Raw genomic sequence first — 57,671 nt, forward strand, 5'->3', positions numbered from 1 at the left:
TCGGTCGAGAAGATTGAAGCAGCGGCAGACCAAGGTATCTCGCAGTTCGTGAGCCGCGAAGTGACGAAGCTGGACCGTCCGGAACTGACGTCGGCGAACGTCATCGTGTCGGGTGGCCGTGGTCTGGGCAGCGGCGAGAACTACACGAAGGTGCTCGAGCCTTTGGCCGACAAGCTGGGCGCAGCAATGGGCGCCTCGCGCGCAGCCGTCGATGCGGGCTACGTGCCGAACGACTACCAGGTCGGCCAGACGGGCAAGATCGTCGCGCCGCAGCTGTACATCGCGGTCGGCATCTCGGGTGCGATCCAGCACCTGGCGGGCATGAAGGACTCGAAGGTGATCGTCGCGATCAACAAGGACGAAGAGGCGCCCATCTTCAGCGTCGCGGACTACGGTCTGGTCGGTGATCTGTTCGATTGCGTTCCATCGCTAGTTCTTGAATTGAACGCGCATCAATGAACGCACTATGCCGAATTGCCCGGAAACGCTATTGAATCAGATCGATATTGTCCGCCTGCATGGACTCGCGGTTGCCAACTCGGAAGACGCGAACCTGTGGCGCTGGTTCTCGCTGATGCTGCAGGATTCGCGCATCAGGTGGCGCCTTGCGCATGGCAACTGGCTGGTTTCCGTCGACCATCGCCATGTGGCAACCGAAGCAACTTTCGATGAAGCGATGCGCGCCGCAAAAGCCCGCTTCGATGAACCCGATAAACGGCGGCGACCTCGAATCACCACCACTGAACGCAATGAAACCCGGCTCGATTCGGGCCGTCATCCCTTGTTCTAAAGGCAAAAAAAAAGGAGTCGATGAGTATGAGCTTCCGCACTGTCAATCCGGCAACGGGCGAAGTAGTCAAGGAATATCCGCTGCAATCGGATGAAGACGTTTTTGCCGCGCTGAGCGCTGCGGACAAGCGGTATCACGAGGACTGGAAGTTGAGATCGGTGGCCGAACGCGCCCGGATCGTCGGGCGGGCCGCGCAGATCCTGCGCGAGAAGCGCGACGAATACGCGCGCTATCCGACCCTGGAGATGGGCAAGGTCACGCGCTTCAGTTACCTGGAAATCGATCTGGTCGCCGATATCCTCGACTACTACGCCACGCACGGCGAGAAGTTCCTCGCGCCGCAGCCCGTGCCCGGCGAGCCAGGCGCCACGGTTGTCGCGGAGCCGATCGGTGCGATTCTCGCCATCGAGCCGTGGAACTTCCCCTACTATCAGCTGGCCCGCGTCGCCGCGCCGCAACTGATCGCGGGCAACGTGGTGCTAATGAAGCATGCCGAAAACGTGCCGCAGTGTGCGCTCGCATTCGCGCGGCTGTTCGAGGAGGCGGGAGCGCCGGACGGTGTCTACACCAATATCTTCTGCAGCGTCGATCAGATCGCGAGACTGATCGACGACTTCCGGGTGCGCGGGGTAGCGTTGACGGGCAGCGAGCGAGCAGGTGCCTCTGTAGGCGAACGCGCGGGGCGCAATCTCAAGAAAGTGATCCTCGAACTGGGCGGCAGCGATCCCGCGTTGATTCTCGAAGGCGCGTCGCTCGACCTCGCGATCGAACAATGCGTGATGGGCCGCACGTTCAACTCGGGGCAGGGCTGTGTCAACATCAAGCGCGTCATCGTGGTGGGCAAGGAGCGCGGGGAGAGGATGCTGGCGGCGTTGAAGGAGCGGTTTGCGGCGCTCAAGGTGGGCGATCCCACGGACGAGACGACGGCACTCGGCCCGCTCGTCAGCGAACGCGCGCTGGAAGGGTTGCTCAGGCAGATCGAGGACGCGAAGGCGGCCGGCGCGCGGATCATCCATGGCGGTAAGCGCGTCGAGCGCCCCGGATTCTATCTGGAGCCGACGATCATCACGGACATCGCTGAAGACAACCCGCTCTATCAGCAGGAAGCGTTCGGCCCGGTGCTGTCCTTCTATATCGTGAACAGCGAGGACGAGGCGATCCGGCTGGCCAACGGCAGCAAGTACGGCCTGGGCGCTTTTGTCTTCGACACCGATGTCGAACACGCGAAACAGATCGCGTCTCGCATCGAAGCCGGCATGGTGTACATCAATTCCTGTTTCGCCGACTCGCCAGGTCTGCCCTTCGGCGGTATCAAGAATTCGGGCTTCGGGCGTGAGTTGTCGGAACTCGGCATCGGCGAATTCCTCAATCGCAAACTGGTGCGGGTTGCCGGCGCTGTCTGAGACCGACCGGCGAGCAAACGCAAGACGTCTATCGGGAGAACGGCCATGCTGAATCGGAAAGGCGGCTGCCTGTGCGGCGCCGTACGTTACGTGTTAAAGGGCGAGCCGCAGGCCGCCGCGATATGTCATTGCACGCACTGTCAGAAGCAAAGTGGAAGCTTGTTCTCGTTCAATCTCTTTGTCAGAGAAGCCGACTACGAGCAACAGGGCGAGACGATGGTCTTCACAGACAGAGGCGATAGCGGACAGCCTTCGTATCGCCATTTTTGCGGGCATTGCGGCTCGCCTGTCATCACGAAAGCGGCGATGATGCCCGGGCAGATCATCGTGAAGGCGGGCACGCTCGACAGCATGGAGGGGTTGCGTCCTCCTCAAACCGAGATCTATACCGACTGTGCCGTGGAATGGCTCGAACCGTTTGCAGGCACCAGGCGTTTTGCGCAGAATCCGTAAACGTTACGAATTAAAGGCTCAGTCGATGCTGCACCTCGATGTGAAGGCTCCGGGGTGCGTGGAATAGCGAGGGGTGGATTCGGTCATGATGCGTACGGGAGCATGAGGACGTCCGGAGAGCCCCATGAACCGCCATTCACTTCCCGGCGGCCTGAGCATCTGCAACGGGTCGGCAAGTACATCGCCCTCGACCAAAGACCGTCATTTCAGCGCGATTTGCGCGCAGTTCGAATGCCATTTGCTCCAGTCTCGTTCATCCGTGTTCCACTATCCGGCTAGTGGCAGCATCCCGGATCTTCCTTCGGGCATTTCGCGCCACAATCCGAATATCCTTCTACACGGACAGACTATGGAACGTCGTGCGCTGCTTCCTCCGCTGAATCCCACACGGGCATTTGAGGCGACGGGACGCTTGTTGAGCATCTCTAAGGCCGCTGACGAGTTGGCCGTCACGCCTGCCGCCGTCAGCCGGCAGGTACGCACGCTCGAAGCCTACCTTGGCGTCGATCTGTTCGAGCGAGTGAAGGGGAGGCTCGAGCTGACGTCGGCGGGAGCGCGGTATCTCGCGGAACTGATGCCGCTTTTCGCATCGCTGCGCGCAGCCACTGACAGCCTGCGCTCGCCCGAGCGACGTAGCCGCGTACTCAAGATCCGCTCTCCTGCGACCTTTGCGGTGCGCTGGCTGATTCCGCGTCTCGCGAGCTTTCATAGACTGCACGAAAATATCGATGTTCAACTGACGACATCCTCGGCTCCGCTGAATTTCGCGCGTGAAGACATCGACGGCGGCATCCAGTTGGGCGACGGCAAATGGCCCGGCCTGCGCGTGCAACGTCTGATCGCGAACGAGCTGGTGCCGGTCGCGGCGCCTTCCAGACAGGTCAAGGCCCGCTCGCAACTGCAGGGCGAAACGCTCCTGCATACGCTCGCGCGCCCAGAAGACTGGACGTTGTGGCTGAAGGCAGCGGGTCTTCCATTGAACGGGCGACGCCGTGAGATGCGCTACGAAACGTCGCTGCTCGCCTACCAGGCGGCCATAGAAGGGCACGGTGTCGCGATCGCGCAGAAGGCGCTGGTGCGCGGCGAGCTCGCAAGCGGCGCGCTGGTCGCACCATTTTCGTTCGAGCTCGATCGCGGGCATCACACTTACTACTTCGCGTGGCCGACGGGGCGTCCGCAATCGGAAGCGCTGGAGATTTTCCGCCGATGGCTGCTCACGCTGCTCAATGACTAGCGATGGTGAGCCGATGCCCTTTTAACAAAAAGTCAACGATTCGTTTCGAAATTGTCGATTGTCCAAGATGCCGACGAATACGTAATCTCGTCGGCATGATTCGCTGCAGTGGCGAGTCACGAGACAGGACAATCACAAATGCCAAGAGACAGCCTCAACGGCGTGCGGGTGATCGATTTCTCGCATGTCCTCGCCGGACCGGTCTGCTCGATGACGCTCGCCGATCTCGGTGCGCACGTCGTCAAGATCGAGCCGCCCGATGGCGAGATCGGACGTCGGATCGGGCCGCCGTGGATAAGCGGCGAAAGCCCGGCCTTTATCAGTGTCAACCGGAACAAATACAGCGTTGCGATCGATCTGAAAACCGACGCCGGGCGCCAGGCCGTTCGCCGCATGCTGCGGGAGGCGGACGTGCTGGTCGAGAATTTCCGGCCGGGCGTGATGGCGTCGATGGGACTCGACTTCGACTCGTTGCGGCAACTGAATCCACGGCTCGTCTACTGCTCGATCTCCGCATTCGGTCAGACGGGCACGAATCGTACGCGGCCGGGCGTCGACGGCGTGATTCAGGCCGTCAGCGGTCTGATGAGCACGCTCGGCACGACGCACGCCGAGCCGCTGAAAGTCCCGATCCCTGTCGCCGACATGATGGGCGGCTATCTCGCGTCGATCGCGATTCTCGGCGCGCTGCATCAGGTCCGCAGCGGCGACGGCGGGCAGCATCTGGACGTGAGTCTTTACAACGCGACGCTGATGCTGCAGCAGATCGGTTTCGCCGCGTTTTTCGCGTCCAGGAGCGAGCCGGAAAAGACCGGCAGTGCCGCACCTTATGCGTGTCCGAACGAAGCGTTCCCGACAGAGGACGGCTGGATGATGGTCGTCGCCTACCATCCGGAGCGGTGGCACGCGCTATGTGAGGTGCTCGCTTGCCCGGCGCTCGAAGCCGATCGGAGGTTCGCCACCAACGACGATCGCGTACGCCATCGCGCGACACTGCATCACATACTCGCCGCGCATTTCATCGAACGGACTACGGCGGAGTGGATGAAGCGGCTCACGGCACGGGACATTCTTTGCGCGCCCGTGGCGACGTACCGCGATGTCGTCGAATCGGCGGAGTACGGTGAATGCGGGCTGGAGCGGACGATCGATCATCCCGTCGCCGGCAGGATGCGCACGCACGGTTTCGCGCTTGGCCCGTCCGACCGCCCGGCCGCGCCGGACCTGCCCGCGCCGCTGACTGGCCAGCACACGATGCAGATGCTCGAGCGATACGGCTTCGCCGAAAGCGAGATAGCCGGACTGCTGAACGCGGGCGTGATCCGCGTGGGCCGCGCACCGCACGAGACCCGCGACGACGACCGCAAGGTGACCGCATGAGCGCCGCGATGATCCGAAGCGAACGCTGCGGGCAGGTCGCGCTCGTGCGTCTGGCGTCGGACAATCCGCTCAATCCGCTGACCGACGCGTTGATGGACCAGCTGATCGACGTCCTGCTGCGCAATGAAACCGACCCTCAGGTTCACGCGACCGTTTTGACAGGATCCGACAAGGCCTTCGCGGCCGGCGCGGACATCGTCGCGATGTCGAAGCTCGACTACGCGAGCGCGTTCTCGGATGACTACATCGGCCGTAGCTGGGACCGCATCCGCACGGCCCGCAAACCGCTGATCGCGGCGGTGGGCGGCTATGCACTCGGCGGCGGCTGCGAGCTGGCGATGATGTGCGACATCGTCATTGCCGCAGACGACGCGGTTTTCGGCCAGCCGGAGATCAAGCTCGGCATCGTGCCGGGCGCGGGCGGCACGCAGCGCCTGCCGCGTGCGGTCGGCAAATCGACCGCGATGCTCGCGTGTCTGACCGGCGAGCCGCTTAGCGCCAGCGAAGCATTGGCTTACGGCCTCGTGTCGAAGGTCGTCGCCCGCAAGCGGTTGATCGAAGAAGCGATACGCGTCGGAGAACAGATTGCGCGTCATTCGCTGCCGGTGATCGTCGCCATCAAGGAAGCGGTCAACCGCGCATTCGAGTCGTCGCTCTCGGAGGGACTGTTGTTCGAGCGAAGGCTATTTCACGCGGGCTTTTCGTTCGCCGATCAGAAAGAAGGCATGGCCGCGTTTCTGGAACGCCGTCAGGCCGCATTCCAGAACCGGTAGTGGCCGGGAAACAATCAGGAGACTTTTTCGTGTCAGCTTATCCAAATGATGCCAGTTCACTGGTCGAGTCGTCCGTCGATGCCGGCGTGCTTACGCTCACGCTGAACAGCCCGGGCGACGGCAATGCGCTGACCGTCGCAATGGCGGAGGCGCTGTCGGGCGTGCTGGAGCAGGTCAATGACCGGCGCGACGTGCACTGCGTGCTGCTGCGTTCGTCGTCGCGGCACTTCTGCACGGGCGGCAACGTGAAGGACATGCAAAGCGGCAGCGATCTGATGAGCGGCAGCGTCGGGGAGGTACGCGATCGCCTGCTTCGCAGCCTGCACAGGATCACGCGCGCACTGATCGCGCTTGACGTGCCGTCGGTGTGCGCGGTCAATGGCGCCGCGGTCGGGGCGGGCTGCGATCTCGCGCTGATGTGCGACATCCGCCTGGCGAGCACGAAAGCCTTGTTCGCAGAAAGTTTCTTGCGGCTTGGGCTGGTGTCGGGCATCGGCGGATCGTGGTTCCTGGCGCGGATCGTGGGCTACGCGAAGGCGCTCGAACTGACGTTGACCAATGAGTTCATCGATGCAGAAGCGGCGCGGGGCCTCGGCATCGTCTCGAAGGTGGTGCCGGAGGAGGCGCTCGACATCGAGGCCCGTTCGCTGGCGAAGCAAATCGCGCAAAACCCGCCGACGGCACTGCGCATGGCGAAGCGGCTCGTGCGCGAAGCGGCCGACGCTTCGCTGTCGACGACGCTCGACATGGCGGCAAGCATGCAGGCCATTCTGTTGTGCGGCCACGAGCACAAAGAGGCCGTCGGCCGGTTTCTCGAGCAACAGGCGGCGAAAAAGCGCACACACATGTGATGCGCCGATACGGCCACCGCATCGATCGCGCGAGGCCTCACAAACTGAATCAGAGGAGACGACCATGTCCACGACTTCCGGAGCCCGCAATCCAAAGCCCGGCATGCTGCGGATCATCGCCACATCGAGCCTCGGAACGATGCTCGAGTATTACGATTTCTTTGTCTATGTCGCGCTGACGTCGACCTTGACGCACTTGTTCCTTCCTTCGACCGACCGGACGGTCGCGGCGATGGCGGGCGTCGCCACGTTCGGCATCGCGTATGTCGCGCGGCCGTTGGGCACGGTCATCTTCAGCCCGATGGCCGATCGGGTCGGACGCAAGAAGACGTTCGTCATCACGCTCGCGATCATGGGTGTCGCCACGGTGGGAATCGGCTGTCTGCCGACCTACGCGGCGGCCGGCGTGCTTGCGCCGATTGGCCTGATCACGCTACGCGTGTTGCAAGGCGTCGCGCTCGGCGGCGAATACGGCTCTGCGGTCGTGTACGTTATGGAGCATGCCCCCGCGGGCCGCAAAGGCATGGCGACCAGCGTGCTGCAGAGCACCGCGAGCGTCGGCCTGCTGCTGGCACTGGCGATCGTGTCCGTACTGAAGTTCGCGCTCAATGCATCGACGTTCGAATCCTGGGGCTGGCGCGTCCCGTTCCTGATCTCGGCGCCGATCGTCGCGGTGGCGACATGGGTTCGGCTCGGCATGACCGAAACGCCCGTATTCGCGGAGATGAAACAGGCTGGCCGTCTGTCGAAATCGCCGCTGCAGGACACCTTGTCGAGCGCGACGTCGTGGAAAGCGATTCTGGTGGCGATGTTCGGCGCCCAGGGCGGAACATCGGTGTCGCTCTACACATCGATCGTCTATATGCTGTATTTCCTGCAGAACGTGTTGAAGGTCGATCCTTCGCGCGCGAATCTGTGCCTCGGTGTCGCGATCGTCGTCGCCGCGCCGCTTTATCCCGTGTTCGGTCGTTTGTCCGACGCGATCGGCCGATCCCGCGTCATGTTGATCGGCATCGTGCTCTGGATTCTTGCAGCGTATCCGGCTTTCGCTGGCATCAGGACGAATGCGCTCGCGGGCGGCTGGGCGGCGGCGACGCTGCTCATCGCGCTGCTGGCCGTGTTGACGGCGATGATCATGGCGCCGTTGCCGGCGTTCATCGCCGAGTGTTTTCAGCCGCAGAGCAGGACAACGGGCTTCGGATTGTCGCAACAGCTCGGCAATGTGCTTTTCGGCGGATTCCTTCCGTTGATCAGTCTTTCGCTCGTCAATCTGACAGGCAACCCGCTTGCGGGCGTCGGGTATTCGATCGTGTCGCTGTTGCCCTGTCTGGCCGTCACGTTCTTCTGGGGACTGCGGCAGGACCAGCTCATCCGGCAGCGCAATCACGAGGTCCAGTGCGCAAGCCCTGCGAACGCGGCCCAGTTACCGGTACGCTGAGCCTGCGATGACACGAGGCGCGGCATCTCGATTTCGCGCCTCGCGCCGTTCAGGCGAGACCGCTCATCAGCGTGTATTTCACGTGCACATATTCCTCGATTCCGTAATGGCTGCCTTCGCGCCCATACCCAGATTGCTTCACGCCGCCGAACGGCACCGAATCCGTGCCGACCGAGCCGGAATTCATAATCACCATGCCCGCCTCGAGGTCACGCGACAGCCGGACTTTGATGTTTCTCCATAGCTGTGACTGTGTGACAGGCGGCGTCGCACCGGGATGCGGCATCCGCAGATCGCGCGTGCTAATCTTGGTCGGTTTCGGTTCCTGACAGGGCAAAACGGACAGTCAGATGAGCGATGCTTCCACCGATCCCGATTCTGTCGCGCGGACGGCATTCGTGCTGGGCGCGCGTCACGGCGCACTTGATCAGCCGTGGCGGACGCAGCGCCGCGCGCAGTTTGTCCATGTTGCGCAAGGCGTGCTGAGCGTGCATACGGAGGGCGGCCTGTGGGTCGCGCCGCCGCATCACGCCGTCTGGATGCTGCCGGGCGTGCTGCACGGGATGTCATCGGCGGCGCCCGTCGTGCTGCGCGTCCTGCACGTCGATGCGGGCGCGCCGTTCGTGCCCGCGCGCTGTTGCGTCGTGGCCGTCGACCGTCTGGTGGACGAATTGCTCGGCGCGGCGTCGGCATTCGATCCGCACGCGCCGGCGGACGACGAAGAGCTGCGCCTGATGGCCGTGATCGCCGACCGTCTGCCGCGCCTCGCGCATGTGCCGCCGCTTTCGCTGATCTATCCGCGCGACCCGCGCGCGCGTCATATCGCCGATACGCTCGCGGCCGATCCCAGCAGGCAGGGTGTGCTCGACGTTTTCGCCGAGGCTGCGGCCATCACCGCGCGCACGGCGGCGCGTCTCTTCACGAAGGAAACAGGGCTCACGTTCGGCCAGTGGCGTCAGCAGTTGCGCCTGTTGACGGCGCTCTCGCGTCTGGGCGCGGGTGCGAGCGTCACGCAGGTCGCGCTCGCGGTCGGCTATAGCGATGTTTCGTCGTTTATCGCGGTGTTTCGGGACTCGCTCGGAGAAACGCCCGCGCGCTTTTTCCGCTGACACGCGAGGGGCGCTTCGCAGGCACGCGCCTTTGCATCCGCGTCCAATGCGCGTTCATCGCCCGGTCAGTGCTCGCTCGTCCAATACACGTTCAATGCGCGCCCGAGGCGTCCCCGCCGCCGCCCCGCGCGGGCCGCGTGATCCAGATGAGGGGGATGATCAGCACGAAGATGATCGCCGACGCATAGAAGATGTCGTTCAGCCCCATCATCGCGGCCTGCGTGTTCACGGTGAAATCGAACATCGCATTCGACGTCGACGGGCTCACGTGCAACAGCGTCTGGGCCGCGTCGATCTGCTGCGCGAACACGGGGTTGTTCGCGTTGGCCTGCTCGGTCAGGCGTTCGTGATGCAGGATCGTGCGGTTGTTCCAGGTCGTGCCCGCGATCGACGTGCCCACTGCGCCGCAAAACACCCGCACGAAATTCGACAGGCCCGCCGCCGCCGGCACTTTCGGCCCCGGCTGGCCCGCGAGAATAATGGCCGTCAGGGGCACGAAGAACATCGCCATCGGGATGCCTTGCAGCAGCGTCGGCAGCACGAGGTGCCACGTGTCGATCTCGATCACGTACTTCGAGCGCATGAAGAACACGATCGCGAAGCCGACGAACGCGAGCGTCGCGATGATGCGCGCGTCCGAGCGCGGCAGCACGCGCCCCATCACGGGCGCGAGGATCACTGCGAAGATGCCGAGCGGCGCCGTCACGAGCCCGGCGTCGACGGAACGGTAGTTCAGATACTCCTGCATCCATTGCGGCAACAGCACGAGATTGCCGAAGAACACCGCGTACGCGACGGAAATCGCGATCGTGCCGCCCAGAAAATTGCGCTGCGTGAAGAGCCGCAGATCGACGACGGGATTCGGCTCTGTCAACTCCCACACGAGAAAGAACGAGAAGCTGATCAGCGCCGTCACCGCGAGCGCGACGATCACGGGCGAGCCGAACCAGTCCAGATCCTTGCCTTTGTCGAGCATGATCTGCAGCGATGCGACCCATGTGATCAGCAGGCCGAGGCCGACGACGTCGATGGGCAGCTTGCGCGTCGGCGTTTCGCGCGTGCGGTAGATCATCCACGTGACGCCCGCCGCGAAGATGCCGACGGGAATGTTGATGTAGAAGATCCACGACCACGAGTAGCTGTCGGTGATCCAGCCGCCGAGCGCCGGGCCCGCGATCGGGCCGACGGTCGCCGTCATCGCCCACAGCGAGAGCGCGCTCGACGATTTCTCCTTGGGCCACGAGTTCAGCAGAATCGCCTGCGACAGCGGAATCAGCGGACCGGCCACCGCCCCCTGGAACACGCGTGCTAGCAGCAGAACGGGCAGCGACGGCGCGACGCCGCACAGCCACGACGCGATCACGAAGCCGAGAATCGCGCCGACGAACAGCCTGATCTGCCCGAAGCGCTGCGTGAACCAGCCCGTCAGCGGAATCGACACGGCGTTCGATGCCGCGAACACCGTGATGACCCACGTGCCTTCGTCGACGGAAACGCCCAGATTGCCGGAGATCGTTGGGATCGCAACGTTGGCGATCGAAGTGTCCAAAACGTTCATGAACGTCGCCAGCGCGACGGCGAAGGTCGCGAGCACGAGTTGCCCGCCATGCAGCGGCGGCGGAGCAGGCGGCCCGGGCGGCGGCGCGGCGGGCTTCGGCGGGGAGGGTGAATCGTTCGATGGGCCCGGTCGGTTCGGATCGTTCGGGTTCGGATCGTTCGGCTCGCTCAAGCGGATCTCCGGCGGTGAACACGCGCAAGCCGTCGGACGGCACGGCCTTGTCGGCGGTGGCTAACGGCCCGTCATGCCGATGATAGTCGCAAGCGCCAATCGGCACCGGCGGATTGCACAGGCGGTGGGATTTGTCGCGCTATCGCGGCGGCGTTGCGCGATTGCGCGGTTGCGTTGGGACCGCGCTTACGAGCGTGTTTAGCCGCGCGTTCGGGTCCGCACTTTGCGTGTGCCGAAGAGCGGAACAGAAATGCGTTGTCCAGTGGTGCGTAGCCCGTCGATGTCAGTTGTTGGGCGCCACACACGCTTTGTGCAAAACGCGCGCAAAATCGCGACACGCGGCGTATGCTCCCGCCTGCGCGTGACACGGCAGCGGAGAGGCCCGCGGTGCACGCCGCGCAAGATGAAAGGATGAAGGCGATGGCCTGGGAACGATTCGACAACGGCTGGCGGCTCGCGCCCGCCGATGGACCGGCGACGGCGCTGGTCGTGCTGCTGCATGGCGTCGGCAGCAATGCTCAGGACCTCGTTCCGCTCGCGGATCTCTGGCGTGCAGCGCTGCCGCAAGCGGCGTTCGCGTCGCTCGACGGCAGCGAGCCGTTCGACGGCGGCTTCGGCGGGCGTCAGTGGTTCAGCCTGCGCGACGTCGACGAAGGCAACCGTCCGGGGCGCGTCGCGGCCGGATGGCCCGCGCTGCAAAAAATGCTCGATGCCGAACTCGCGCATTGGGCTCTCGATTACGGCCGGCTTGCGCTCGTGGGCTTTTCGCAAGGCTCGATGATGTCGCTGCATCACGTGGCGACGAATCCGCAGGGCGCGGCCGCCGTGGTCGCGTTTTCGGGGCGGCTCGCGTCGCCCATCGTGACACGCAGCGCCACGCCCGTGACGCTGATCCACGGCGAAAACGACGCCGTGATTCCCGTGCAGGAAACCGAACGCGCCGCGATCGCGCTGACGGACGCGGGCTTCGACGTCGAAGCATTCGCGCTGCCGGGCGTCGGCCATACGATTTCCGGCGACGGCGTCGAACTCGCACGCGAAGCGCTGATGCGCGCGCTCACGCCGCTCGCGCGGACCTGAAACGCCTTCATCGCAAACGCACACACGAGACTCGTCGACACGGCCGCTCGCGCGGCTGCGCGACATCTTGAATCAATATTCCTAAAGTTCGCCAGGTATCTGCCGATATGCGCTCAAGGGCCGGAAAAACTTTCCGACGCACTGCCGCAACGCTTGCTCGCGGTTTGACATTTTCGCTGCCGACCCGGCAGCTCAACACTTTTAAAAGAGCCTGACTATGGCCAGATCGCATGCGCAATCGGTTTTTGGACGCCTGTTCAGCGACTCCGTGGCGGTCGACCTCGGCACGGCCAACACGCTGATCTACACCGACGACGGTGGCATCGTGCTCAATCAGCCGTCGGTGGTGTGCTTTGACAGGCAAGAGTCTGCGGCGGGGCGCAAGCGCGTCGCGCTGGTCGGCGACGAGGCGAAGCAGATGCTCGGGCGCACGCCCGTCAATCTCGAAGCGGTGCGCCCGATGCGGGCTGGCGTGATCGCCAATTTCTCGGCGGCTGAACACATGATCCGGCAGTTCGTCGGAATGGCGCGTCCGCGGCCGTTCTTCGCGCGCCGCGCGTCGTTCACGATCTGCGTGCCGTCCGGCGCGACGCAGGTCGAGCGTCGCGCGATCCGCGAGGCGGCGGCGGCCGCCGGCGCACGCAAAGTGAGCCTGATCGACGAATCGCTCGCGTCGGCCGTGGGCGCGGGCTTGCCGGTGTCGTCGGCGACGGGATCGATGGTCGTCGATATCGGCGGCGGCACGACGGAGATCGGCGTGATCGCGCTGGGCGGCACCGCGTACACGGGCTCGATCCGCGTCGGCGGCGACCAGTTCGACGCGGCCATCATCAAGCACGTGCGTAACAACTTCCATGTGCTGCTCGGCGAGCAGACGGCCGAGCACGTGAAGAAGACGATCGGCTCGGCGCTCGCGATCGTGCCGCCCGACACGATGCGCGCGACCGGTCGCGGCATCGACGACGGCTTGCCGCGCACGGTCGAGCTGTCGACGCAGGATGTCGTCGAGGCGATCGCGGCACCGCTGCGTCAGGTGCTGGGGGCAGTGAAGGCCGCGCTGGAAAACGCGCCGCCCGAGCTCGTCACCGATATCGCGGACGCGGGCATCGTGCTGACGGGCGGCGGCGCGCTGCTCGGCAATCTCGCGCGCTACTTCAGCAACGAACTGCACATCGACGTGCGCGTCGCTGACGAGCCGCTGACGTGCGCCGTGCGCGGCGCAGGCGCGGCGGCTAGCGCAGGGCTGGTCGAAATGTCGGCGTATGACTGACGCAATCGTTTGACATTCTTCCGGGCGCTTCAAAGGGCGTTTTAAAGGGCGCTGCAAAGGCCGCTGCAAAGGCCGCCTCCCCGCGTTGCTCGCGCCATATCCGCCAGCCGCAAACGCGAGCGAAAGCGCTGTGTGACAATGAGGCTTTGATGGCGCGCGTGTCGTGAACCGCGCGCCTTTTTCATTGGCCTCTTTCAGTGACTCCGATATCCGCTTCATCACCGCGTTTCGTCGACCTGCCCAACGGCTTGCGCATGCCATATGTCGAGCAGGGCGAGGGCGAGCTGCTGCTCTTCGTGCACGGCTCGCTGTGCGATTACCGTTACTGGGACGCGCAGCTCGCGGGCTTGTCGAAGCGCTATCGATGCGTGGCCGTCAGTCTCACGCACTACTGGCCCGCCGCCGATACACCCGCGACGATTCCGTTCAGCTGGAGCAGTCATGCCGATGAAGTCGCGCAGTTCATCGAGCGTTTCGGCGCGGGCGCGGCGCACGTCGTCGGGCATTCGCGCGGCGGCTGTGTCGCGTATCACTTCGCGCGCCGTCACGCGCACCATGTGAAGACGCTGACGCTCGCCGATCCGGGCGGGCCGCTGCAGATCGGCGACCGTGCGCCCGCGAGCCTGCCAGAGACGGTCAATGCATTGCGGGCGCGTGCCGCGCGACTGATCGAAGAAGGGCAGGTCGATGCGGGGCTGCAACTCTTCGTCGATTCCGTCAGCCGTCCGGGCTTCTGGTCAAAGAGCACGCCGAATTTCCGGCGCATGGCGACTGACAATGCGCACACGCTTGTGCGTCAGTTCCGCGATCCGTTGCCTGCCTATACGCTCGACGACGCAGCGGATGTGAAGTGTCCCGTGCTGCTGATCGACGGCGAGAAGAGCCCGCTGATGTTCCGGCGCACAGCCGAAACGCTCGCCTCATGGCTGCGCGACGCGCGCCGCGAAACGGTGCCAGGCGCGTCGCACGGAATGAATCTCGCGCATCCCGCCGCCTTCAACCGTTTCGTCGACGCCTTCATTCAGGCCTCGCGTTGAAGTTCTTCTGACAGGTCAGTCTTTCGCGTGAGCATCGACGTCGAGCGCGCGCTCGGCCGCTTCGCCGACGAAGCCGCGATAGTACAGATGCACGCCGATCGCGAGCGAGTCGTGACGGATCTCGTTGAACGCCTTCCACGCCTTCAGCGGCTCCTTGAACACGAGGTAATGCGCTTCCTGCGAGACGAGACGCGCCACCTGATGCAGGCCATGCCCATGCAGACGGTCGACGAGTTCGTCGAGACTGCGGTGCGTGCGCGCGTCCGTGCGCGGATAGAGCATGTGCAGAACCGCGACCTTTTCCGTGGCGAGCGCCGCCGACAGCGCGAGCACGATGTCCTGATGATTCAGCGCCGTGACGACGATATCGTCCGTTTCTTCTGTCGCGGGAAAGAGCGTGTCGATGTTCATGTTCATTTTGTGCATTCCTGTGTCTGACTTTAAAAGAGACCCGCCGCTCAATGGATCGCGCGGCGGGTCAAAGACAGCGTTGTGTCTTGCAGGGGAAGCTCAACACGAATCCAGTATCTCAGACGCGATTGCGTTTGACGCCACGTGCTGGAGCAAAACATTGTTGCATTGAGCGCTCTCTCTTTCATTAGTCTGTCGTTGGGGAGCCTTTATTCCATGGTCGAGTATTGCTTCGTGCGAGATTGATTGTTGCGCGAGAGCGGTGCAATCAAACGGCATGCGGGCCGTAGAATGCTCACGGCTGCCGGAGGTGCGGATGCGCGTCATCGCCGGCTTCGCAATGTCTCAGGAATGCAAAGTCGAAAGGAATCCCAGATGAACGTATCAACGACCAAAGCCTTGCTGTCGTTTTCGAATAGCGACGAGAAGATCGAACTGCCAGTTTATAAAGGATCGATGGGTCCCGACGTAATCGATATTCGCAAGCTGTACGGACAGACGGGCAAGTTCACTTACGATCCGGGCTTCATGTCGACGGCGTCGTGCAATTCGGCGATTACGTATATCGATGGCGACAAGGGCGAGCTGCTGTATCGCGGCTACCCGATCGACAACCTCGCGCAGAACGCCGACTTCCTCGAAACGTGCTATTTGCTGCTGAAAGGCGAGTTGCCGAATGCGCAGCAAAAGAAGGAATTCGAAGACACCGTCACGAAGCACACGATGGTGCACGAGCAGATGCATTTCTTCTTCCGCGGTTTCCGCCGCGACGCGCACCCGATGGCGATTCTCGTCGCCGCGGTCGGCGCGCTGTCGGCGTTCTATCACGACTCGCTCGACATCAACGACCCGACGCATCGCGATGTGTCCGCGATTCGCATGATCGCGAAGCTGCCGACGCTCGTCGCGATGGTGTACAAGTACTCGATTGGCCAGCCGTTCGTGTATCCGCGCAACGACCTGTCGTACAGCGCGAACTTCATGCAGATGATGTTCTCGAACCCGGCGGAAGAGTACAAGGTCAACGACGTGCTGGTGCGCGCGCTGGACCGCATCCTGATCCTGCATGCAGACCACGAGCAGAACGCGTCGACGTCGACAGTGCGTCTTGCCGGTTCGTCGGGCGCAAATCCGTTCGCGTGCATCGCGGCCGGTATCGCCTGTCTGTGGGGCCCGGCGCACGGCGGCGCGAACGAAGCCGCGCTGAACATGCTGGATGAAATCGGCTCGGTCGACAACATCCCGAAGTTCATCGAGCAGGTGAAGGACAAGAACTCGGGCGTGAAGCTGATGGGCTTCGGCCACCGCGTCTACAAGAACTACGATCCCCGCGCGAAGCTGATGCGCGAAACGTGCCACGAAGTGCTGAACGAACTGGGCCTGCACGACGACCCGCTGTTCAAGCTCGCGATGGCACTCGAAAAGATCGCGCTGGAAGACGAGTACTTCGTATCGCGCAAGCTCTATCCGAACGTCGATTTCTATTCGGGCATCGTGCAGCGCGCGCTCGGCATCCCGACTGCGATGTTCACCTGCATCTTTGCAATGGCGCGTACTGTCGGCTGGATTGCACAGTGGAACGAAATGATCGCCGATCCCGAGCAGAAAATCGGCCGTCCGCGTCAGTTGTTCGTCGGCGAAACGCCGCGTGACGCGAAGCCGGTTGCACGCCGATAAGCGTTTGTCAGTTATCCAGGCTTGCTTTTGAACGCCGCTATCCGCGGCATCGTCTGAAAGCGCAGGCGCCGTTTCCGCAAGAGGGAAACGGCGCCTGTTTTCATTTCAGGCACTGCATTCGATATCGGCAGGATGGCGAATCAATTCCTTTGCGTTTCGACCGTGCGCTGAGAACGCCGCTGGCGCCTGAAGCCCTTTCGCGCATCGACAGCACGACCCGTGCCATGTGCGCCGCTCGACTCCCGCTTCATGCCTTACACGAAAAAATCATGACGATCGGGGCACCCGTCGCGCTATCCTCTGTCCTAATTGCGCGAACCCTCTACAATCGGAACGAAGCCACTAGCACAGGAGCATGCTGATGCAGGATCCAGAAGCACTCGGCGGACTGACCCATCAGGGCGGCGTGGAGTATCACGGCGAGGACCCCGACGGCGCTTTCATCGCACCGGAAAACCTGAACGTCGCCGCCGCGACGCAGCATGTGCTGAAATCGGGCGGCACGTTCATCGTCAACGATCCGCTCGGCGATGTGACGGGGCACGACGACGGCCTGTTCGTCAACGATACACGCGTGCTCTCGCAGCTGCGCCTGACCTTCGGCGGCCGCGCGCCGTCGCTGCTGTCGGGCAGCGTCAGCAGCGACAACACCTCATTCACCGCGCATCTGACCAACCGTCCGCTGCCGCCGCTCGGCGGCGCCAGCACGCCGGAAGGCGTGATTCACGTCGAACGCGTGCGCGTGCTGTCGGGCACGGTGATGAACGAAGCGATCGAGCTCACCAACTACGGCACGACGGATGCCGTCGTGCCGCTGTCTATTTCGTTCGCGGGCGACTTTCGCGACATGTTCGAAGTGCGCGGCCTGAAGCGCGACCGTGGAGGCACGATCGAAACGCCTCGCGTGCACAAGAACGAAGTGTTGCTCGGCTATGTGGGTCTCGACGACGTCGTGCGCCGCGTGCGCGTCGCCTTCTCTCCGATGCCCGACAAGCTGCTCGCGGGCCGCGCCGATTACTCGGTGAATCTGCCGGCGCAGGCATGCGTGTCGATCTATCTGTCGGTGGCCGTGCAGGTCGAGGCGCACAAGGGCGCGCCCGACGTCAACGTGCCGCAATCGACGCATACCGTCACCGAGCTGCACGTCTCGCAGATCGATGCGGCGCGGCCTCGCGTGGGCCGCTCGGCCGTGCGTGCGGCGCTCGTCGACGCGCACCTCGTGATGCGCGAGCGGCGCCGCGCATCGGCGCGCGTGCGCTCGAGCAATCCGCTTTTCAACGCATGGATCGACCGCTCGCAAGCCGACCTCAATTTGCTGACGACGGATCTCGCGACGGGGCCGTATCCGTATGCGGGCATTCCGTGGTTCTCGACGCCGTTCGGGCGCGACGCCGTCATTACGTCGTTGCAGACGCTGTGGCTGCAGCCGGGTCTCGCGCGCGGCGTGCTGCGCTTTCTCGCCGAGCATCAGGCGAAGGAGGACTCCGCATTCCGCGATGCCGCCGTCGGCAAGATCATGCACGAAATGCGCCGCAGCGAAATGGCGGCGACGGGCGAGGTGCCGTTTGCGCTGTATTACGGCGGTGTCGATACGACGCCGCTGTTCATCGTGCTCGCGGGCGCTTACGTTGCGCGCACGGGTGACACGAAGCTCGTCGACGAGTTGTGGCCGGCGCTCGAACGCGCGACGAAGTGGGTGTCGGCCGTGTGCGACCGCAACCGCTACGGCCTGCTCGATTATCAGCGCGCGTCGGACAGCGGCCTGGCGAACCAGGGCTGGAAGGACAGTCACGATTCCGTCTTTCACGCGGACGGACGCTACCCCGACGGGCCTATCGCGCTCGTCGAAGTGCAGGCCTATGCGAGCGCCGCGTTCGACACGATGGCGCACTTCGCGACGCTGCGCGGCCAGACCGAAGAGGCCAAGCGCTACACGCAGCGCGCGACGGCGATACGCGCGTGTGTCGAAGACAAGTACTGGATGGACGACACGAACTTCTACGGCATCGCGCTGGACGGCAAGGGCGATCTGTGCCGCGTGCTCGCGTCGAATGCGGGGCATCTGCTCGCGTTCGGCTTGCCGTCGCGCGAGCGCGGCGAAGCCGTGGCGCGTGCGCTGGAGTCGGCGCTCTTTCATACCGGCTGGGGCGTGCGCACACTGGCGGCGGGCCAGCCGCGCTTCAATCCGATGGCGTATCACAACGGCTCCGTCTGGCCGCACGACAATGCGATCTGCGCGCGCGGCCTCGCGCGCTACGGCGCCAAGGCGGCCGCCGTGCGTCTGTTGCAGGCGCTCTTTCAGGCAGCCGTCAATTTCGACATGCGGCTGCCGGAGCTGTTTTGCGGCTTTCCGCGTCGCCGTGGCGAACCGCCGACGGCGTACCCCGTCGCGTGTCTGCCGCAAGCCTGGGCAGCCGGCTCGCCGTTCATGATGCTCGAAGCGTGCCTCGGCGTGACGATCGACGCGGCACGGCGCGAAGTACTGATCGAGCAGCCGATGCTGCCCGAAGGCATCGACTGGATCGAGATCAGCGATTTGCGCGTCGGCGATTCGTCGGTGTCGATCACGTTCCGGCGTGTCGCGGGTAAGGTCGTGGCGTCGGCAGAGCAGGGGGATGTGCGGGTGATCGCGCTGTTGTAAGCCACCGACTTTCAACCTTCTTCGACGGAGCCCGAACATGCCGCAAAACGTCTACGTCGTGTTCAAGGGCACGCTGAAACTGGGCGTGCCCTTTCTCGACGGCTACAAGGGCGACCCCCACTATGTGATCGTGGTCGACGATACCAAAGGGGGCGACTTCGAGATCGTCACCAACGTGAAGTCCGACAGCTCGCTCGCGGGTGCCGCCGGATACAACGTGCTCTATGCGTGGAACCAGTATTTCGATCATCCGATGATCGCCGATCTCGCGAAGCTGCCGCTCGGCCTCACGCAGACGGGATTTCCGAAGCTGGACTACGTGCACGACACGCGTCTCGTCGATCTCACGACGATGCGCCCCATCACGCTCGATACGCAGACCGAGCACAACGACATCAACGCGCTGGTCAACGGGATGTTGCAGCTCGACATGTCGGCGGCGCCCGTCGACTATGTGTATCGGAGCAAGAGCGGCACCGATAGCCGGCGCGGCTGGAAGCCCACGAAGAATGTCACCGTGTACGGCTTCGGCTTTCTGTTCGAGCCGGAGAAGGACGGCTTGCACGAGACGCACATGAACCAGGGCAATCCGAAGCCGCAGCCCGGCAGCCACGTGAGGGACCATTCATCGGAGAACGGGACCTTTCAGGACGGCGCGGTGCTGGTCGAAGTGGATGGGCGGTTCCAGGCGCTCTTCGTGGCGTTCCAGACCCAGCTCGTGCCGACCGACAACCGGGGCTGGCCGATTCCCGGCACGTCGCATCCGATTCTCGGCTAGCGATACCCTGACGTGCCCATCGCTGCACGGTGCTGACACAGTGCTAAGCTTGCAAACGCGTTCAGCGAATTTTCAGGGGCGGCGTCGCGCTTGCGCCGGATTCATCCGACGAGTGCCGGCAGGCGCAGCAGCCCACGGGAGAAGCTCATGGCGGCACGCTCGATTGCATCGTTGTCCCTCTCGTTCGGCCTCGTGTCGATTCCTGTGCGGCTCTATTCCGCGACCGAAAGCGGGTCGGACGTGCGCTTCAACATGCTCGCGCCCGACGGCTCGCGCGTGAAGCAGCAATACATCTCGGAGACGACGGGCGCCGTCGTCGAGCGCTCGTCGATGAAGAAGGGCTATGAGTTCGAGAAGGACCGCTTCGTCGTCTTCACCGCCGACGAACTGAAGGAGCTCGAAGAAAGCGCGAGTCATGTCGTCGAGATCGTGGCCTTCATTCCGGAGAAGTCGGTCGATCCCGTCTACTACGACAAGGCGTACTACATCGCGCCCGACAAGCGCGGCGGCAAGCCGTATAGCCTGCTGCAACAGGCGCTCGCGGAAAGCGGCCGCTGTGCGCTGGCGAAGTGGGCGTTCAAGGGCAAGACGCGCATCGTTCAGGTGCGGCCGGCCGAAGACGGCCTCGTGTTCCAGCAACTGCTGTTCGCGGACGAAGTGCGCTCGCTGAAGGACCTGAACATCGAGCACGTGAGCGTCACTGCGTCGGAATTGAAGCTCGCGATGCAGATCATCGAGCAGGGCACCGAGGACCATTACGACCCGAGTGCCTACGAGGACGAGGAGAAAAAACGCATCCTCGCGGCCATCGATCGGAAGATCGATGGCCAGCAGGTCATCTCGGCCGAGCGCGCGGATGTGCCCGAGCCGGGCGGCGAAGTGATCGACCTGATGGAAGCATTGCGCGCGAGCCTGAAAGGCGGCGCGAGGGCCAAGCCTGCGGCCGCATCTGCGAGCCCGTCCGCGAGCCCGTCCGCGAGCCCGCAAAAGCGCAAGGCTGCCGAGCCGGTGACAGACATCGCCGCCGCGCCGAAAACGCGTAAGCCCGCCGCGCGCGCGGCAAAAGCACCCGCCGCCGACGTGCCGGCCAAGGTTCGGGCGCGCAAGTGACGGGAGCGGACGCGGCGCATAGCCTGTCGATGCGCGAGCTGGAGTCGATGCTGGGCGTGTCGCGGCGAGTCGTGTCGGGACTCGTCGACGCCGGCTTCGTGACGCCGACGCGTGGCCCGCGCAACGCGCTGCGCTTCACGTTTCAGGATGTCGTGCTGCTGAGGACGGCGCTCCAGTTGCGCGCATCCAATATTCCTCCGCGCAAGATCGTGCAGGCGTTGAAGCGCCTCAGGTCTGAGTTGCCCGATGCATTGCCGCTGTCGGGCATTCGCGTCACGGCTGTCGGCAATGAGATCGTGGTGCGAACGGGCCCATCGCAATGGGACGCGATAACAGGCCAGCATCTGCTCGACTTCGAAGTGGCGCAGATCAGGGGCGACGTGGTGTTTCTCGAATCGTCGCCGCAGCCGAAGGACGCCGCGCGCGAGGCCGACGAGTGGTACGGCCTCGCGGGCCAATTGATCGAGTCGGATGCGAAGGGCGCGGAGCAGGCGTATAGAAAAGCGATAGCGCTTTCGCCCGAGCCGTTTTATGCAGCGTATGTCGATCTCGGCGCGCTGCTATGTGAAAGCGACGCGCGCTGCGAAGACGCGCTGCATGTATTCGACGACGCGCTGTCGTATTTCCCCGAAGACGCGGTGCTTCATTTCAATCGCGCGGTGGCGCTGGAAGGACTGGAGCGGCTTGCGGATGCGGAGCGAAGCTACGAGCGTTGTCTCGAGCTCGATCCGTCGTATGCGGATGCGCATCACAATCTCGCCATTCTTCTCGATGGCCTCGGCGACCAGCAGGGGTTGTTGCGGCATCTGAATGCGTATCGGCGGTTGACGACCTAGCGCGGCCGTCTGCGCCAATCTTTGAGCACGTCCGTTCTGCTGATTCTCGATTGGCGAGCGTCCAAAAAGGCGTAGACTTTTGGCTTGCGCACGCCGAGCCGGTGTGCGAGAAACGCCTGCGCTGGCTCTCTTGTTCGCCATGCGCACGGGTTGATTTCGGTGCAACGGTACGCACGTAGTGAAGACAGGAATAGAGGTCCACAACCCATGCTGAAACCCGAATTCAACGACGCCGACAGTGCGCGTCCGGAACTACTTTGCTTCCTTGTCGCGATTGCGGCGGCTTCGCACGCCCTTACACAGGAATGGCGTGTCGATCATGTCGTCGAATGCTGCCGTCGCTGGCTGAGGAAAAACGACGTGAAGATGCACTGGCTCGATCGGGTCAAGATCGGGCAACTCGCGCTGAAAATCGCGAGCGAGGACCTGCTGGACGCAGGTATCGCCGTGCGTCTTTCCAGCGTGAACGCGCTCTTTACGAGCGAAATGGAATTGAACGAGGCGAGCACGATGGTGCAGCGAATGATGTCGCTGTGCCAGGAAGCGCTTTGATCGACCAGCGTCGATACGGATTTTCAAACACAGCATTGCAATCCCGCTAGCTGATCGCAAGACGTCCACCGTTCATACTGCACACCTTTGCAGCGCCGCATAGGGCGAGCGCGACGGGAGCCTGGTGTAGAGGTTGTTGTGAGCGATATCGGAGTGAATGAGGCGCGACCGCGGCGCGCCAGTCTGACAAGACGCGGGCTGACCATTGCGGCAACGAGGCTGGTCAAATGGGCGGCCCTGTTCGCCATCGCACCACTGATGATGCAGGCCTGCTCCAGTGCGAGTCCCATAACGGAAGCGGCCAACCCGGGACGATATTCCCTTCACGCGACGGCCGCGGGCGGCAGCGTCGCATGGGCGAGATCGCACAAGGCGGTCATGCAAAGCGCGAGCGACTTCTGTCAACAGCGCGGGCAGATGCTCAGCGTCGTTTCCGAGTCTTCGAAGGGTGTGCGGCCACTCGAAGAACATGAGACGGAACTCACGTTCGAATGTCACTCGCGGTTTTGATTTCCACTCGCCAGATCCAGGCTGCCAGCCTATATAAAAGGGTGCGATAGGGAACGTCCTGCTAGCGGGTAAGGCAGCAGTGACGAAGTAGCTATCCGAGCTCCGCCGGTTCGCTGTTCAGCATGCTCTTCGGAATCGACAGAATCAGCACGCAACTGACGAGAAGGCAGGCGCCGAGCGCATACGTGCCGTTGTTGATGTTGCCCGTCAGGTCTTTCGCCACGCTGGTAATCATCGAGCCGGTAAAGCCTGAGAGATTTCCGACGGAGTTGATGAGCGCTATGCCCGCCGCTGCAGCCGTGCCCGAGAGAATCTGCCCGGGGAAGGTCCAGTAAATCGGCATCAGGCCAAGGATGGCGCAGGTCGCGATCGTCAGGAACAGAATCGACAGCGGCACGTTGTTCGCAAAGAGCGCGCTGAGAATCAGGCCGACGCCGCCGATGCATGCGGGAATCGCAGCGTGCATCCGACGCTCGCCCGTCTTGCGCGAGTGCGCCGCGTTCCAGATCATCACCACCACCGCGCTGAGGTACGGAATGGCTGTCAGCAAGCCGATGTTAAAGGTGCTTTTCACGCCCGACGCCTTGATGATCGACGGCAGCCAGAATGCGAGGCCATAGAAGCCGGTGTTGAACGTCAACAGGATGAAGGTCAGCAGCCATACGCGCGGGCTCTTGAGCGCCGCTGCAACGCTATGCGTCTTCTTTGTGCTTTCCTGTTCGATATTTCTTTGCAGCAGGGCCTTTTCGGAAGCCGTCAGCCAATTCGCCGATTGAATGCCGTCGCCCATCCGGAACAGCACGACGAATGCGACGAGGATCGAAGGAATACCTTCCAGCAAAAGCATCCATTGCCAGCCGCCCAAGCCGAGCAGGCCGTGTGTGTTTTCCATCAGCCATCCGGAAACGATGCCGCCCAGCGTCAGGCTCACGGGAATGGCAATCAGGAACCCCGACATCGCGACGCTTTGTCGACGGGCCGGGAACCAGTAGTTCATGTAGAGAATGATGCCCGGGAAGAAGCCAGCCTCGCAGACACCCAGCAGGAAGCGGAGGATGTAGAACATCGTCGAGGTTTCGACGTGGAAGAAGTTGGCTAGCGGCGAGATGAAGGCGAGGGACGACGAGACGATACCCCATGTCACCATGATGCGGGCGATCCAGAAACGCGCTCCGTAGCGGTGAAGAAGCAGGTTGCTCGGCATCTCGAAGAAGAAGTATCCCCAGAAGAAGATACTTGCACCGACGGCATAGACGCCATCGCTCAGGCCGAGTGAGTCGAGCATCTGCAACTTCGCAAAGCCGACGTTGACCCGATCCAGGTAGGCGACGACGTAACACAGAAGCAGCAGCGGCAAGATGCGCTTCAGCACCTTGCGATAAAGCAGTTCTTCAGTCTCATTGACAGCGACGGATGAAGCCGCGGCCTGAGTGATGGTGGGCATAGCGTTGTCTCCTTTTGCATATGTCGTGCGTGGTCTCGTTCGAAGCGAAAGACCGCTCAGCGTACTTCGTCGTGGTTTGCAAGCGCGTCCAATAGCGCCTCGAATGATAGTTACCGGTAACATCGCGGTGCGCAATCGTCGATGCGCAAAAATGTTATCGGTAACGAAGTTAGCACGAGGAGGCATCGCAGGGCAAGCCAGGGGAATCTACCTGGATAGTGGATGGCGTCGGCGTGGGTTGCGATCGTGACGGCCGTCGCACGCGGCATCAGACGACCATTTCTCATGAAAACGCGTAAGCTTGGCGAGGTGCGCAGACCCCGCACAGCGTGATAACATCGATAATGTTACCGATAACAAATTGCTGAATCGGGCGAGACAAGGAGACAGCCGCAGGCACCCGACGGGCGCCGACGCTGCCCATATCACCGGCGATCGTGAAGGGCACATCGCCAGCACATGGAACAACGGAGTACAACGCAATGACCCAGCCCAACACACGGCGCCTGCGCAGCCAGGAGTGGTTCGACGATCCGGCCCATGCCGACATGACCGCGCTCTATGTCGAGCGTTTCATGAACTATGGCCTCACGCGCGAGGAATTGCAGTCGGGCCGTCCCATCATCGGCATTGCGCAGACGGGCAGCGACCTCGCGCCCTGCAACCGGCACCACATCGAACTCGCCGCGCGGACCAAGGCGGGCATTCGCGACGCGGGCGGCATTCCGATGGAATTCCCCGTGCATCCACTCGCCGAGCAGAGCCGCCGGCCCACGGCCGCGCTCGATCGCAATCTTGCGTATCTGGGTCTTGTGGAAATCCTGCATGGATTCCCGCTCGACGGCGTCGTGCTGACGACGGGTTGCGACAAGACAACTCCGGCTTGCCTGATGGCCGCCGCGACCGTCGACATGCCCGCGATCGTATTGTCAGGCGGTCCGATGCTCGACGGCTGGCACCAGGGCAAGCGCGTCGGCTCGGGCACGGTGATCTGGCATGCGCGCAATCTGCTTGCAGCGGGTGAGATCGATTACGAAGGCTTCATGGAGCTCACGACGGCATCGTCGCCTTCCATCGGCCACTGCAATACGATGGGCACGGCGTTGTCGATGAACAGTCTCGCGGAAGCGCTCGGCATGTCGCTGCCCGGCTGCGCGAGCATTCCTGCCGCCTATCGCGAGCGAGGCCAGATGGCGTATGCGACGGGCAAGCGCATCGTCGATCTCGTGCGTGAAGACGTGCGGCCGTCGCAAGTCATGACGAAAGAAGCCTTCGAGAACGCGATCGTCGTCGCGTCGGCGCTGGGTGCGTCCACCAACTGTCCGCCGCACCTGATTGCAATCGCGCGCCACATGGGCGTTGAACTGAGCCTCGACGACTGGCAGCGCGTCGGCGAGCAGGTGCCGCTCATCGTCAACTGCATGCCGGCCGGCGAGTATCTGGGCGAGAGCTTCCATCGCGCGGGCGGCGTGCCTGCCGTGCTGCGCGAACTCGACCGCGCGGGGCTCGTGCGTCGCGACTGCCTGACGGTGTCGGGCCGCACCATCGGCGCGATCGCCGACAGCACGCCCGAGCCGGACCGCGAAGTCATCAAGACGACGGACGAGCCGCTCAAGCACGGAGCGGGATTCATGGTGCTGTCGGGTAACTTCTTCGATAGCGCGATCATGAAGATGTCGGTGGTCGGCGATGCGTTCAGGCAGACCTATTTGAACGAGCCCGGCGCGGAGAATACGTTCGATGCGCGCGCCATCGTGTTCGATGGCCCCGAGGACTATCACGCGCGCATCAACGACCCGTCGCTGCAGATCGACCAGCATTGCATCCTCGTGATTCGCGGTGCGGGCACGGTCGGCTATCCGGGCAGCGCGGAGGTCGTCAACATGGCGCCGCCCGCCGAACTGGTGCGCAAGGGCATCACGTCGCTGCCGACGATGGGCGACGGCCGGCAGAGCGGAACGTCGGCGAGCCCGTCGATCCTCAACATGTCGCCTGAGGCGGCCGTGGGCGGCGGGCTTGCGCTTCTGCAAACGGGCGACCGCATTCGCGTCGATCTGAATGCGCGCAGCGTCGACGTGCTGGTCGACGAAGAAGAGCTTGCGCGGCGCCGCAAGAGCGCGAGCTTCGAAGTTCCGCAGGCGCAGACTCCATGGCAGGAGTTGTACCGGCAGACTGTGGGGCAACTGTCCACGGGCGGCTGTCTCGAGCCCGCGACGCTCTATCTGAAGGTCATCGCCGAGCGCGGCAACCCGCGCCACTCGCATTGAACGCGATCGGGCTGGGCCGATGCGTTCGCGCCCATGCCAGCCTTTTTTTGAATCAACGGCCCATATGAACCGAAACTGGAGACATTCCCCACCATGACCTCTTCATCCCCATCAGCGTATCTTCCCGACGACATTCAGCAGGCGCTGCTCGTCGGCCGCGTATGGCGCAAAGCGGGCGCGCACGAAGGACCTTCCGTCGTGCTCGTTCGCAACGGCGAAGTGCTCGATATCACGGCGAGCGTTCCGACTACCGCGGACCTGTTCGATCTCGAGGACATCGTTCAATTTGCGCGAACCGTGAAGGGCGAGCCGTTAGGTTCCGTCGACAAGCTGATCGAGGCCAATCTTCCGCACGGCAAGGAAGAGCCCGCACTGCGGTTGCTCGCACCCAATGACGTTCAGGCGATCAAGGCATGTGGCGTCACGTTTGCGGTGAGCCTCATCGAGCGCGTCATCGAGGAGCAGGCGGGCGGCGATCCGGCGAAGGCGCAAGACGTTCGCGAAACCATTGCCGCGACGATCGGCACGGATCTGTCGAAGATCAAGCCTGGCTCTGACGCGGCGATGAAGCTCAAGACCGAACTCGAACGGCGCGGCGCGTGGTCCCAGTACATGGAAGTGGGCATCGGTCCCGATGCTGAAGTGTTTTCGAAGTCGCAGCCGATGTCGGCCGTCGGCTTCGGCGCGGACATCGGATTGCTGCCCGCATCGAACTGGAACAACCCCGAGCCCGAGATCGTCCTCGCGGTCAACAGCCGTGGCGAGATCGTTGGCGCGACGCTCGGCAACGACGTCAATCTGCGCGACATCGAAGGCCGTTCGGCCTTGCTGCTCGGCAAGTGCAAGGACAACAACGCGTCGTGTGCGATCGGCCCGTTCGTGCGTCTGTTCGACGAATCGTTCGATCTCGACTCGGTGCGCAAGGCCAGCGTGTCGCTGCGTGTCGAGGGCACGGACGACGGCTTTCTTCTCGATGGCGTCAGCCATATGAGCGAGATCAGCCGTGATCCGGCCGATCTCGTCGCGCAGACATGCGGACGCCATCATCAGTATCCCGACGGCTTCATGCTGTTTCTCGGCACGATGTTCTCGCCGATCAAGGACCGCGACACGCCCGGCGGCGGCTTTACGCACCATCTCGGCGACAAGGTCGCGATCTCGACGCCGCAACTCGGCGCGCTGATCAACACCGTGCAGTTGAGCACGGAGATCGCGCCGTGGACCTTCGGCGTGCGCGCGCTGTATCGCAACCTGGCCTCGCGCGGATTGCTCTGAGCGATCGCGCGTGCCGACTATCGATAACGCTGAATCAGGAAAGACAATATGAACCAGTTCGACAACTACATCGACGGCGAGTGGGTGCGCGGCGCCACCACGTCTGCCAACCTCAACCCCTCCAATCTCGACGACGTCATCGGCGAATTCGCGCAGGCCGACGACGCGCAGACGCGCGACGCGATCGCGGCCGCACGCAGGGCCTTTGCGCGTTGGTCGCTGTCGACGCCGCAGCAACGCTTCGATCTGCTCGACCAGGCCGGCAGCGTCATCCTTGCGCGCAAGGCGGAGCTGGGTCGGCTGCTTGCACGTGAAGAAGGCAAGACGCTGCCCGAAGCAATCGGCGAAGTCGGCCGGGCAGGGCAGATCTTCAAGTTCTTTGCAGGCGAAGCGCTTCGTATCGGCGGTGAGTCGGTGCCTTCCGTGCGGCCCGGAATGACCGTCGAAATGACGCGTGAGCCGCTCGGCGTCATCGGCCTCATTACGCCCTGGAACTTCCCGATCGCCATTCCCGCATGGAAGATTGCGCCCGCGCTCGCGTATGGCAACACGGTCGTCATCAAGCCGGCGGACCTCGTGCCGGCGAGCACGTGGGAACTGGTGAAGATCATCGCCGAAGCGGGCGCGCCCGCAGGCGTCATCAACCTCGTGATGGGCCGCGGCTCGGTGGTCGGCGAAGCGATCGTCAACTCGCCGGACGTCGATGCCGTCAGCTTCACCGGCTCTGTCGCGACGGGCCGCGCGATCGGCGCGAAGTGCTTTGCGACGGGCAAGAAGTTTCAGCTCGAGATGGGCGGCAAGAACCCGATGGTCATCGTCGATGACGCCGACCTCGACGTTGCCGTCGAGGCTTGCATCAACGGCGCGTTCTTCTCGACGGGGCAACGGTGCACGGCATCGAGCCGGCTCATCGTCACGGAAGGCATTCACGACCGCTTCGTCGACGCACTGAAGGCGCGCATGAAGGCGCTGAAAGTCGGCGACGCGCTGGCTGACGGAACACATATCGGGCCGGTCGTCGACGACAGGCAACTCCAGCAGGATGAGCGCTATATCGCGGTTGCGCGCGAAGAGGGTGGAGAGGTATTCGGCGGCGAGCGTGTCGAAGCGTCCACGCGCGGCTATTTTCTCGCTCCCGCACTGGTGACGAATACGACGGCCGCGATGCGCATCAACCGCGAAGAGGTGTTCGGCCCTGTCGCTACCGTCATCAAGGTCAAGGACTATCACGAGGCGCTCGCTGTGGCGAACGACACGGAGTTCGGCTTGTCGGCGGGCATCTGCACGACTTCGCTGAGTCTTGCAAGCCACTTCCGTCGACACGTCCAGGCAGGCATGGTCATGGTGAATACGGCGACGGCTGGCGTCGACTATCACGCGCCGTTCGGCGGCCGCAAAGGGTCGAGCTATGGTCCTCGCGAGCAGGGCAGCTATGCGCGCGAGTTCTATACGACCGTCAAGACTTCGTACATCAATCCGGGCGCGGTCTGACGCAACGGCCGGAGACGGCAGGTCCCAAGCCGGTCAAGGGGAGCGCTACCTGGCGCTCCCCTTCTTCTTGCTACCGGAACCATTTCTTCGTTCCATTGCATGCCGATGCCGATGTCGTGTTGTTCCTGACCGGCGGCATCGAAAGTGGGCGAGCCGTATCAAGCGTGACTCGTTGACACTGAGGTTTGCGAATCGCAGCCCAGGTGCACCATTGCTCCCAAAAGTGCTTCGCATGTTTTTGGTCGCCTATGCATTGAGCCCTCACCGATTTGATACCCGACTTAATCCTTGTACTCGGGTGCATCGACGATGCGTTACTCTTGCCGGGTCTGATCTGCCTGACAATAAGGCTGCTGCCAAAGAAAGTGGTGGACGAGAGCCGGGCACGAGCCGACGCGGGCGGTGCTCATCGTCGCTGTGTGATTCGCGATAGCCTATGCCGCGTGGGCTTACTGAAAGGCTGACCTGGGCCGAGGCCGTAGTGCTTTGCGATATCCGTCCACTGACGGCGTCGTTTCAGGGCGGCGTTGCGGCTTCGCTGACGCAACAGCGCGCTTTCGCTTTCATTGCTGCTTCGCCCCATTGAGCAGCCGCTACACGCCATTCTGAAGAAGTGAGGCCCTTACGATTATTCGCACAATACGAGGTGTCGAATGGATGGTCGACCGGTACGTTCTCCGCAGTCCATGACGTCGCGACTCACATGGTGGATCGTGTCCGTCATCGTGGCGCTAAGCGTTATCGCGGGTGCCGCATCTTTTTCCGCCGCCTATCACGAGGCAAACAAACTGCAGGACGGTCATCTTCGGGAAATCGGCGCGCTGATCGACGCGGGGAAACTTGTCCTCGCAGCGCCCACAGTCGCGTGGCAAGGCAGTCAGGATTCGGACGTGAGGCTCGTCATCTCGCGCCTGGATCGATCGTCAGCGAGCACAGACGCGCTCATTACTATTCCGGAAACGCTTCCAGACGGGCTGCACAACCTTGATGGCGACGACAGGAGTTGGCGCGTCAATGTGCGCACATTACATACTGGCGAGCGAATTGCCGTCGCCGAAGTTTCGGTGGTACGCGACGAAATTGCACGGGACGGCGCAATGAGAACATTGTTTCCGATGCTCGCCCTGACGCCTATATTGGTCGCACTCGTCGTCTTTCTCGTACGTGCGATGTTGTTGCCTGTACGTCGCCTTGCCAACGTTGTTGACCAGCAGGACGATGCGACGCTCGATGCGCTGTCCGAGCAGGACATCCCGAACGAGCTGCTTTCATTCGTCACCTCGATCAACCGGCTGATTGGCCGGCTCAAGGATGCGATGTCCCAGCAGCGCCGGTTTATTGCAGATGCCGCTCACGAACTGCGCTCGCCGCTGGCCGCGCTCTCTTTGCAAGCAGAGCATCTCGGTGCCGCCGACAATGCGCTAGTGGCGCGCGAGCGACTCGTTTCGTTTCATGCAGCGATACGGCGCACGGCGCGACTGGTCGAGCAACTACTCACGCTAGCCCGTTCCCAGCATGGTTCGTCGATGGAACCGTCGGCGGTTTGCCTTCGGCAACTGGCGAATGAAGCAATAGTCAATGCCGTCGATATGGCACAGTGCAAGCAGGTCGATCTCGGGCTAGACAAGGTTGACGACGTCGAGGTGATTGCCGATACGGCCGCGCTCTCCGTCGTATTGCGCAATCTTGTCGATAACGCGGTCCGGTACACGCCGGAGGGCGGCAGGGTCGATGTGTCGGTCACACAGAACGGCGAGCATCTGCTGATGGAAGTGAAGGATTCCGGACCCGGCATCCCGGAGGACCAGCTATCGCGAGTGCTGGAGCCGTTTTATCGCATCCCTGGCACTGCCGCTGCAGGCAGTGGCCTCGGTCTTTCGATCGTGTCGGAAATCGCGCGGCGTAGCGGTGGCGGACTTGTGCTCGAGAACATGGATAGAGGGCTGCGTGCCTGCTACCGGCATCCACTCGCAGCCGGGAAGAGCACTACTCCTTAAGCGACCGTTGAGAATCCATTGCCAGCAGTAGTCGAATGTGCGGATCGCTCTCATACCGGGTGGTAACATTTGTTGTCATCCCATCGCCCGGTACACCGTATGCCCGACAACTTCGATCAGCTCGCCGCCCTGATTCGGGGACGCTTTCAGGAACTCAGTCCGCAGTTCCAGATGGGGGCGGCGTTTCTGCTCGATCATCCCGATGAGGTCGCCGTTTCGTCGATGCGCAAGGTCGCCGAGCGCGCGCAGGTGCAACCCGCGTCGCTCGTGCGGCTGTCGCAGCAACTGGGTTTTCCGGGCTGGAACGAGTTGCGCGACCTGTTCGTCGCACGGGTGCGCACGCGCCCCGAGCCGCTGACCACGCGCGCCCGCTCGCTCGTCAAGGGCCACGCGAAAGACGCGCTCGCGCACGATCTGCTTGTCGCGCATCAGCACAATCTCGAAGTGACGGCGGCGCACAATGCGCGCGTCACCGTCGAAGCCGCGAAGCTGTTGCGGCGCGCATCGCACGTGCATGTCGCCGGCTTCCGTTCGTGTTATCCCGTCGCGTTCGGCCTTGTCTACGGATACCGTCTCTTTCGCTCGTCGGTGTCGCTGCTGACGGGCGAAGCGGGCACGCTCGAAATGCAGCTGCGCGGCATCGAGCGCGATAGTGCAACCGTCGTCGTGAGCTTCGCGCCGTATTCCGTCGAAGCAGCGCGCGTCGCCGAGGCTGCGCTCGAAAAGGGCAGCAAGCTGATCGCGATCACCGACAGCGCCGTGTCGCCCATCGCGCTGAACGCCGACAAGGTGCTGATTTTTTCACACGAAAGCCCGTCGTTTTTTCCCTCCCTCGTGGCGGCGACGGCGATTGCCGAATCGCTGGTCGCGCATCTGCTCGCGCTGGAAGGCACGGACGCCGTCCAGCAGCTCGAACTCGCCGAACAGTCGCTGCACGCGAAGGGCGCCTACGTACCCTGATGTACCCTGATAGCCGCGCAACGGCGCGTTCCGTGGCGCGAACCGCGTGCGTGCGGTCGCGCACGGCGGCGGTTTACACCCTCATTGACAACATATGTTGCCGTGACGTATAAATGCGCATCGCGTGTTGATTGACATTCGAGGTGTCGTGTGTCGAAGCAGGGATGGGAATTGCATCGGATAGCCGGCGAGCCGGCTGAAATCGGCCGTCAGCTCGGCGAGCTGGCCCGGCCTGTGTTCGATGCATACATGCAGCAGAGCGCGGCCTGGCGCAGCGTGCGCGAGTGGCGCGGCCACGCGTTCGTGCGGCACCTGCGCGATATGGCGCTCGCGCGCTTTCCCGACCAGGTGGCGGAACTCGACGGCATCGCGGCCGGCCTCGGCAGGTCGGCGGAAGATATTTTCCTGTGGAATTGCCGCGGCGAGCTGGCTCACAACACGGCCGACGGCTGCACGACGTTCGCCGCTGTCGGCGATGAAACGCTGATCGCGCACAACGAAGACGGCGATCCGTTCCTGCACGGCAAAGGCCTGATCGTCGACGTCCAGCCGACAGGCAAGCCCGGCTTCATCAGCTTCTATTACCCCGGTTCGCTGCCCGGACACACGTTTGCCGCGAATCGCGCCGGGCTCGTGCAGGCGATCAACAACCTGCGCATCCGTCAGCCGTTGATGGGCGTGCCGCGCATGATTCTGTCGCGCGCAGTGCTCGACGCGTCGACGCTCGACGCGGCCGCGCATCTGCTGCAAGACACGCCGCGCGCCAGCGGCTTTCATCACACGCTCGGCGCGGCGGGCGACAGTCGCGTGATGAGCGTCGAGGCGACGGCGATGCGCTGCTCGGTCGTGCCCGTCGCGCGCGTGTCGGGGCACGCGAATCACATGATCCATGACGGCTGCGATCGCGAGGCGCAGATCGTCACCGATTCGTCGCGCGATCGTCAGGCGCGCGTCGCGGCGCTGCTCGAAGAGCGGGGCGCGGCCATCGACGGCGACGCGCTCGTGCAAATGCTGCACGACAAGGCGCCCGTCGGCCTGCCGATCTACCGCGAAGATCCGAACGATCCCGACGACGAAAACACGCTCGCGACGGCGCTGTTCCGCATCCGTGACGACGGTGTCGCGCTGCGGGTGCACGCGCAGGGCACCGTCGTTTTCGACACCTTTATTGAACGTACCCGCACGCACGGCGGCCTGAGCGCCGCCGTTCTCCCTACCTCCAAGGAAAGCGCATGACTACTGTATTCCACCGCATGCCGAAGCAGACGTTGCCCGTCGCCGTGAAAGGCGAGGGCATCGAAATCATCGATTCGACGGGCAAGCGTTACATCGACGCATCGGGCGGCGCGGCCGTTTCGTGCCTGGGCCACAGCAACCAGCGCGTGATCGACGCGATCAAGCGTCAGGCGCAGGCACTGCCGTACGCGCACACGTCGTTCTTCACGACTCAGCCTGCCGAGGAACTCGCGAGCTATCTCGTCGACCGCGCGCCGCAAGGGCTCGGGCACGTGTATTTCGTGTCGGGCGGCTCGGAGGCGATCGAGGCCGCGCTGAAGCTCGCACGCCAGTACTTCGTCGAAACGGGCGAGCCGCAGCGCCGCCATATCATCGCGCGACGCCAGAGCTATCACGGCAACACGCTTGGTGCGCTTGCGATCGGCGGCAATGCGTGGCGCCGCGAGCCTTTCCTGCCGCTGCTGATCGACGCGCATCACGTGAGCCCGTGCTACGCGTATCGCGAGCAACGCGAGGACGAAACGGAAGAGCAGTTTGCGCAGCGTCTTGCCGACGAACTCGAGCAGAAGATTCTCGAACTCGGCTCGCAGACGGTCGCGGCGTTCGTCGCCGAAACGGTGGTCGGTGCGACGGCGGGCGCTGTGCCGCCCGTGCGCGAGTACTTCCGCAAGATTCGCGCGGTGTGCGACCGCTATGGCGTGCTGCTGATTCTCGATGAAATCATGTCGGGCATGGGCCGCACGGGCCATTTGTTCGCATGCGAAGAAGAGGGCGTGGCACCCGATCTGCTGACCATCGCGAAGGGGCTCGGCGCGGGTTATCAGCCGATCGGCGCGACGCTCGTGAGCGACAGGATATACAGCGCGATCACGGGCGGCTCGGGCTTCTTCCAGCACGGCCACACGTATATCGGCCACGCGACGGCCTGCGCCGCCGCGCTCGAAGTGCAGCGCGTGATCGCCGACGAGCATCTGCTCGACAACGTGAAAGCGCGCGGCGAACAGCTGCGTTCGCTGCTGCGCGCGCACTATGCGCAGCATCCGTATGTCGGCGATATTCGCGGCCGGGGTCTGTTCGTCGGCGTCGAGATGGTGAAAGACCGCGCGACGAAAACGCCATTCGATGCGAAACTGAAGCTGCACGCCGCGATCAAACGCGAGGCGTTCCAGCGCGGGCTGATGGTGTATCCGATGGGCGGCACCGTCGACGGCAAGATCGGCGATCATGTGCTGCTCGCGCCGCCGTTCATCTGCACGCAGCGCGATATCGAGCAGATCGTCGGCCGCCTGACGGATGCGATCGAAGGCGCGTTTGCCGCGACGGGCGCTGCCTGATACAACACGAACCCATTCTCGAAGAACTTGCGATGACCAACCGTCTGCCACCTTTCGACGCCAACCAGGCGTCGCCCGAACAGAAAGCCGTGCTCGACGAAATCCTGTCGGGCCCGCGCGGCAATCTGAACGGTCCGTTTCTCGGCTGGATTCATAGCCCCGAACTCGCGCAGCACGCGCAGCGCCTCGGCGCGTTCTGCCGCTACAAGACGGGCCTGTCACTGCGTCTGTCGGAACTGGCGATTCTCATCACGGCGTCGCGCTGGCAGGCGCAGGCCGAGTGGTTCATCCACTATCCGATCGCCATCGACGCAGGCGTGCGCGCCGAAGACGCCGAGGCGATCCGGCAAGGCCGCGTGCCGTCGTTCGCCGATGCCGACGACGCGCTCATCTATGCGTTCACGACGGAGCTGTACGACGCGAAGCGCGTGTCGGACGCAACGTATGCGAAGGCCGTCGAGCGCTTCGGTCACGAGGTGACGATCAATCTCGTCGGGCTGCTCGGCTATTACGCGCTGGTCGCGATGACGCTCAACGTATTCGGCATGCGCGCGCAAGGGCAGGACTCGCTGCCGTTTGCGGAATAAGCGTGACGCCTTGATCGTAACGGGCAGCAACGAACCGAATCGAACGTAGAAAGGCCCCGGCTGACGTTTCAGGTCAGCCGGGGCCTTCGTCCATCTGGCGGCGCATGAATCATCACGCGCCGCAGCGTCACGACGTTGCGCCTGTTTTGCGCTTAGTTGCCGCGGAACGTCGAGAAGATGCGCTGCTCAACGCTCGGACGCGAACCCGATTGCGACGAGCCAGCCGTCACGCCGCCGACTTCCGACGACTGCGACGACGCGCCGAATTGCGGCTTGGCCGTCGGGTACGACACGTCGTTCTGGTCGAGCGTGCCGTTTTGCTGCGCGGCGACCAGCTCGGCTTGAACCTGAGCGCGCGTCACAGGGCCATTGGCTTGCTGCGCGAACGAGACGGCGGGAACGATCAGTGCCGATGCGACGACGACTGCGGAAAGAAGCGATTTCATAATAACCTCCGAGAACATTGTTGATGGGTTCGGCTGGAATGCTGTGTTCCGAACCGTTGAACCCAGTGTATTTCCGCGGTGGTGATGAAAAAAGCGTCCGTTTGGATAAATATTCTTGCTTCGACTGAGATAATCCGCGCGCCGTTGCGCTTTCAAGGCGCACGAGTGCGCTTCACGGCAGCGCCACGGATATCCGCCTATGATGAAGCTTCGGTCGACGCCTAAAGCCCACGCTTTCGGCGTGGCGCGCATGACCGGTGCTGAGGCCGCGGGATTCGGGCGAGACCGTCGCGGCAGGCATCGTGGCTGGAGACGCGCTGCACGAAGCGGGCATGAGATGGGAGAGTCTGATGAAGCGCAAGGCATCAGCAGTCTGGCAGGGCGGTCTGCAGGACGGCAAGGGTTCGATCTCAACCGATAGCGGCGTCCTCAAGGACACGCAGTATTCGTTCTCGACGCGCTTCGAAAACGGCATCGGCACGAACCCCGAGGAGCTGATCGCGGCGGCACATGCGGGATGCTTTTCGATGGCGTTGTCGGCGGAACTCGGCAAGGCGAACATCAAACCCGAGCGCATCGCCACCACGGCGACGGTCACGCTCGACAAGGACGGCGGCGGCTTCGCGGTGACGGCCTCGCATCTCGATGTCGTCGTGAAGATTCCGGGCGGGGACAAGGCAGCGTTCGACAAGGCGGCCGCGGATGCCAAAGCGGGTTGCCCGATCTCGAAGGTATTGAACGCGACGATCACGATGGACGCGAAGCTCGAAACCTGAGCGTTCGCGGCGCGCAACAAAGCGTTCTTTTGCTTGAAAGAGGCTGCGCGCCGCATGCTTGCCAGCTTCGCGCGTGCGCGCCAGTCCTGCTTGCGCGAAGCGGCTCATCCGCGGTTTCACCTCAGCCCTCGACGGAGCGGCCATGACATCACAGGCAGACAAGGCGCGTGCATTTCGTGCGCTGCACGAGGCGAGCGATCCGTTCGTCATTCCCAATCCGTGGGACATCGGTTCCGCGCGTCTGCTCGAAGCGCTCGGCTTCAAGGCGCTCGCGACGACGAGCGCGGGCTACGCGTTTTCACGCGGCCTGCCGGATAACGCGGTAGGCCGCGAGCAGATGATCCGGCATCTCGCCGATCTCGCGCCGGCGACGAATCTGCCCGTCAGCGCGGACCTCGAAAACGGCTTCGGCGACGCGCCGGAAGACGCCGCCGAGACGATTCGCCAGGCGGCAGCGGCGGGCGTGGTAGGCGGCTCGATCGAAGACGCGACGGGGCGCGCCGGCGATCCCATTTACGCACACGGCCTCGCTGTGGAACGCGTACGCGCAGCCGTCGAGGCGGCGCGCGCTCTTCCGTTTCCATTCACGCTGACGGCGCGCGCGGAAAACTATCTCGTGGGCCGCCCCGATCTCGCGGACACGATACGCCGCCTGCAAGCGTTCCAGGAAGCGGGCGCCGACGTGCTCTACGCGCCCGGCCTCAAGACGCGCGAGGACATCGCCGCCGTGGTCAGTTCCGTCGACCGGCCCGTCAACGTGCTGATGGGCATGGCGGGCATGCCGTTTTCCGTCGAGGAGCTCGCGCAGATGGGCGTCAAGCGGATCAGCGTGGGCGGGGCGCTCGCGCGCGCGGCGCTGGGCGCGATGATGCGCGCGGCGAAGGAAATGCTCGAGCGCGGCACGTTCACGTACACCAGCGAAGCGGCGACGATGAAGGAAATTACCGATCTGTTCGCTTCCGTGCGCAAGCCCGATCAAGCCGACTAACAGAATTGAAAGGACTGAAGCCACGCCCGCTGCGTGGTTTTGCCTTGAATTCTTGAATGTCCGGTCATAAACTCGACTGCATGAGCGATAACACTGCATCCCGGCGCGCGTCCGGCGCCACCAGGGACGCGAAGCCCGACGTCGTCGGTGCGCGCGGCCGTCCACGCGAATTCGACACCGACACGGTGCTTGCCGAGGCGAGCAAGGTGTTCTGGCGCCGCGGCTTTCACGCGACGTCCGTCGACGATCTCTGCCACGCGACGGGCGTGCTGCGCGGCAGCCTGTACGGCGTATTCGGCGACAAGCACGGGATCATGATGGCGGCGCTCGACCATTACGCGGAAAAGGCCATTTCCGGTCTCGTCGAGCGTCTGAACGCGAATGTGCCGCCCGAAGCGGCCGTGCGCAACGCGCTGCTGCACCATGCGCGCATCTCGTCGACGCTCACGGGCTGCTTCATCACGAACAGCACGCTCGAATTGCAGCCCGAAGACGAGGCGCTGCACGCGAAAATCCGCGCGATCCAGCGGCGCGTCGTCACGCTGCTCGCGGCGGCCGTCATTCGCGGGCAGGCGGCGGGCGTGTTCAATGGCGATCTCGACGAAAAGGCGGTCGCCGATTTCCTGCTGTGCATCACGCAGGGCTTGCGCGTGCTGGGCAAATGCAAGCGCAAGGAAGACGAGCTGAAAGCAATCGTCGACATTGCGATGCGCGCGCTGACTTGAAATTTTTTTGCCGAATTTTTGAACGATCAGTCATGAATGAGACATGCATGAAGAGAGCCGGTGTGTGCCAGCACGCCGGAAAAGCCGCATCGCATGCCGATGCGCCAGTGCATCAGCGCTTCGAACGGCAGGGGCTCGCGCTGACTGTGCTCTTCGTCGGCGCGTTTCTCGCGCCGCTCGACTATTTCATCGTCAATCTCGCGCTGCCCGCGATCCACACGGGCCTGAACGCGACCGACGCGCAGTTGCAGCTGATCGTGTCCGCCTATGCATCGGCGTATGCGGTGCTGTTGATCACGGGCGGCCGTCTCGGCGATCTGTTCGGCCGGCGGCGCATGTTCATGACGGGGATGGCGGGCTTCGTCGTCGCGTCCGCGCTGTGCGGCTTTGCGCCCAACGGGCATGTGCTCGTGATCGCGCGCATCGTGCAGGGCATGGCCGCGTCCGTGATGGCGCCGCAGGTGCTGGCCACCGTGCGCGCTGTCGTGCCGCTTCATCAGCAAACGCGTGTGATGGGCTTCTACGGCTTTGTATTCGGGCTTGCGTCGATCGTCGGGCAACTGGGCGGCGGGGTGCTGATTACCTATCAGCCGTTCGGCCTCGACTGGCGCGCGATCTTTCTGATCAATATTCCCGTCGGCCTGTTGGCGTTCGTCGGCGCGTGGAAGTTCGTGCCGGAGAATCAGCCCGAAACGCGCGACAGCGTCGACCTGAAGGGCGTGGCGTTGCTGTCGCTGGTGCTGATCCTGCTGATCTATCCGATGACGCATGGCCGCGAAGCCGGCTGGCCGTGGTGGACCTTCGCGATGTTCGCGCTCGCCGTGCCCGCGCTTGCCGCGTTCGTCGCCATCGAGCGGCAGGTCGAGCGCAAGGGCGGCAGCCCGCTGGTCGATCTGCAACTGTTCCGCAATCCCGCGTTCTCGACGGGTCTGGTGATCGCGTTCCTGTTCTATTGCAACAGCGCGTTCTTTCTCACGTATGGCATCTATCTGCAGACGGGCTTGCACTGGACGCCGCTGCAATCCGGTATCGCGATCATGCCGTTCGCGCTCGGTTTCGTCGCCGGACCGCTGACGTCGCCTGCCGTCGTGCGGCGCATCGGCGCGCATGTGCTGACGCTCGGCTTCGCGATGATGGCCCTCGGCTTTTCGCTGACCGGCTGGGCCTCGACGCACGCGGCGCTCGGCACGCTGTTCTACGGCGGGCTCGTGTTCGCGGGAGTCGGCCAGGGGCTCGTGCTGCCGTCGATCATGCGCATCGTGCTCGGCGAAGTCGAACCGGCGAAGGCGGGACTCGCATCGGGTGTCGTCACGTCGACGCTTCAGATAGGCTCTGCGTTCGGCACGGCTGCCATCAGTGGCGCGTTCTTCGGCGCGCTGTCCGCGCAGGCGTCGGCGGCAGGCTATGCGTATGCGTTCCAGCGCAGCCTCGCGATCAACGCGGTGTTGATGGTGGTCTGCATCGTCCTGAGCGTGACGCTCGTCCGGCATCAGCAAGTTGCTCATCGGCGCGCGATAAAGGTCGTTTAAAGACTGCTGTAAGCCGTTTTAGCGGCGCATAAAATTCCGCTTAGGGAAAATCCCGAGCCGCCGGATATTCGCGCATATTTGCATTGGCGCCGAACAAAAGCGCGTTGATATATCAACTGATATCGTTTTCGGCGCGTACAGTCATACCATTTCAATTCATTACATGGCGCATCGCAACCGATTTTCTTGTTCAACGGTGATGCGATTATTCATTGGTGGCGTCGATTTTCTCCGCCGCCAATCTTTTAAATTCGCGTTAACGCTGAGAATGTCATCGTTATGACAGGCGTGGTCGGGCGTATTTACGCATACCTGGTACGATCGGTCTAAACTGCCTGCCGCAATGTGCTGCGTAACAGCATGAGGCCTTCTGCCGCAGTCGATTCGGACGCTAAACAACAATGAACGAACGTTCGGGATATAAGTCGATTTATTGCCGGTTGAATGAAAACGCTTCCAAGAAAAAATACTTGCTGCCGAAATATTCAATTGTTAATCTTCGTCCACACTTATTAATTCGTTGGACTGCGGTGCGTTTATGGCAGTGAATTTTCAGCCAGCCTAATTCTTATATCGGGGACATCCATGCTGACTGCTACTTACGGCGCATTTGATACGACGCAAACAGTGCAATTCAATGTCGGTGACGTGGTGACGCTCAAAACGGGCGGCTCGCGCATGACCGTGACCTATATCGGCCAGGTCGCAGGGGAAGCGGGGGAACGGCTCGTCTGCCAATGGTTCGACGATCAGGGCGAACTGCGTCAGGAAACCTTCGCGCAGGATAACGTGCGGCGCCAGCCGCGCTCGATTCCCGCGGGATCGGTGCTTCAGCACAAGTTCATCAGCGTCGTGATGCGCTGAAAACAAAGGCGCGCTCGAGCGGCGCGCCTTTGCATTCGGTCTCTATTGCGTGCCGGGCCTTCGCGCCCGGCACGTTTCGTTAACGCCATTTGATTGGCGCCATTCGATTAGCGCCGCGCTTGCGTCGCCATTCTCACGGCGAGGCCCGCGAGCACCGTGCCCATCAGCCAGCGCTGAATGACGAGCCATGTCGGCTTGCGCGTGAGAAACCCGGCAATCGATCCCGCCGTGATCGCGACGGTCGAATTCACTGAAATGCTCAACACGATCTGAATGGCGCCGAATATCAGCGACTGTCCGAGCACACTGCCTTGTTGCGGATCGATGAACTGCGGCAGCAGCGACAGATACAGCACCGCGATCTTCGGGTTCAGCAGATTCGTGATGAAGCCCATCGTGAAGAGCTTGCGCGGGCTGTCGGCGGGCAGGTCGCGCACCTGGAAAGGCGAGCGGCCGCCCGGCTTGACGGTCTGCCATGCGAGATACAGCAGATACAGCGCGCCGCCGAAACGCAGCGCGTCGTACGCGAACGGCACCGCGAGCAGCAGCGCCGTGATGCCGAATGCAGCGCAGAACATATAGAACACGAAGCCGAGCGCGACGCCGCCGAGCGAAATCAGACCGGCTGTGCGGCCCTGGCTGATCGAGCGCGAGACCAGATAGATCATGTTGGGCCCCGGCGTGAGCGCCATGCCGAGCGCGACGACGGCGAATGCAAGCAGATGCGTGGTTTGAGGCATTGCGTAGGCTCCGTGTGTGGAAAGAGCAGGAAAGAGCGATCGGCGGATCGTGACAAGAGGCCCGGGCCGTGGTGGAACGCGAGCGTGCTCGTGGTTCGCGTTCCCCGGTGGTGGCCCACCTCGATCGAGCGCCAGTTGCGCGAACGCATCATTGTTCCGCGCGGGGCAAGCGCATGCCAGAGACAGAATCGGCGCGGGTTGTCGATACACTTGAGCGCGTGAGCGCGTCAGTTGCAGCAGCGTGCGGGTGATGCGCTCGCGCTGACGCACCGGGTGCCACGCGAGCGCGAAACGTGAACCGCGCCCAGGCGCAGTCGACCACGGTCAACCGGGGTCAACCACGCAGCGGCCGGAAGAAGCGCCGGATTTCTTCAGCGAGCAGCGCGGGCTGTTCCATTGCGGCGAAATGCCCGCCGCGCGGCATGTCGGCGAACTGCGTGACGTTGAACACGCGCTCGATCCACGAACGCGGCGGCTGGCTGATCTCTTTGGGAAAGCGCGCAAAGCCGAGCGGCGGCGTCACGCGCTGGCCGGGCTCGAAACGCAAGGGCCGCGCGCGCGTCTCCGCATAGAGCCGTACCGACGAGCCGATGGTCTGCGTGTGCCAGTACAGCGAGAGGTCGGTCAGCAACTGATCCTTCGAAAACGCGCGCTCGACATCGCCTTCGCAATCGCTCCACGCGCGGAATTTCTCGACGATCCATGCAGCGAGTCCCGCAGGCGAATCGTTCAGTGAGAACGCGAGCGTCTGCGGTTTCGTGCCGTGCATGTGCGCATACGCGCCTTCCGCATCGGCCCATGCGGCTTTGGCCGCGAGAAAGTCCTGTTCTTCCTGCGTGACGGGCGGATCGCTTGCGTGCACGCCGGGAGCGTACGAACTCGGCAGGAAATTGAGGTGAATGCCGTCGACGTGCTGCGCATGGTTCGCGGCCAACGCCATCGATACGGCCGCGCCCAGATCGCCGCCTTGCGCGCCGAAGCGCTCGTAGCCGAGGCCGCGCATCAGTTCGGCCCACAGGTCCGCGATCGCGAATACCGACATGCCGGGCTTCGACGGACGCTCGGAAAAACCATAGCCAGGCATCGACGGCACGACGACATCGAATGCGTCGGCCGGGTCCGCGCCCACCGATGCGGGATCGCACAAATGCGGCAGCAGCTCGATGAACTCGACGAACGAACCGGGCCATCCATGCGTGATGACGAGCGGATAGGGCTTCGGACCGATGCCGCGCCGATGCAGAAAATGCACGCCGAGGCCGTCGACGCGCGCAATGAACTGCGGCTCAAGGTTGAGTTGCGCTTCCGTCGCGCGCCAGTCGTATGTGTTCGCCCAGTAGTCGACGAGTTCGCGCAGATAGCGCGGATCGGTGCCGAGCGCCCACGGCGGCGTGTCGAACGGATCGGGCCAGCGCGTTTGCGCGAGGCGCGCATTGAGCGCCGCAAGCTCTGCATCGGGAATCGCAATCTGGAACGGCGTGAGCTGCATCGGCATGACTCGCTTTTGTGCAAGGGGTTCAAGGTCGAAGCAAGCGTCACTTCGTCGAACGATCGCGCGACTCGCGCATCTGCACACGCTCGCCGAGCATCTTCGTGAAGGTCCGCATGCTGATGACTCGCCGCGAGCGCACCACTTCGCCTTCCAGATTGACAGGCGGATTCGGCTGAAATGCCCAGTAGAGCGCGATCAGCCAGCCAAACACGGTCCAGCCCATGCACGCATTGAACAGCGCAATGGTCAGCAGGTCATGGCGCTTGCGGCGATCGGCGACGATGGACGGCAGGAAGTACAGACCCAGCGCGATCACGGTCGCGACGCCTTGAACCACGATGTTGTAGCTCATCGAGGGCCTCCCAGGCGCGTCGTAGTTATGCGTGCATTGTCGCGCGAATGCGCAACATGCGCACGCGGCGTGGAAAGCCCGTTGCAAGCGTGTGCCAGGCAGCCCATCCGGCGCTGCGCCGAAGCGGCGTCACGGATCGGATGAATTCGGCGATGCGCGCGCCAGGGGCTTATCATGTGCGTTTCGACTGACCCGGATTGCCATCATGATCTCCGACGAAACCCAACAGGCTCACAAGCTGAATCACGACACGCTGCGCGAATTCGTCGATCGCAAATGGAACGATGAGATCGTGCCGGCGCTGACCGACTACATCGCCGTGCCGGCGAAGAGCCCGGCGTTCGATCCCGACTGGCAGAAGCACGGCTACATCGAGCGCGTGATCACGGAGGCCGCGAAGTGGGCCGAGCAGCAGCCCGTGCGCGGACTGAAGCTGGAGATCGTCCGCTTGCCGGGCCGCACGCCTGTGATCTTCTTCGAATCGCCCGCCACGCGTTCGGGCAGCACGGAAACGATCGTGCTTTACGGCCACCTCGACAAGCAGCCTGAATTCGACGGCTGGCGCAAGGACCTCGGTCCGTGGACGCCGAAGCTCGAAGACGGCAAGCTCTACGGCCGCGGCGGCGCCGACGACGGTTACGCGATCTACGCGAGCCTCACGGCATTGGCGGCGCTCGACGCGCAAGGCATCGAGCGGCCGCGTTGCGTCGGCCTGATCGAAACGTGCGAAGAGTCGGGCAGCTATGACCTGCTGCCGTATGTCGACGCATTGCGCGAGCGGCTCGGCAAGGTCGGACTCGTCGTGTGCCTGGACTCGGGCGCGGGCAACTACGATCAGCTGTGGCTCACCACGTCGCTGCGCGGACTCGTCTCCGGCGACCTCGAAGTGCAGGTGCTCGACGAAGGCATTCACTCGGGCAGCTACGGCGGCATCGCATCGTCGAGCTTCCGCATCATGCGCCAACTGTTCGAGCGGCTCGAAGAAGCGGCGGACGGCACGCTGCTGCCGAAGGGCTTCCATTGCACGATTCCGGGCGACCGTCTGAGCGAAGTCGAAGCGACCGCGAAGATTCTCGGCGACGACGTGTGGAAGAAGTTGCCGTGGTCGTGCGGCCAGGACGGCGGCCCCGTGCTGCCGACGACAACCGATCCGAAAGAGGCGCTGCTCAATTCGACGTGGCGTCCGTCGCTGTCGGTGACGGGCGCGGCGGGGCTGCCTTCGCTCGCCGATGCGGGCAACGTGCTGCGTCCGCGCACGGCGTTCAAGCTGTCGCTGCGCCTGCCGCCCCTCGTCGAAGCGGACAAGGCCGTGCAGCAGCTGAAGTCGCTGCTGGAGTTCGATCCGCCGTACAACGCGAAGGTCACGTTCAAGCCGGACGCGGGCGCCGCGACGGGCTGGAACGCGCCGGAGCTTGCGCCGTGGCTGGCCACCGCGCTGAACGACGCATCGCGCCAGCATTACGGCGCGGACGTCGCGTTCATCGGGCAGGGCGGCACGATCCCGCTGATGAACGTGCTGAAGGCGGGCTTTCCGACCTCGCAGTTCATGGTGTGCGGCGTGCTCGGACCGAAGTCGAACGCGCATGGGCCGAACGAGTTCCTGCATGTGCCGTACGGCAAGAAGCTGACGGCGGCCGTGGCGGAAGTGATCGCCGCCGCGCCTTGACGTTGTCCTTGAACTCGTCCTTGTAATCGTCCTTCAAGTTGTTCTCCGAACGTTCGCATCCAGGACGTTCTCGCGCGGGAGGGACCGGCCGGTTCCTCCCGTTGTCCGCCCGCCTCCTTTGAACGAGCCCATCATCGAATGAACGACACGCGCACGGCCCAGACGTCCGCTCCCCGTATTCCGGCCGATCAACTGCACGCCTATGTGCGCGCGATCTGGGAGCACGCGGGCAGCGCGCCGCGCGAAGCCCAGCTCGTCGCCGATCATCTCGTCGCGGCCAATCTGACGGGACACGATTCGCATGGCGTCGGCATGATTCCGCGCTATGTCGATTCGTTGCGCGATCGCGAGCTGAAGCTGAATGGTCACGCGAGTGTCGTCAAGGATGTCGGCGCCGTGCTGACGATCGACGGCGGCAAGGCCTTCGGCCAGGTCGTCGCGCATGAAGCGATGGAACTCGGCATCGAGCGCGCGAACAAGCTCGGTGTGTGCGCCGTCGCGCTGCGCAACGCGCATCACATCGGACGCATCGGGCATTGGGCCGAGCAATGCGCGAAGGCGGGTTTCGTGTCGTTTCACTTTGTCAACGTGGCGGGCGATCCGCTCGTCGCGCCGTTCGGCGGCGCGGACCGCCGCATCGGCACCAATCCGTTTTGCGCGGCGTTTCCGCGCGCAGGCAAGGCGCCGCTCGTGCTCGACTTCGCCACCAGCGCCGTCGCTTATGGCAAGACGCGCGTCGCGTACAACCAGGGCAAGGAGGTGCCGCCCGGTTCGCTGATCGACCACGCAGGCAAGCCGACCGTCGATCCCGCCGTGATGATGCAGGCGCCGTTCGGCGCGCTGATGCCCGTCGGCGGGCAGGCGGGCGGCCACAAGGGCTTCGGGCTCGCGGCGATGTGCGAGATCTTCGGCGGCGCGCTGTCGGGCGGCTACACGACGCACGACGACACGCTGCAACAGACCAACGCGATCATCAACTGCATGTTGTCGGTGATCGTCGATCCCAACGCATTCGATGCGCCGAACGCCGAAGCGGAGGCCGATGCGTTCGTCGAGTGGGTGAAGGCATCGCCGCTTGCCGCGGGCGTCGAGCGTATCTACGCGCCGGGCGAGCCGGAGCGCGCGACGCGTGCGGAGCGCGAGGCCAACGGCATTCCCGTCGATCCCGAAACGTGGCGGCAGATCCGCGATGCGGCGCTTGCGGCAGGTTTATCCCACGAACAGGCCGATGGCTGGTCGGTGCGTCTGCGATAACGCGAGAACAACCAACGCTCGTGATTGCGCAACCTTCGCGTGACGACGACATACGGTTGATACAAACACGGCACGCATAACGTTGCATCGGCATCGGCATCGGCATGTGCGCTTCACGCGCCTGATTTACAGGCAATGCGCGGGCGCCGGTCGCGCCGCGTGAAAACGCCATTCATCGCGCATTCGAAATTCGCAATGCCGCTTTTTCGCCCGCGTTGCCTCGATTTAACAAATGCGCGCAATACGGGTGATTACCGATAGCCTCATCCGCGGGGCAAAAACGCCCGAGATTTAAAGCAAATATTCTAATGGCGACTTTGCGCCCTTTTAAAGGACGCGAAAGCTCGCTGGCCTGGAGCCTTGCTTCGATTCGCAATCGTTTGCGCAAGCGGCGCCAGTCAAGAAGCCCGCCCAGCGGGCATCGCGATACTTATGACGAACTGCTCCCTTCTGTTCGTTAGGCCTCCCCCAACGTATTCCGGTCTGTTTTAGGCTCGCATTGCTTCACCCAGTGTTTAACCTTAAAGGACCGTTCAAAATGAATCTGCAAAACCATCACGCCTGCCGTCCATTCCTCGAAGCGGGCAATTTGTCGCAAATCGCCGCTTATTACGAAGAAGAGCGCAATGTCATGTGGATGATATTGCGCGCGCAGCCGCGTCCATGCTTCAACCTCGAACTCGTCCACGACATTCTCGAACTGGCACAGGCCGCGCGCGATTCGCGCTTGCCAATCGATTTCTGGGTCACGGGCTCGGCCGTTCCGTCGATGTTCAACGTCGGCGGCGACCTCAATTTCTTCGCCGACGCGATCCGCGCGGGCCACCGGCAGGAACTGATGGCGTACGCGCGCGCCTGCGTCGATTGCGTGCACGCGGCGGCGCGCGGGTTCGACACAGGGGCGATCTCGATTGCGATGATCGAGGGCTCGGCGCTGGGCGGCGGCTTCGAAGCCGCGCTCGCGCATCACTTCGTGCTCGCGCAAAACGATGCGCGCATGGGCTTTCCCGAAATCGCGTTCAACCTGTTCCCCGGCATGGGCGGCTATTCGCTCGTCGCGCGCAAGGCGGGCATGCGTCTCGCGGAGGAACTGATCGGCGGCGGCGAATCGCATACGGCCGAGTGGCATGCGAGCCGCGGTCTCGTCGATCAGATCTTCGAGCCGGGCGAGGCGTACGTGGCGACGCGTACCTTCATCGATACGCTGCGGCCCAAGCTCAACGGCATCCGCGCGATGGTGCGGGCACGTCAGCGCGTATTGCAGCTTTCGCGCGCCGAGCTGATGGAGATCACGGAGGACTGGGTGCAGGCCGCGTTCACGATCGAAGAGAAAGACCTTGCGTTCATGGAGCGGCTCGTGATGCTGCAGAATCGCCGCACGGGGAATCTGCGCCAGGCGGCTATGAACGCCGCGTGAACGCGATGAGTCGCGCATTCGGCGCAGACGCAATCGACACAGAAGCAATCGACACAGCAGTCATCGACGCAGCAGTCAGGCAGTACGCAGCATGCATTCTGCAGTAGCCAGCCGCGCGAGCGGCCGACAGGCAGGTGATCCGTCGGGTCGAGCAGACTTTTCGGGGGTTCAGGCGATCAACCGGATCTTCTGCCTGTCATTTAGCCAGCGCTCGAAATCGGCCGCGGGCATCGGCTTGCCGTACAGATAGCCCTGCACGTACTCGACGCCCAGTCCCTTCATGAACAGTTCTTCCGATTCCGTCTCGATTCCTTCGGCGACCACCTTCAGTTGCAGCGCCTGCGCGACGGCCACCATCGAGCGCACGAGCGCCTGAGACTTCCTGTCCGCGTTGATCGAACTCACGAAACTGCGATCGAGCTTGATCACATCGAGCGGAATACGCCCCAGTTGCGACAGCGACGAATAGCCGGTGCCGAAATCGTCCAGATGGACCTGCGCGCCGAGATCGCGGAATTGCGTGATCAGGCCGATCGCGGCCGCTTCGTCTTCGATCAGGCAGCTTTCCGTCAGTTCGATATCGAGCAGGCACGGATCGAGTTTCGCGTTTTGCAAGGCCTCGTTGAAATGCGACACGATGGCCGTATCCACCAGTTGCCGCGCCGACACGTTGATCGCAACACGCAGCGACAGTCCACGCGCCTTCCATTGCGCGGCCTGTTCGGCGGCCGTCTGCATGACCCAGCGGCCGAGCGGCCCGATGAGTCCCGACTCTTCCGCATAACGGATGAACGCGGCGGGCATGATCTGCCCGCGCTCGGGCGAATTCCAGCGCACCAGCGCCTCGACGCCGTACACCTTGCCCGTCGCGAGCGAGAGCTTGGGCTGATAGTGCAGCGTCAGCTGGCCTTCTTCGAGCCCGCGCCGCAGGTTCGTGTCGAGCCACATGTATTCGGCGACCTTGCGGTTCATCTCCGGCGAGAACACGCGATAGGTGCGCTTGCCGTCGTCCTTGGCAACGTACATCGCGGTATCGGCGGCGCGGATCAGCGCTTCGAGGCTGTCGCCGTGCTCGGGGAACATCGCGATGCCGATCGAGCAGCCCGTATAGACCTCGACGAGCCCGAGGCTGAACGGCGTGCGCAGCCGTTCGAGGATGCGTTGCGCGATCGCTTCCATCGACTCGACCGTCGCGAGGGGCGAGAGCACGATGAATTCGTCGCCGCCGAGGCGCGCGAGCACGTCGTCCGCGCCGAGGCATTGACGAATGGCCGATGACACGTCCTGGATCAGCCGGTCGCCGAACACATGGCCGTAGTGATCGTTGACCTTCTTGAAGTTGTCGAGATCGAGAAACAGAATGCCGACGGAGACGCCCGGCGCCGCGCTCGCGATGGCCGTGCGGGTCTTGTCGTGGATCGCGTTGCGGTTGGGCAGGCCCGTCAGCGAATCGGTGTTCGCGAGCTCGGTGAGACGGTCCTGCGCGCGGCGCTCCTCGGTGATGTCGGTGCCGGAGCAGATCAGGAACTGCTCGTCGACGCCGCTGCCGCTCATCACGAACTTGTTGCGAAAGAGAAAGAGCCGTTCGCCGTGCACGGTGCGCACGCGGCGCTCCACTTCATACGCGACACCGCGATTGAAAAAGCCCGAAATGTTCTGGCTCGACGCCGCGCCCGCTTCCGACGACATAAAGAGCGCCCACACGCTGCGCCCGATCACGTCTTCTTCCTTCATGCCTGTGAGTTCCTCGGCGAGACGGTTGAAGCGCTGGATGCGGCCGTTCCTGTCGACGATCACGACGACGGAATTGACTTCCGACACGACCTGTTCGGCGAACGACAGGCCGTGCACCAGATCGCGCGCGACCGACTCCGTGTCCTCGAACGCCGATGCGGTGCCCGCCCAGGTGCTGCCGTTGAGCTTCTTGCCGACGAGATGCAGCCGCAGCGGCTCGCCGTGCAGGCGCACGTCCATCGTCAGGTGCGACGTGACGCCCGTTAGCTCGCGAATCTGCGCGGCCTGGCTGCCGGATAGCGCGATCGCGACAGTGGCTGCACGGTCGTCCGTTTCCGGCGACAGCTCGAGCGCGTTGCTGTCGCTGGACAGGCGCCAGCATGGGCTGCTCGTTCCGAAGCGGGCGAAAAGCACCTGATCGTGTTGGCCGTCGTTCATGAGGGATCCCTGGGCAAACCGTTGCCTTCAGTCGAACTCCGAATGTGAGTACAGCACACGGGCGGTAAAGCGTCGTATGGGCTGCGCTTCATTGTATCGAAGCGGCGGGGCTGCGGCCCCGAATCTATTAACGACCCTTCACAAGCCATTCTTTAATCAGAATGCATGGAATTTATGCCCTTCTAACGAACCGATTCCGCAAGCGTTGACGCTCGATTGCGCGGGCATGTGCTCGTGTGCGATGCTCGCAAGGCGATAAGAAAGCGCGACGGCAGACCAGACCGGTTGTCCACCTTTCCGAGGAGGGAGACATGAGTATGCTGTCGTGTGTGCCATGCAGGTCTGTCCAGAACGACCATTCAACCGCCATTCCGTCGACGACGGTACGTCGCGCGATCGCGTTGTCGGGCTTCGTGCTGTTCGCCGGTTTCGCGCGCGTGGCGAGCGCCGATACGCAGATCGGCGGGCCGCTTCCGCCACCGCCCGACCAGTTGTATGGCGACCTGTTCGTCGCCGTGCAAACCGCGCAGATCTATCCCGACCAGAAGACTTTCGTCGACGCAACCCCGAACGCCGATCCCGCAACGATCGTGCAGTTATATGACGCGCATAAGAACGATGCTGGCTTTTCGCTGGCGGACTTCGTCAACAAGTACTTCACGCCGCCTTCCGAGCCGGTCATCACGCCGCCCGCGAATCAGTCGCTGCGCGATCACATCAACTGGCTGTGGCCCGCGCTCACGCGCACGACGACGAGCGCGCCGCCGTACAGCTCGCTGATTCCGATGCCGAAACCCTATGTCGTGCCGGGCGGGCGTTTTCGCGAAGGCTACTACTGGGACACGTATTTCACGATGCTGGGCTTGCAGGAGTCGGGTCATGAAGATCTCGTCGACAACATGCTCGACAACTTCGCGTACATGATCGACACGTACGGCCACATTCCGAACGGCAACCGCACGTACTATCTGAGCCGCTCGCAGCCGCCGTTCTTTTCGTACATGGTCGAACTCGCGGCGAAGGTCGAAGGCGGGCGCGTCTATCAGAAGTACCTGCCGCAGATGCGCAAGGAGTACACGTACTGGATGCAGGGTGCGTCGACGACGAAGCCCGGCGACGCGACGCGCAACGTCGTCGTGCTGCCGGACCATACGGTGCTGAACCGCTATTGGGACGAACTCGACACGCCGCGCGACGAGTCGTATCTCGAAGACGTGCAGACGGCGCAGCAGGCGACGGGCCGCACGCCGGGCGACGTGTACCGCGATCTGCGCGCGACGGCGGAAAGCGGCTGGGACTTCAGCTCGCGCTGGTTCGGCGACAACATGAACCTGACGACGGTACGCACGACGGCGATCATTCCCGTCGATCTGAACAGCCTGATGTTCCATCTGGAGACGACCATCGCGCGTGGCTGCTCCGAGGCGCGCGACTTCGGATGCGTCGTGCAGTTCATCGGCAAGGCGGCGAAACGTGCCGAGGGCATCAACCGGTATCTGTGGAACAGCAAGGGGTACTACGGCGATTACGACTGGAAGCTGGCGAAGCCGCGCGACAAGCAGACGCCCGCAATGCTGTATCCACTCTTCGCGGGCGCAGCGTGGCCGGATCGCGCGCAGAAGACCGCGAATGTCGTCGCGGCCATCCTGCTCAAGCCAGGCGGCCTGACGACGTCGACCTATGACACGACCCAGCAATGGGACGCGCCGAACGGCTGGGCGCCGCTGCACTGGATCGCGATCGAAGGCCTCACGCGCTATGGGCGCCGCGATCTCGCCACGCGGATCGGCACGCGCTTTCTCGCTGACGTGAAGAACGTGTATGCGAAAGAGCAGAAGCTGGTCGAGAAGTACGTCGTCGAAGGATCGGGGACGGGCGGTGGCGGTGGTGGCGAGTATCCGTTACAGGACGGCTTCGGTTGGACCAATGGCGTGACGCTCAAGCTGCTCGACATGTACAGTCCGGGCGAATAAGCCGAAAACGGAAGCGCCGACGGGCACGGCGAGCGGGTGACGTCGCCGCGCCCACTTCTTTCCTACAAATTTTGACGTTTAGAAATCCATACGAATTTGCCTCTAGTGGTAGCATCTTTGTTCACGCGGAAACGCATCAACGAGACTCGGGAGGCATATGACAAGTGGAGCGACGATCGGTGATGCGCTGATCGAACTGATCGATTTCGCCCGCTCGGAGCCGCTTGTTTTTCTCGAAGTGATGCTGCCGTTGCTGATAGCGGGCCTGTTCGTTTCATTCTTTATTTTCCGGATCATCATCGACCCCGTCGGGCTACAGAAGTCGGAATACGACGGAGTGCGCAAGGTCATGAGCCGACATTTCCGAAGGAGTGCGTCGAAATAATGGAATACTTCGATTTGCTGCGCTTTTGCGCCACAGTGGCCGTTTGCGCCGCCGTCTACCTGCTGCTGGCGAGGCGCCTCGCCGATGCCGTGCATCCCATGCGGCTCGAGCTCGCGCGCGAAGGCGAAGCGCTGCTCGCGGCGGGCAGGTTGCGTGATGCCGACGCCGATTACGTCCGCTTCTGCCTCGACAACGCGTTCAACGGCATGGTCGCGTTCTGGGGCGTGTTGCTGATGCCGTTTCTGAGCGCATGGATAATCGCTGGTCTGTGCTTGCCGCACACGGACACGGCCTTCAGAACTATTCCGCATCCACGCGTCGAGCCGCGCGCGCGTGGCACAAGCCCAGTCGATCCCATCACCGACCTGTTCTGCCGCTCCGCGTTTGCTGCGAATCCTATGTGCGGCGTCATCGTCGTCGCGCAGATGGGAATCGTCGCGGCGATCGTCGTGCTGATGACAGGACAGTTGAGATCAGCGAAGTCGCTGTCGCGTGCTGTCGTCGACGCCGAAAGCGCGGTGCGCGCGCGGCTGCGTTTCGGCGCGCGGGCCACTTGACGTACGCGTTCGCGGCCATCGCCGTTTGAGTGCGGCGCGCGACGTCGCCGCGCTCAATATCGCCGGGCGAGCCGCATGCGCATCAGCTGTTTCGTCTCGCCGTCGGCGTCGGGCGGGAGATTGAACTCGCCGGAAACGAGTGACGCGACGGGCACGCCATCGCGATACAACACGCGGTTGCCCGCCAAGGCCGGCACCTTGTTGCCCGGCAACAGGGTGCCCACAAGGTTCAACGGATCGGTGCCCGCGACGCACACATAGGCGCCATCGTTCGCATGCCGCCGCACTTCGCGCAGCAGCGGAATCGCTTCCGGCAGCGCGAACTGTTCGCCGGCGAGTCCGTTCACGAAGCGCCCGCCACGCACCTGGCCACGCGCTTCGAGCCGTTGATACACGCGCAGCAGGTCGCGCCATGGCGGCAGCCATTCGGCTTCGCGTTCAAGCACCCGCCAGAACACGACACCATATCGCCGCAACAGTGCCATCGCGATATGTTCGAGCACGTCCGGCGCGAGCTGCTGCGGACGGCGCGCTGGCGACGCAGCGGGCGCATCATCTGCCGCGTCTTTGGCCACTGAGGCGGGCCGCCGCAACAACGCCCAGCGTCCCGCGTCGTCCATGCCGCCGATCAGCGCGCCCGCGCCGCGCGGGCGTCGGCTCGGATAGTACGACGCGTTGCGCTTCGCGACCGGCTTGAGCAGCGCGCGCAGACCCGCAAAGCTGTCCGAATTGACGAGTCCCGCCGCGACCAGTTCGCCGAGCGCATTCTCTAGTTCGACGCGCAGCAGATGCACATCCGTCAGCAGCTCGTCGAAGAACATCGCGCCGTGCTGCGTCAACTCGTCGAACACGAGTTGTGCTTTCGACGACAGTTCCGGCTGCTTCGCCGGATCGATCAGCGCGCTCCACACGGGCAACGCGCGGCGCGGCAACAGCACGATGGGCGTGCTGCGCACGGGCGCGCTTGCGCCGCGCGCGCGTTCCGTGAGCCGCGTCCAGACGATCTTGCCCGAGCGGCAGAACTCGTCGAGCGATGTGATCGAATAATCTTTTAGCCGCGCGGGCAGGATGTCTTCCTCCCACGCGCCCGCCGCCGCCTGGAATCCCTCCAGCTGATCGAGCACGGCCGCGAGCGCATCGCGCCCTTCGCCGCGCGTATCGGGCGTGACGCGCTGCCATTCGAACAGAAAGCGCATGAAGTCGTTCCGCTCGACAGGCTCGATCTCCCGTCGCAAGCGCCGAACCGTATAGCGATGAATGCGCGCGAGCAGATGCCGTTCGCACCATTCCTCGTCGGCCGCGCGGGGCGTGAAACGGCCGCGCATCACGTAGCCTTCGGCTTCGAGCCGTGTCAGCGCCTGCGCGACCGCCGATGCGGGCAACGCCAGCGCGCGCGCAATCGCCGACAACGGCAGCGGCCCGAAGCCCGTGAGCCGCGCGCGGATCACGTCGACCAGCGCGTCGTCTTCCGTCCAGGCGTCGTCGAAACCTTTGGGCGCGCGAATGGCCGGTTCGATTTCGGCGTGAGGATAGATCGCGCGCAGGCATGTCAGGCGTTCGGCGGGCAGCCATAGCGCATCGTGCTGCGCGATCTGCATGCGCGTCGCGTGCCCCGTCTTGGCCAGCCCGGACAGCCACGCGCTCCAGTCTTCTTTGCGCTGCGCCTCGGCTTCCGTGATGCACGCAAGACCCGTCAACGCTTCGTGCATTTCGTCGATGTCGCGCGCTTGCGGCCACGCTTCTTCAGCGACGCTCGCAATCGCGTCGGCATCGAGCGCGCCGAGGTCGTCGGCGGATTCGGGGCCGCTCGCGTAGCGGCGATTCAGCACGGCCCGGGTGCGGCGCTCTTCGATGGGCGCATCGTCGAGAAAGGCATAGGGCCTGGCCGTCAGTATCTCGGCTGCAAGCGGCGACGGCGCCGGCAAATCGCGGCTCACGAGCGCGATCTCGCCTTGTTCGATACGCCGCAGCAGCGCGAGCCACGCTTGCGTATCCATCGCATCGTGCAGGCAGTCATCGACGGTCTGATCGACGAGCGGGTGACTCGGCAGCTCTCGCTCGCCGACGATGTTTTCAAGGCACGCGGCCTGATCGGGAAACACGGTCGCGAGCAGATCGTCGCTGCGCATGCGTTGCAGTTGCGGCGCCGTCTTGCGGCCGCCCGTATAGCGCGGCAACGCGAGCGCCGTCGTCGCGTTCCAGCGCCAGCGCACGCCGAAGAGCGGCGCGTCGAGCAGCGCCTGGATCAGCACGTGCTCGGCCGTGGCCGAACGCAGATAGCGCCACACTTCGTCGAGCGCGAAGCTGTGCGCGCCCGTCAGCGACAGCACGATCGCGTCCTCCGTCGCGGCGGCCTGCAATTCGAAGTTGAACGTGCGGCAAAAACGCTTGCGCAGCGCGAGTCCCCACGCGCGATTCACGCGGCTGCCGAACAGCGTATGGATCACGAGTTGCGTGCCGCCCGATTCGTCGAAGAAGCGCTCCATCACGAGCGTGTCCTGCGTCGGCAGCGCGCCGAGCGTCTGACGTGCACGCGCCAGATACTCGACGATCTGCCGCGCGGCCGGCTGGATCAACCCCGTTCGCTCGACGAGCCACGCGATGGCGGGTTCGAGATCGAGCACGGCAGCGGGGCGCTCGGCGACGACGGCCGTCGGTTCGTCGCGAGAATCGGCGTACGCGTCGGCTGACGCTTCTTCGGGCGCGCGCAGCGTGGGCTTCGCATCAGCAACAGCCAATCGCCGCTCGATCTCGACTCGCAGACGCGCGACGCCCGCCGACAATTCGTCGCTGCGCCCGGGCGCTTCGCCGAGCCAGAACGGAATATTCGGCGGCTGACCTTGTGCATCCTCGACGCGCACACGGCCGCTTTCGACGCGCATGATCCGGTACGCCGCGTTGCCGAGCTGAAACACGTCGCCCGCGAGACTCTCGACCGCGAAGTCTTCGTTGACCGTGCCGATATTGAGCCCTTGCGGTTCGAGGATCACCGCGTAATCAGCGTTTTCGGGAATCGTGCCGCCCGATGTGACGGCATACAGCTTCGCGCCGCGCCGTCCGCGCAGCGTGCCGTTGACGGCATCGCGATGCACGTACGCCGCTCGCGGGCCGTGGCGGCTCGTGTAGCCCTCGGCGAGCATGCGCAGCACGGCTTCATATTGGTCGCGCTTCAGTTCGGCATATGGCGCGGCGTGCCGGAACAGATCAAAGAGACCGTCCTCGCTCCATTCGGCATTCGAGACCTCCGCGACGATCTGCTGCGCGAGCACGTCGAGCGGCGCGCGCGGGATATGCAGCAGGTCGAGTTCGCCGCGCCGCACGCAATCGAGCAGCGCCGCGCACTCGATCAGATCGTCGCGCGAAGCCGGGAAGAGTCGCCCCTTCGGCATGCCACCCACATGGTGTCCCGAGCGTCCGACGCGCTGCAAAAACGGCGCGATCGCGCGCGGCGAGCCCATCTGGCAGACGAGATCGACATCACCGATATCGATGCCGAGTTCCAGCGACGCCGTCGCGATCAGCACGCGCAGTTCGCCTCGCTTCAGGCGCTGCTCGGCGTCGAAGCGGTGCTCCTTCGCGAGCGACCCGTGGTGCGCGGCGACGGCATCCTTGCCGAGCCGCTCGGTCAGATGCCGCGCGACGCGCTCGGCCATCCGGCGTGTGTTGACGAACACGAGCGTCGTCCGGTGTTGCGCGACGAGTTCCGCGAGCCGGTTGTAGACCAGTTCCCACGCTTCGTTCGACATCACCGCTTCGAGCGGCACGGGCGGAATTTCGAGCGCAAGATCGCGCTCGCGCACATGGCCGACATCGACGATCGCGCAGTCGGCGGGCGCGCCGCTGTAGGCAGCGTTATCCGTCACGCCATCGAGGCTCGCGCCGCCGACGAGAAAGCGCGCGACGGCTTCGATCGGCTTTTGTGTCGCCGACAGGCCGATGCGCGGCAAGCGCCGGCCGCACAACGCGTCGAGCCGTTCGAGCGTCAGCGCGAGATGGCTGCCGCGCTTGCTGCCCGCCATCGCGTGAATTTCGTCGACGATCACCGTGCGCACCGTCGACAGCATCTTGCGGCCCGACTCCGAGCCGAGCAGCACGTACAGCGATTCGGGTGTCGTGACGAGAATATGCGGCGCGCGCTTCTTCAGCGCGGCGCGCTCCTGCTGCGTCGTATCGCCTGTGCGCACGGCCGTGCGGATGTCGAGCTCGGGCAGCCCGCTCTGCGCGAGCTCGCGCGCGATGCCTTCGAGCGGCGTCTGCAGGTTGATGCGGATGTCGTTCGACAGCGCCTTCAGCGGCGACACGTAGACCACCAGCGTTTCGTCGGGCAGCGTGCCGTCATGCGCAAGCCCGTCGCGCACGAGTTCGTCGAGCGCGGCCAGAAAGGCGGTCAGCGTCTTGCCGGAGCCCGTCGGCGCGGCGACGAGCGTATGCCGGCCGCTGCGGATCAGCGGCCACGCGGCGGCTTGCGCGTCCGTGGGCGCGGCAAAGGTCTTCTCGAACCAGCCCGCGACGGCGGGGTGGAAGTCGGCCAGCACGCGGGCGGCAGGGGAGGCGGAAGTCATGGGATCGAAGATGGGCGCGGCGCGGCATGTATCCACTGGTAGCCGCGCCCCGCAAGCGTTAGACCGCTTCAGTCTCGCAGGTTTCGCGGCTTCGTGCTGACAGCGCAATCGCAGAGGCGG

47 protein-coding genes and 1 pseudogene are annotated in these 57,671 nt (G+C 63.6%); 38 read left to right on the plus strand and 10 right to left on the minus strand.

Going from position 1 to position 57,671, the window contains the following annotated elements; translation table 11 throughout:
• The 9 genes from BN2476_RS48495 to BN2476_RS26770 all read left to right on the plus strand — a co-directional run.
• Positions 1 to 459, plus strand: a 459-nt coding sequence (locus BN2476_RS48495) for an electron transfer flavoprotein subunit alpha/FixB family protein (protein WP_235850977.1), incomplete at its 5' end; no start/stop codon positions are given.
• 31 nt (positions 460 to 490) lie between these two features.
• Positions 491 to 790 carry a hypothetical protein gene (locus BN2476_RS26735; RefSeq protein WP_235850978.1) on the plus strand — a complete coding sequence of 100 codons (300 nt, stop codon included), beginning with the start codon at positions 491 to 493 and terminating at the stop codon, positions 788 to 790.
• Between the two features lie 26 nt (positions 791 to 816).
• On the plus strand, positions 817 to 2,193 hold the full coding sequence (locus tag BN2476_RS26740) for an NAD-dependent succinate-semialdehyde dehydrogenase (protein WP_087737231.1): 1,377 nt from the start codon (positions 817 to 819) through the stop codon (positions 2,191 to 2,193).
• Between the two features lie 45 nt (positions 2,194 to 2,238).
• Positions 2,239 to 2,646: a GFA family protein gene (locus tag BN2476_RS26745; RefSeq protein ID WP_087737232.1), complete on the plus strand. Its 408-nt coding sequence runs from the start codon at positions 2,239 to 2,241 to the stop codon at positions 2,644 to 2,646.
• 349 nt (positions 2,647 to 2,995) lie between these two features.
• Complete coding sequence (locus BN2476_RS26750) at positions 2,996 to 3,880, plus strand: LysR substrate-binding domain-containing protein (RefSeq protein WP_087737233.1); 885 nt, start codon at positions 2,996 to 2,998, stop codon at positions 3,878 to 3,880.
• Between the two features lie 138 nt (positions 3,881 to 4,018).
• Positions 4,019 to 5,260, plus strand: coding sequence for a CaiB/BaiF CoA transferase family protein (locus tag BN2476_RS26755; RefSeq protein WP_087737234.1), 1,242 nt, complete (start codon positions 4,019 to 4,021; stop codon positions 5,258 to 5,260).
• A complete protein-coding gene (locus BN2476_RS26760; RefSeq protein ID WP_087737235.1) occupies positions 5,257 to 6,033 on the plus strand; it encodes an enoyl-CoA hydratase-related protein in 777 nt (258 codons plus the stop codon). The genes BN2476_RS26755 and BN2476_RS26760 overlap by 4 nt, the downstream gene beginning before the upstream one ends.
• Before the next feature lie 29 nt (positions 6,034 to 6,062).
• Entirely contained in the window at positions 6,063 to 6,884 is an 822-nt protein-coding gene (locus BN2476_RS26765; protein WP_087737236.1) for an enoyl-CoA hydratase-related protein, read from the plus strand.
• A gap of 64 nt (positions 6,885 to 6,948) precedes the next feature.
• Positions 6,949 to 8,322, plus strand: coding sequence for an MFS transporter (locus tag BN2476_RS26770; RefSeq protein ID WP_087737237.1), 1,374 nt, complete (start codon positions 6,949 to 6,951; stop codon positions 8,320 to 8,322).
• Positions 8,323 to 8,371: 49 nt separating this feature from the next.
• On the opposite strand, the pseudogene BN2476_RS26775 reads toward BN2476_RS26770, so the two are convergent.
• A pseudogene (locus tag BN2476_RS26775) lies at positions 8,372 to 8,545 on the minus strand (aldehyde dehydrogenase family protein); the annotation flags it as partial.
• A gap of 127 nt (positions 8,546 to 8,672) precedes the next feature.
• On the opposite strand from BN2476_RS26775, the gene BN2476_RS26780 reads away from it, so the two are divergent.
• A complete protein-coding gene (locus tag BN2476_RS26780; protein ID WP_087737238.1) occupies positions 8,673 to 9,431 on the plus strand; it encodes an AraC family transcriptional regulator in 759 nt (252 codons plus the stop codon).
• A gap of 91 nt (positions 9,432 to 9,522) precedes the next feature.
• Here BN2476_RS26780 and BN2476_RS26785 read toward each other — a convergent pair whose 3' ends face one another.
• Positions 9,523 to 11,043 (minus strand): DHA2 family efflux MFS transporter permease subunit, encoded by a 1,521-nt coding sequence (locus BN2476_RS26785; protein ID WP_438942903.1) that lies wholly within the window; start codon positions 11,041 to 11,043, stop codon positions 9,523 to 9,525.
• Between the two features lie 537 nt (positions 11,044 to 11,580).
• On the opposite strand from BN2476_RS26785, the gene BN2476_RS26790 reads away from it, so the two are divergent.
• From BN2476_RS26790 to BN2476_RS26800, 3 genes are all read left to right on the plus strand, one after another.
• Complete coding sequence (locus BN2476_RS26790) at positions 11,581 to 12,240, plus strand: alpha/beta hydrolase (protein ID WP_087737287.1); 660 nt, start codon at positions 11,581 to 11,583, stop codon at positions 12,238 to 12,240.
• 217 nt (positions 12,241 to 12,457) lie between these two features.
• Entirely contained in the window at positions 12,458 to 13,510 is a 1,053-nt protein-coding gene (locus BN2476_RS26795) for a rod shape-determining protein (RefSeq protein ID WP_087737240.1), read from the plus strand.
• A gap of 254 nt (positions 13,511 to 13,764) precedes the next feature.
• Positions 13,765 to 14,547, plus strand: coding sequence for an alpha/beta fold hydrolase (locus BN2476_RS26800; RefSeq protein WP_087737241.1), 783 nt, complete (start codon positions 13,765 to 13,767; stop codon positions 14,545 to 14,547).
• Positions 14,548 to 14,562: 15 nt separating this feature from the next.
• Here the strand turns inward: BN2476_RS26800 and BN2476_RS26805 are convergent, their stop codons facing one another.
• Complete coding sequence (locus tag BN2476_RS26805) at positions 14,563 to 14,964, minus strand: hypothetical protein (protein WP_087737288.1); 402 nt, start codon at positions 14,962 to 14,964, stop codon at positions 14,563 to 14,565.
• Between the two features lie 369 nt (positions 14,965 to 15,333).
• On the opposite strand from BN2476_RS26805, the gene gltA reads away from it, so the two are divergent.
• The 6 genes from gltA to BN2476_RS26835 all read left to right on the plus strand — a co-directional run bounded on the left by gltA (position 15,334) and on the right by BN2476_RS26835 (position 22,552).
• Positions 15,334 to 16,635 carry a citrate synthase gene (gltA, locus tag BN2476_RS26810; RefSeq protein WP_087737242.1) on the plus strand — a complete coding sequence of 434 codons (1,302 nt, stop codon included), beginning with the start codon at positions 15,334 to 15,336 and terminating at the stop codon, positions 16,633 to 16,635.
• A 361-nt stretch (positions 16,636 to 16,996) separates the two neighbouring features.
• On the plus strand, positions 16,997 to 19,276 hold the full coding sequence (locus BN2476_RS26815; protein ID WP_087737289.1) for an amylo-alpha-1,6-glucosidase: 2,280 nt from the start codon (positions 16,997 to 16,999) through the stop codon (positions 19,274 to 19,276).
• Positions 19,277 to 19,313: 37 nt separating this feature from the next.
• Positions 19,314 to 20,054, plus strand: a complete 741-nt coding sequence (locus BN2476_RS26820) for a YukJ family protein (RefSeq protein WP_087737243.1) — start codon at positions 19,314 to 19,316, stop codon at positions 20,052 to 20,054.
• 147 nt (positions 20,055 to 20,201) lie between these two features.
• Entirely contained in the window at positions 20,202 to 21,164 is a 963-nt protein-coding gene (gene ku / locus BN2476_RS26825; protein WP_087737244.1) for a non-homologous end joining protein Ku, read from the plus strand.
• Positions 21,161 to 22,000 carry a tetratricopeptide repeat protein gene (locus BN2476_RS26830; protein ID WP_087737245.1) on the plus strand — a complete coding sequence of 280 codons (840 nt, stop codon included), beginning with the start codon at positions 21,161 to 21,163 and terminating at the stop codon, positions 21,998 to 22,000. The genes ku and BN2476_RS26830 overlap by 4 nt, the downstream gene beginning before the upstream one ends.
• 207 nt (positions 22,001 to 22,207) lie before the next feature.
• Positions 22,208 to 22,552: a hypothetical protein gene (locus BN2476_RS26835; RefSeq protein WP_087737246.1), complete on the plus strand. Its 345-nt coding sequence runs from the start codon at positions 22,208 to 22,210 to the stop codon at positions 22,550 to 22,552.
• Between the two features lie 601 nt (positions 22,553 to 23,153).
• Here BN2476_RS26835 and BN2476_RS26845 read toward each other — a convergent pair.
• A complete protein-coding gene (locus tag BN2476_RS26845) occupies positions 23,154 to 24,506 on the minus strand; it encodes an MFS transporter (RefSeq protein ID WP_087737247.1) in 1,353 nt (450 codons plus the stop codon).
• A 482-nt stretch (positions 24,507 to 24,988) separates the two neighbouring features.
• On the opposite strand from BN2476_RS26845, the gene BN2476_RS26850 reads away from it, so the two are divergent.
• The 8 genes from BN2476_RS26850 to BN2476_RS26890 all read left to right on the plus strand — a co-directional run bounded on the left by BN2476_RS26850 (position 24,989) and on the right by BN2476_RS26890 (position 35,653).
• Positions 24,989 to 26,773 carry an IlvD/Edd family dehydratase gene (locus BN2476_RS26850; RefSeq protein WP_087737248.1) on the plus strand — a complete coding sequence of 595 codons (1,785 nt, stop codon included), beginning with the start codon at positions 24,989 to 24,991 and terminating at the stop codon, positions 26,771 to 26,773.
• 93 nt (positions 26,774 to 26,866) lie between these two features.
• Positions 26,867 to 28,048, plus strand: coding sequence for a fumarylacetoacetate hydrolase family protein (locus tag BN2476_RS26855; protein WP_087737249.1), 1,182 nt, complete (start codon positions 26,867 to 26,869; stop codon positions 28,046 to 28,048).
• A 48-nt stretch (positions 28,049 to 28,096) separates the two neighbouring features.
• Positions 28,097 to 29,539 (plus strand): aldehyde dehydrogenase family protein, encoded by a 1,443-nt coding sequence (locus tag BN2476_RS26860; RefSeq protein WP_087737250.1) that lies wholly within the window; start codon positions 28,097 to 28,099, stop codon positions 29,537 to 29,539.
• Positions 29,540 to 30,252: 713 nt separating this feature from the next.
• The gene (locus BN2476_RS26870; RefSeq protein ID WP_235850979.1) at positions 30,253 to 31,536 is read left to right on the plus strand and encodes an ATP-binding protein; all 1,284 of its coding nucleotides are present in this window, start codon (positions 30,253 to 30,255) and stop codon (positions 31,534 to 31,536) included.
• A gap of 99 nt (positions 31,537 to 31,635) precedes the next feature.
• Positions 31,636 to 32,496, plus strand: coding sequence for a MurR/RpiR family transcriptional regulator (locus BN2476_RS26875; protein WP_087737252.1), 861 nt, complete (start codon positions 31,636 to 31,638; stop codon positions 32,494 to 32,496).
• A gap of 150 nt (positions 32,497 to 32,646) precedes the next feature.
• Complete coding sequence (locus BN2476_RS26880) at positions 32,647 to 33,732, plus strand: C45 family autoproteolytic acyltransferase/hydrolase (RefSeq protein WP_087737253.1); 1,086 nt, start codon at positions 32,647 to 32,649, stop codon at positions 33,730 to 33,732.
• Positions 33,729 to 35,066 (plus strand): aspartate aminotransferase family protein, encoded by a 1,338-nt coding sequence (locus tag BN2476_RS26885; protein WP_087737254.1) that lies wholly within the window; start codon positions 33,729 to 33,731, stop codon positions 35,064 to 35,066. The genes BN2476_RS26880 and BN2476_RS26885 overlap by 4 nt, the downstream gene beginning before the upstream one ends.
• A 32-nt stretch (positions 35,067 to 35,098) precedes the next feature.
• Positions 35,099 to 35,653 (plus strand): carboxymuconolactone decarboxylase family protein, encoded by a 555-nt coding sequence (locus tag BN2476_RS26890; RefSeq protein ID WP_087737255.1) that lies wholly within the window; start codon positions 35,099 to 35,101, stop codon positions 35,651 to 35,653.
• Positions 35,654 to 35,805: 152 nt separating this feature from the next.
• Here BN2476_RS26890 and BN2476_RS26895 read toward each other — a convergent pair whose 3' ends face one another.
• Positions 35,806 to 36,099, minus strand: a complete 294-nt coding sequence (locus tag BN2476_RS26895; protein WP_087737256.1) for a DUF4148 domain-containing protein — start codon at positions 36,097 to 36,099, stop codon at positions 35,806 to 35,808.
• A gap of 350 nt (positions 36,100 to 36,449) precedes the next feature.
• Between BN2476_RS26895 and BN2476_RS26900 the strand changes: the two genes are divergently transcribed.
• The 5 genes from BN2476_RS26900 to BN2476_RS26920 all read left to right on the plus strand — a co-directional run bounded on the left by BN2476_RS26900 (position 36,450) and on the right by BN2476_RS26920 (position 40,981).
• Positions 36,450 to 36,875: an OsmC family protein gene (locus BN2476_RS26900; RefSeq protein WP_087737290.1), complete on the plus strand. Its 426-nt coding sequence runs from the start codon at positions 36,450 to 36,452 to the stop codon at positions 36,873 to 36,875.
• A gap of 142 nt (positions 36,876 to 37,017) precedes the next feature.
• Positions 37,018 to 37,863, plus strand: coding sequence for an isocitrate lyase/PEP mutase family protein (locus BN2476_RS26905; protein ID WP_087737257.1), 846 nt, complete (start codon positions 37,018 to 37,020; stop codon positions 37,861 to 37,863).
• A gap of 80 nt (positions 37,864 to 37,943) precedes the next feature.
• The gene (locus BN2476_RS26910; RefSeq protein ID WP_087737291.1) at positions 37,944 to 38,588 is read left to right on the plus strand and encodes a TetR/AcrR family transcriptional regulator; all 645 of its coding nucleotides are present in this window, start codon (positions 37,944 to 37,946) and stop codon (positions 38,586 to 38,588) included.
• A 47-nt stretch (positions 38,589 to 38,635) separates the two neighbouring features.
• Entirely contained in the window at positions 38,636 to 40,117 is a 1,482-nt protein-coding gene (locus BN2476_RS26915; RefSeq protein WP_235850980.1) for an MFS transporter, read from the plus strand.
• 585 nt (positions 40,118 to 40,702) lie between these two features.
• The gene (locus BN2476_RS26920; RefSeq protein ID WP_087737258.1) at positions 40,703 to 40,981 is read left to right on the plus strand and encodes a YodC family protein; all 279 of its coding nucleotides are present in this window, start codon (positions 40,703 to 40,705) and stop codon (positions 40,979 to 40,981) included.
• A gap of 107 nt (positions 40,982 to 41,088) precedes the next feature.
• Here BN2476_RS26920 and BN2476_RS26925 read toward each other — a convergent pair whose 3' ends face one another.
• The 3 genes from BN2476_RS26925 to BN2476_RS26935 form a co-directional block, all read right to left on the minus strand.
• Positions 41,089 to 41,721 carry a LysE family translocator gene (locus tag BN2476_RS26925; RefSeq protein WP_087737259.1) on the minus strand — a complete coding sequence of 211 codons (633 nt, stop codon included), beginning with the start codon at positions 41,719 to 41,721 and terminating at the stop codon, positions 41,089 to 41,091.
• A 334-nt stretch (positions 41,722 to 42,055) separates the two neighbouring features.
• On the minus strand, positions 42,056 to 43,210 hold the full coding sequence (locus tag BN2476_RS26930; RefSeq protein WP_087737293.1) for an epoxide hydrolase family protein: 1,155 nt from the start codon (positions 43,208 to 43,210) through the stop codon (positions 42,056 to 42,058).
• 46 nt (positions 43,211 to 43,256) lie between these two features.
• Positions 43,257 to 43,565, minus strand: a complete 309-nt coding sequence (locus BN2476_RS26935; protein ID WP_087737260.1) for a superinfection immunity protein — start codon at positions 43,563 to 43,565, stop codon at positions 43,257 to 43,259.
• Positions 43,566 to 43,770: 205 nt separating this feature from the next.
• Between BN2476_RS26935 and BN2476_RS26940 the strand changes: the two genes are divergently transcribed.
• The 3 genes from BN2476_RS26940 (at position 43,771) to BN2476_RS26950 (ending at position 47,902) form a co-directional block, all read left to right on the plus strand.
• Entirely contained in the window at positions 43,771 to 45,231 is a 1,461-nt protein-coding gene (locus BN2476_RS26940; RefSeq protein ID WP_087737261.1) for a M20 family metallopeptidase, read from the plus strand.
• Between the two features lie 138 nt (positions 45,232 to 45,369).
• Complete coding sequence (locus BN2476_RS26945) at positions 45,370 to 46,485, plus strand: malate/lactate/ureidoglycolate dehydrogenase (protein WP_087737262.1); 1,116 nt, start codon at positions 45,370 to 45,372, stop codon at positions 46,483 to 46,485.
• Between the two features lie 538 nt (positions 46,486 to 47,023).
• A complete protein-coding gene (locus tag BN2476_RS26950; protein ID WP_087737263.1) occupies positions 47,024 to 47,902 on the plus strand; it encodes a crotonase/enoyl-CoA hydratase family protein in 879 nt (292 codons plus the stop codon).
• Between the two features lie 168 nt (positions 47,903 to 48,070).
• Here BN2476_RS26950 and pdeR read toward each other — a convergent pair whose 3' ends face one another.
• Entirely contained in the window at positions 48,071 to 50,074 is a 2,004-nt protein-coding gene (pdeR, locus tag BN2476_RS26955; RefSeq protein ID WP_087737264.1) for a cyclic di-GMP phosphodiesterase, read from the minus strand.
• 311 nt (positions 50,075 to 50,385) lie between these two features.
• Here pdeR and treA point away from each other — a divergent pair, with 311 nt between their 5' ends.
• The 3 genes from treA (at position 50,386) to BN2476_RS26970 (ending at position 52,989) form a co-directional block, all read left to right on the plus strand.
• The gene (treA, locus tag BN2476_RS26960) at positions 50,386 to 52,047 is read left to right on the plus strand and encodes an alpha,alpha-trehalase TreA (protein WP_087737265.1); all 1,662 of its coding nucleotides are present in this window, start codon (positions 50,386 to 50,388) and stop codon (positions 52,045 to 52,047) included.
• Between the two features lie 157 nt (positions 52,048 to 52,204).
• On the plus strand, positions 52,205 to 52,432 hold the full coding sequence (locus BN2476_RS26965; protein WP_087737266.1) for a hypothetical protein: 228 nt from the start codon (positions 52,205 to 52,207) through the stop codon (positions 52,430 to 52,432).
• A complete protein-coding gene (locus BN2476_RS26970; RefSeq protein WP_087737267.1) occupies positions 52,432 to 52,989 on the plus strand; it encodes a hypothetical protein in 558 nt (185 codons plus the stop codon). The genes BN2476_RS26965 and BN2476_RS26970 overlap by 1 nt, the downstream gene beginning before the upstream one ends.
• Positions 52,990 to 53,042: 53 nt before the next feature.
• Here the strand turns inward: BN2476_RS26970 and BN2476_RS26975 are convergent, their stop codons facing one another.
• The gene (locus BN2476_RS26975) at positions 53,043 to 57,551 is read right to left on the minus strand and encodes a DEAD/DEAH box helicase (RefSeq protein ID WP_087737268.1); all 4,509 of its coding nucleotides are present in this window, start codon (positions 57,549 to 57,551) and stop codon (positions 53,043 to 53,045) included.
• Positions 57,552 to 57,671: the final 120 nt, after the last annotated feature.

The sequence above is a fragment of the Paraburkholderia piptadeniae genome, from assembly GCF_900007165.1.
Lineage (GTDB): Bacteria > Pseudomonadota > Gammaproteobacteria > Burkholderiales > Burkholderiaceae > Paraburkholderia > Paraburkholderia piptadeniae.

What these genes read in the sequence shown, in the direction of transcription:
- pdeR (WP_087737264.1), bottom strand. Translation starts at nt 50,074, where the DNA reads ATGAACGACGGCCAACACGATCAGGTGCTTTTCGCCCGCTTCGGAACG.
- BN2476_RS26780 (WP_087737238.1), top strand. Translation starts at nt 8,673, where the DNA reads ATGAGCGATGCTTCCACCGATCCCGATTCTGTCGCGCGGACGGCATTC.
- BN2476_RS26805 (WP_087737288.1), bottom strand. Translation starts at nt 14,964, where the DNA reads ATGAACATGAACATCGACACGCTCTTTCCCGCGACAGAAGAAACGGAC.
- BN2476_RS26975 (WP_087737268.1), bottom strand. Translation starts at nt 57,551, where the DNA reads ATGACTTCCGCCTCCCCTGCCGCCCGCGTGCTGGCCGACTTCCACCCC.
- BN2476_RS26755 (WP_087737234.1), top strand. Translation starts at nt 4,019, where the DNA reads ATGCCAAGAGACAGCCTCAACGGCGTGCGGGTGATCGATTTCTCGCAT.
- BN2476_RS26745 (WP_087737232.1), top strand. Translation starts at nt 2,239, where the DNA reads ATGCTGAATCGGAAAGGCGGCTGCCTGTGCGGCGCCGTACGTTACGTG.
- BN2476_RS26905 (WP_087737257.1), top strand. Translation starts at nt 37,018, where the DNA reads ATGACATCACAGGCAGACAAGGCGCGTGCATTTCGTGCGCTGCACGAG.
- BN2476_RS26970 (WP_087737267.1), top strand. Translation starts at nt 52,432, where the DNA reads ATGGAATACTTCGATTTGCTGCGCTTTTGCGCCACAGTGGCCGTTTGC.
- BN2476_RS26855 (WP_087737249.1), top strand. Translation starts at nt 26,867, where the DNA reads ATGACCTCTTCATCCCCATCAGCGTATCTTCCCGACGACATTCAGCAG.
- BN2476_RS26835 (WP_087737246.1), top strand. Translation starts at nt 22,208, where the DNA reads ATGCTGAAACCCGAATTCAACGACGCCGACAGTGCGCGTCCGGAACTA.
- gltA (WP_087737242.1), top strand. Translation starts at nt 15,334, where the DNA reads ATGAACGTATCAACGACCAAAGCCTTGCTGTCGTTTTCGAATAGCGAC.
- BN2476_RS26750 (WP_087737233.1), top strand. Translation starts at nt 2,996, where the DNA reads ATGGAACGTCGTGCGCTGCTTCCTCCGCTGAATCCCACACGGGCATTT.
- BN2476_RS26760 (WP_087737235.1), top strand. Translation starts at nt 5,257, where the DNA reads ATGAGCGCCGCGATGATCCGAAGCGAACGCTGCGGGCAGGTCGCGCTC.
- BN2476_RS26940 (WP_087737261.1), top strand. Translation starts at nt 43,771, where the DNA reads ATGATCTCCGACGAAACCCAACAGGCTCACAAGCTGAATCACGACACG.
- BN2476_RS26820 (WP_087737243.1), top strand. Translation starts at nt 19,314, where the DNA reads ATGCCGCAAAACGTCTACGTCGTGTTCAAGGGCACGCTGAAACTGGGC.
- BN2476_RS26920 (WP_087737258.1), top strand. Translation starts at nt 40,703, where the DNA reads ATGCTGACTGCTACTTACGGCGCATTTGATACGACGCAAACAGTGCAA.
- BN2476_RS26885 (WP_087737254.1), top strand. Translation starts at nt 33,729, where the DNA reads ATGACTACTGTATTCCACCGCATGCCGAAGCAGACGTTGCCCGTCGCC.
- BN2476_RS26950 (WP_087737263.1), top strand. Translation starts at nt 47,024, where the DNA reads ATGAATCTGCAAAACCATCACGCCTGCCGTCCATTCCTCGAAGCGGGC.
- BN2476_RS26910 (WP_087737291.1), top strand. Translation starts at nt 37,944, where the DNA reads ATGAGCGATAACACTGCATCCCGGCGCGCGTCCGGCGCCACCAGGGAC.
- BN2476_RS26915 (WP_235850980.1), top strand. Translation starts at nt 38,636, where the DNA reads ATGAAGAGAGCCGGTGTGTGCCAGCACGCCGGAAAAGCCGCATCGCAT.
- BN2476_RS26930 (WP_087737293.1), bottom strand. Translation starts at nt 43,210, where the DNA reads ATGCAGCTCACGCCGTTCCAGATTGCGATTCCCGATGCAGAGCTTGCG.
- treA (WP_087737265.1), top strand. Translation starts at nt 50,386, where the DNA reads ATGAGTATGCTGTCGTGTGTGCCATGCAGGTCTGTCCAGAACGACCAT.
- BN2476_RS26890 (WP_087737255.1), top strand. Translation starts at nt 35,099, where the DNA reads ATGACCAACCGTCTGCCACCTTTCGACGCCAACCAGGCGTCGCCCGAA.
- BN2476_RS26845 (WP_087737247.1), bottom strand. Translation starts at nt 24,506, where the DNA reads ATGCCCACCATCACTCAGGCCGCGGCTTCATCCGTCGCTGTCAATGAG.
- BN2476_RS26965 (WP_087737266.1), top strand. Translation starts at nt 52,205, where the DNA reads ATGACAAGTGGAGCGACGATCGGTGATGCGCTGATCGAACTGATCGAT.
- BN2476_RS26850 (WP_087737248.1), top strand. Translation starts at nt 24,989, where the DNA reads ATGACCCAGCCCAACACACGGCGCCTGCGCAGCCAGGAGTGGTTCGAC.
- BN2476_RS26860 (WP_087737250.1), top strand. Translation starts at nt 28,097, where the DNA reads ATGAACCAGTTCGACAACTACATCGACGGCGAGTGGGTGCGCGGCGCC.
- BN2476_RS26925 (WP_087737259.1), bottom strand. Translation starts at nt 41,721, where the DNA reads ATGCCTCAAACCACGCATCTGCTTGCATTCGCCGTCGTCGCGCTCGGC.
- BN2476_RS26900 (WP_087737290.1), top strand. Translation starts at nt 36,450, where the DNA reads ATGAAGCGCAAGGCATCAGCAGTCTGGCAGGGCGGTCTGCAGGACGGC.
- BN2476_RS26945 (WP_087737262.1), top strand. Translation starts at nt 45,370, where the DNA reads ATGAACGACACGCGCACGGCCCAGACGTCCGCTCCCCGTATTCCGGCC.
- BN2476_RS26815 (WP_087737289.1), top strand. Translation starts at nt 16,997, where the DNA reads ATGCAGGATCCAGAAGCACTCGGCGGACTGACCCATCAGGGCGGCGTG.
- BN2476_RS26740 (WP_087737231.1), top strand. Translation starts at nt 817, where the DNA reads ATGAGCTTCCGCACTGTCAATCCGGCAACGGGCGAAGTAGTCAAGGAA.
- BN2476_RS26770 (WP_087737237.1), top strand. Translation starts at nt 6,949, where the DNA reads ATGTCCACGACTTCCGGAGCCCGCAATCCAAAGCCCGGCATGCTGCGG.
- BN2476_RS26800 (WP_087737241.1), top strand. Translation starts at nt 13,765, where the DNA reads ATGCCATATGTCGAGCAGGGCGAGGGCGAGCTGCTGCTCTTCGTGCAC.
- BN2476_RS26795 (WP_087737240.1), top strand. Translation starts at nt 12,458, where the DNA reads ATGGCCAGATCGCATGCGCAATCGGTTTTTGGACGCCTGTTCAGCGAC.
- BN2476_RS26875 (WP_087737252.1), top strand. Translation starts at nt 31,636, where the DNA reads ATGCCCGACAACTTCGATCAGCTCGCCGCCCTGATTCGGGGACGCTTT.
- ku (WP_087737244.1), top strand. Translation starts at nt 20,202, where the DNA reads ATGGCGGCACGCTCGATTGCATCGTTGTCCCTCTCGTTCGGCCTCGTG.
- BN2476_RS26895 (WP_087737256.1), bottom strand. Translation starts at nt 36,099, where the DNA reads ATGAAATCGCTTCTTTCCGCAGTCGTCGTCGCATCGGCACTGATCGTT.
- BN2476_RS26935 (WP_087737260.1), bottom strand. Translation starts at nt 43,565, where the DNA reads ATGAGCTACAACATCGTGGTTCAAGGCGTCGCGACCGTGATCGCGCTG.
- BN2476_RS26790 (WP_087737287.1), top strand. Translation starts at nt 11,581, where the DNA reads ATGGCCTGGGAACGATTCGACAACGGCTGGCGGCTCGCGCCCGCCGAT.